The 54,920-nt window shown below is 62.6% G+C and carries 53 protein-coding genes, 3 pseudogenes and 1 riboswitch (1 of these 57 running past the window's edge); of the genes and pseudogenes, 27 read left to right on the plus strand and 29 right to left on the minus strand.

Going from position 1 to position 54,920, the window contains the following annotated elements; translation table 11 throughout:
- A pseudogene (locus AC27GT_RS03115) lies at positions 1-201 on the plus strand (IS256 family transposase); the annotation flags it as partial.
- On the opposite strand, the gene AC27GT_RS03120 reads toward AC27GT_RS03115, so the two are convergent.
- The 4 genes and pseudogenes from AC27GT_RS03120 to AC27GT_RS03135 all read right to left on the minus strand — a co-directional run bounded on the left by AC27GT_RS03120 (position 185) and on the right by AC27GT_RS03135 (position 2,642).
- The gene (locus AC27GT_RS03120) at positions 185-1,186 is read right to left on the minus strand and encodes an ABC transporter substrate-binding protein (RefSeq protein ID WP_487223540.1); all 1,002 of its coding nucleotides are present in this window, start codon (positions 1,184-1,186) and stop codon (positions 185-187) included. The pseudogene AC27GT_RS03115 and the gene AC27GT_RS03120 sit on opposite strands and share 17 nt — an antisense overlap.
- A 97-nt stretch (positions 1,187-1,283) precedes the next feature.
- Positions 1,284-1,913 carry a VOC family protein gene (locus tag AC27GT_RS03125; RefSeq protein ID WP_487223541.1) on the minus strand — a complete coding sequence of 210 codons (630 nt, stop codon included), beginning with the start codon at positions 1,911-1,913 and terminating at the stop codon, positions 1,284-1,286.
- A gap of 55 nt (positions 1,914-1,968) precedes the next feature.
- A pseudogene (locus AC27GT_RS03130) lies at positions 1,969-2,256 on the minus strand (VOC family protein); the annotation flags it as partial.
- Positions 2,256-2,642, minus strand: a complete 387-nt coding sequence (locus tag AC27GT_RS03135; protein ID WP_487223542.1) for a carboxymuconolactone decarboxylase family protein — start codon at positions 2,640-2,642, stop codon at positions 2,256-2,258. The pseudogene AC27GT_RS03130 and the gene AC27GT_RS03135, both read right to left, overlap by 1 nt.
- A 200-nt stretch (positions 2,643-2,842) precedes the next feature.
- Here AC27GT_RS03135 and AC27GT_RS03140 point away from each other — a divergent pair, with 200 nt between their 5' ends.
- From AC27GT_RS03140 to AC27GT_RS03175, 8 genes are read left to right on the plus strand one after another with little or no spacing between them, the layout of a single operon-like run.
- Positions 2,843-3,625, plus strand: a complete 783-nt coding sequence (locus AC27GT_RS03140) for an IclR family transcriptional regulator (protein ID WP_487223543.1) — start codon at positions 2,843-2,845, stop codon at positions 3,623-3,625.
- Complete coding sequence (locus tag AC27GT_RS03145) at positions 3,598-4,518, plus strand: acetaldehyde dehydrogenase (acetylating) (protein ID WP_015717053.1); 921 nt, start codon at positions 3,598-3,600, stop codon at positions 4,516-4,518. The genes AC27GT_RS03140 and AC27GT_RS03145 overlap by 28 nt, the downstream gene beginning before the upstream one ends.
- Entirely contained in the window at positions 4,515-5,558 is a 1,044-nt protein-coding gene (gene dmpG / locus AC27GT_RS03150) for a 4-hydroxy-2-oxovalerate aldolase (RefSeq protein WP_015717054.1), read from the plus strand. The genes AC27GT_RS03145 and dmpG overlap by 4 nt, the downstream gene beginning before the upstream one ends.
- Before the next feature lie 3 nt (positions 5,559-5,561).
- The gene (locus AC27GT_RS03155; protein WP_015717055.1) at positions 5,562-5,756 is read left to right on the plus strand and encodes a tautomerase family protein; all 195 of its coding nucleotides are present in this window, start codon (positions 5,562-5,564) and stop codon (positions 5,754-5,756) included.
- Complete coding sequence (locus tag AC27GT_RS03160; RefSeq protein WP_015717056.1) at positions 5,753-6,448, plus strand: 2-keto-4-pentenoate hydratase; 696 nt, start codon at positions 5,753-5,755, stop codon at positions 6,446-6,448. Before AC27GT_RS03155 ends, AC27GT_RS03160 begins: the two co-directional genes overlap by 4 nt.
- Before the next feature lie 10 nt (positions 6,449-6,458).
- Complete coding sequence (locus AC27GT_RS03165; RefSeq protein WP_015717057.1) at positions 6,459-7,967, plus strand: aldehyde dehydrogenase; 1,509 nt, start codon at positions 6,459-6,461, stop codon at positions 7,965-7,967.
- A 4-nt stretch (positions 7,968-7,971) separates the two neighbouring features.
- Positions 7,972-8,748, plus strand: a complete 777-nt coding sequence (locus AC27GT_RS03170; RefSeq protein WP_015717058.1) for a 2-keto-4-pentenoate hydratase — start codon at positions 7,972-7,974, stop codon at positions 8,746-8,748.
- 10 nt (positions 8,749-8,758) lie between these two features.
- Positions 8,759-8,935, plus strand: a complete 177-nt coding sequence (locus AC27GT_RS03175) for a hypothetical protein (protein ID WP_015717059.1) — start codon at positions 8,759-8,761, stop codon at positions 8,933-8,935.
- A 10-nt stretch (positions 8,936-8,945) separates the two neighbouring features.
- Here the strand turns inward: AC27GT_RS03175 and cbiB are convergent, their stop codons facing one another.
- From cbiB to AC27GT_RS03200, 5 genes are all read right to left on the minus strand, one after another.
- Positions 8,946-9,791, minus strand: coding sequence for an adenosylcobinamide-phosphate synthase CbiB (gene cbiB, locus AC27GT_RS03180; RefSeq protein ID WP_015717060.1), 846 nt, complete (start codon positions 9,789-9,791; stop codon positions 8,946-8,948).
- 132 nt (positions 9,792-9,923) lie between these two features.
- The gene (locus AC27GT_RS03185) at positions 9,924-10,655 is read right to left on the minus strand and encodes a cupin domain-containing protein (RefSeq protein WP_015717061.1); all 732 of its coding nucleotides are present in this window, start codon (positions 10,653-10,655) and stop codon (positions 9,924-9,926) included.
- Between the two features lie 14 nt (positions 10,656-10,669).
- Positions 10,670-11,230, minus strand: coding sequence for an OsmC family protein (locus AC27GT_RS03190; RefSeq protein ID WP_015717062.1), 561 nt, complete (start codon positions 11,228-11,230; stop codon positions 10,670-10,672).
- Positions 11,231-11,431: 201 nt separating this feature from the next.
- Positions 11,432-14,767 (minus strand): ATP-binding protein, encoded by a 3,336-nt coding sequence (locus AC27GT_RS03195; protein ID WP_487223544.1) that lies wholly within the window; start codon positions 14,765-14,767, stop codon positions 11,432-11,434.
- A 142-nt stretch (positions 14,768-14,909) separates the two neighbouring features.
- Positions 14,910-15,446: a histidine phosphatase family protein gene (locus AC27GT_RS03200; RefSeq protein WP_464936238.1), complete on the minus strand. Its 537-nt coding sequence runs from the start codon at positions 15,444-15,446 to the stop codon at positions 14,910-14,912.
- 25 nt (positions 15,447-15,471) lie between these two features.
- On the opposite strand from AC27GT_RS03200, the gene cobT reads away from it, so the two are divergent.
- The 5 genes from cobT to AC27GT_RS03225 all read left to right on the plus strand — a co-directional run bounded on the left by cobT (position 15,472) and on the right by AC27GT_RS03225 (position 19,737).
- Entirely contained in the window at positions 15,472-16,485 is a 1,014-nt protein-coding gene (gene cobT, locus AC27GT_RS03205) for a nicotinate-nucleotide--dimethylbenzimidazole phosphoribosyltransferase (RefSeq protein ID WP_464936237.1), read from the plus strand.
- 4 nt (positions 16,486-16,489) lie between these two features.
- On the plus strand, positions 16,490-17,188 hold the full coding sequence (locus AC27GT_RS03210; protein WP_464936236.1) for an adenosylcobinamide-GDP ribazoletransferase: 699 nt from the start codon (positions 16,490-16,492) through the stop codon (positions 17,186-17,188).
- Complete coding sequence (cobO, locus tag AC27GT_RS03215; RefSeq protein ID WP_287928735.1) at positions 17,167-17,730, plus strand: cob(I)yrinic acid a,c-diamide adenosyltransferase; 564 nt, start codon at positions 17,167-17,169, stop codon at positions 17,728-17,730. The genes AC27GT_RS03210 and cobO overlap by 22 nt, the downstream gene beginning before the upstream one ends.
- Positions 17,731-17,795: 65 nt before the next feature.
- The gene (locus AC27GT_RS03220; protein WP_464936234.1) at positions 17,796-18,395 is read left to right on the plus strand and encodes a protoglobin domain-containing protein; all 600 of its coding nucleotides are present in this window, start codon (positions 17,796-17,798) and stop codon (positions 18,393-18,395) included.
- 4 nt (positions 18,396-18,399) lie between these two features.
- Positions 18,400-19,737: a cobyrinic acid a,c-diamide synthase CobB gene (locus AC27GT_RS03225; protein WP_148228649.1), complete on the plus strand. Its 1,338-nt coding sequence runs from the start codon at positions 18,400-18,402 to the stop codon at positions 19,735-19,737.
- A gap of 35 nt (positions 19,738-19,772) precedes the next feature.
- On the opposite strand, the gene sat is transcribed toward AC27GT_RS03225, so the two are convergent.
- From sat to AC27GT_RS03260, 7 genes are read right to left on the minus strand one after another with little or no spacing between them, the layout of a single operon-like run.
- Complete coding sequence (sat, locus tag AC27GT_RS03230; protein WP_041438299.1) at positions 19,773-20,825, minus strand: sulfate adenylyltransferase; 1,053 nt, start codon at positions 20,823-20,825, stop codon at positions 19,773-19,775.
- Complete coding sequence (gene cobA / locus AC27GT_RS03235; RefSeq protein WP_015717071.1) at positions 20,801-21,553, minus strand: uroporphyrinogen-III C-methyltransferase; 753 nt, start codon at positions 21,551-21,553, stop codon at positions 20,801-20,803. Before cobA ends, sat begins: the two co-directional genes overlap by 25 nt.
- Positions 21,546-22,286 (minus strand): sulfite exporter TauE/SafE family protein, encoded by a 741-nt coding sequence (locus AC27GT_RS03240; RefSeq protein WP_015717072.1) that lies wholly within the window; start codon positions 22,284-22,286, stop codon positions 21,546-21,548. The genes cobA and AC27GT_RS03240 overlap by 8 nt, the downstream gene beginning before the upstream one ends.
- Positions 22,287-22,955 (minus strand): phosphoadenylyl-sulfate reductase, encoded by a 669-nt coding sequence (locus tag AC27GT_RS03245; protein ID WP_287928731.1) that lies wholly within the window; start codon positions 22,953-22,955, stop codon positions 22,287-22,289. It abuts the gene before it with no gap.
- Positions 22,943-23,593, minus strand: a complete 651-nt coding sequence (locus tag AC27GT_RS03250; RefSeq protein ID WP_015717074.1) for a precorrin-2 dehydrogenase/sirohydrochlorin ferrochelatase family protein — start codon at positions 23,591-23,593, stop codon at positions 22,943-22,945. Before AC27GT_RS03250 ends, AC27GT_RS03245 begins: the two co-directional genes overlap by 13 nt.
- Complete coding sequence (locus tag AC27GT_RS03255; RefSeq protein ID WP_464936232.1) at positions 23,590-24,348, minus strand: uroporphyrinogen-III synthase; 759 nt, start codon at positions 24,346-24,348, stop codon at positions 23,590-23,592. Before AC27GT_RS03255 ends, AC27GT_RS03250 begins: the two co-directional genes overlap by 4 nt.
- Before the next feature lie 12 nt (positions 24,349-24,360).
- Positions 24,361-26,091 carry a nitrite/sulfite reductase gene (locus AC27GT_RS03260; protein ID WP_464936231.1) on the minus strand — a complete coding sequence of 577 codons (1,731 nt, stop codon included), beginning with the start codon at positions 26,089-26,091 and terminating at the stop codon, positions 24,361-24,363.
- Positions 26,092-26,217: 126 nt separating this feature from the next.
- Positions 26,218-26,327, plus strand: a riboswitch (TPP riboswitch).
- A gap of 94 nt (positions 26,328-26,421) precedes the next feature.
- Here AC27GT_RS03260 and thiE point away from each other — a divergent pair.
- The 6 genes from thiE to thiD are packed head-to-tail and all read left to right on the plus strand — an operon-like array spanning position 26,422 to position 31,061.
- Positions 26,422-27,042, plus strand: a complete 621-nt coding sequence (thiE, locus tag AC27GT_RS03265; protein WP_464936230.1) for a thiamine phosphate synthase — start codon at positions 26,422-26,424, stop codon at positions 27,040-27,042.
- Positions 27,029-27,223, plus strand: coding sequence for a sulfur carrier protein ThiS (gene thiS / locus AC27GT_RS03270; protein WP_287929915.1), 195 nt, complete (start codon positions 27,029-27,031; stop codon positions 27,221-27,223). Before thiE ends, thiS begins: the two co-directional genes overlap by 14 nt.
- Entirely contained in the window at positions 27,224-28,009 is a 786-nt protein-coding gene (locus AC27GT_RS03275) for a thiazole synthase (protein ID WP_287929114.1), read from the plus strand.
- Positions 28,006-28,941 (plus strand): NAD(P)/FAD-dependent oxidoreductase, encoded by a 936-nt coding sequence (locus tag AC27GT_RS03280; RefSeq protein ID WP_487223545.1) that lies wholly within the window; start codon positions 28,006-28,008, stop codon positions 28,939-28,941. The genes AC27GT_RS03275 and AC27GT_RS03280 overlap by 4 nt, the downstream gene beginning before the upstream one ends.
- Positions 28,942-28,943: 2 nt before the next feature.
- A complete protein-coding gene (thiC, locus tag AC27GT_RS03285; RefSeq protein WP_487223546.1) occupies positions 28,944-30,275 on the plus strand; it encodes a phosphomethylpyrimidine synthase ThiC in 1,332 nt (443 codons plus the stop codon).
- A 9-nt stretch (positions 30,276-30,284) separates the two neighbouring features.
- Positions 30,285-31,061 (plus strand): bifunctional hydroxymethylpyrimidine kinase/phosphomethylpyrimidine kinase, encoded by a 777-nt coding sequence (gene thiD / locus AC27GT_RS03290; protein WP_015717082.1) that lies wholly within the window; start codon positions 30,285-30,287, stop codon positions 31,059-31,061.
- Position 31,062: 1 nt separating this feature from the next.
- Here thiD and AC27GT_RS03295 read toward each other — a convergent pair whose 3' ends face one another.
- The 5 genes from AC27GT_RS03295 to AC27GT_RS03315 form a co-directional block, all read right to left on the minus strand.
- Positions 31,063-31,821 carry an SDR family oxidoreductase gene (locus AC27GT_RS03295; RefSeq protein WP_015717083.1) on the minus strand — a complete coding sequence of 253 codons (759 nt, stop codon included), beginning with the start codon at positions 31,819-31,821 and terminating at the stop codon, positions 31,063-31,065.
- Positions 31,822-31,830: 9 nt separating this feature from the next.
- Positions 31,831-33,444 carry a long-chain fatty acid--CoA ligase gene (locus AC27GT_RS03300; protein WP_015717084.1) on the minus strand — a complete coding sequence of 538 codons (1,614 nt, stop codon included), beginning with the start codon at positions 33,442-33,444 and terminating at the stop codon, positions 31,831-31,833.
- Between the two features lie 182 nt (positions 33,445-33,626).
- Entirely contained in the window at positions 33,627-34,076 is a 450-nt protein-coding gene (locus AC27GT_RS03305; protein WP_028492817.1) for a MaoC family dehydratase, read from the minus strand.
- Positions 34,077-34,089: 13 nt separating this feature from the next.
- Positions 34,090-35,232 carry an acyl-CoA dehydrogenase family protein gene (locus AC27GT_RS03310; RefSeq protein WP_015717087.1) on the minus strand — a complete coding sequence of 381 codons (1,143 nt, stop codon included), beginning with the start codon at positions 35,230-35,232 and terminating at the stop codon, positions 34,090-34,092.
- On the minus strand, positions 35,219-35,794 hold the full coding sequence (locus AC27GT_RS03315) for a TetR/AcrR family transcriptional regulator (protein ID WP_015717088.1): 576 nt from the start codon (positions 35,792-35,794) through the stop codon (positions 35,219-35,221). Before AC27GT_RS03315 ends, AC27GT_RS03310 begins: the two co-directional genes overlap by 14 nt.
- Positions 35,795-35,958: 164 nt before the next feature.
- Here AC27GT_RS03315 and fbp point away from each other — a divergent pair, with 164 nt between their 5' ends.
- Both fbp and AC27GT_RS03325 read left to right on the plus strand, forming a co-directional pair.
- Positions 35,959-37,050, plus strand: coding sequence for a fructose-1,6-bisphosphate aldolase/phosphatase (gene fbp, locus AC27GT_RS03320; protein WP_015717089.1), 1,092 nt, complete (start codon positions 35,959-35,961; stop codon positions 37,048-37,050).
- A gap of 445 nt (positions 37,051-37,495) precedes the next feature.
- Positions 37,496-37,714, plus strand: a pseudogene (locus AC27GT_RS03325) (histidine phosphatase family protein); the annotation flags it as partial.
- 320 nt (positions 37,715-38,034) lie between these two features.
- Here the strand turns inward: AC27GT_RS03325 and AC27GT_RS03330 are convergent.
- From AC27GT_RS03330 to AC27GT_RS03340, 3 genes are all read right to left on the minus strand, one after another.
- On the minus strand, positions 38,035-39,684 hold the full coding sequence (locus AC27GT_RS03330; protein WP_015717092.1) for a putative bifunctional diguanylate cyclase/phosphodiesterase: 1,650 nt from the start codon (positions 39,682-39,684) through the stop codon (positions 38,035-38,037).
- A gap of 2 nt (positions 39,685-39,686) precedes the next feature.
- Positions 39,687-40,265: a protoglobin domain-containing protein gene (locus AC27GT_RS03335; RefSeq protein WP_487223547.1), complete on the minus strand. Its 579-nt coding sequence runs from the start codon at positions 40,263-40,265 to the stop codon at positions 39,687-39,689.
- A gap of 724 nt (positions 40,266-40,989) precedes the next feature.
- Positions 40,990-41,769, minus strand: a complete 780-nt coding sequence (locus AC27GT_RS03340) for an IclR family transcriptional regulator (RefSeq protein ID WP_148228650.1) — start codon at positions 41,767-41,769, stop codon at positions 40,990-40,992.
- A 455-nt stretch (positions 41,770-42,224) separates the two neighbouring features.
- Between AC27GT_RS03340 and AC27GT_RS03345 the strand changes: the two genes are divergently transcribed.
- The 5 genes from AC27GT_RS03345 to AC27GT_RS03365 all read left to right on the plus strand — a co-directional run bounded on the left by AC27GT_RS03345 (position 42,225) and on the right by AC27GT_RS03365 (position 48,456).
- Entirely contained in the window at positions 42,225-42,932 is a 708-nt protein-coding gene (locus tag AC27GT_RS03345) for a FadR/GntR family transcriptional regulator (RefSeq protein WP_015717095.1), read from the plus strand.
- Positions 42,914-44,395 carry an ABC transporter substrate-binding protein gene (locus AC27GT_RS03350; RefSeq protein WP_015717096.1) on the plus strand — a complete coding sequence of 494 codons (1,482 nt, stop codon included), beginning with the start codon at positions 42,914-42,916 and terminating at the stop codon, positions 44,393-44,395. Before AC27GT_RS03345 ends, AC27GT_RS03350 begins: the two co-directional genes overlap by 19 nt.
- A complete protein-coding gene (locus AC27GT_RS03355) occupies positions 44,392-45,336 on the plus strand; it encodes an ABC transporter permease (RefSeq protein WP_015717097.1) in 945 nt (314 codons plus the stop codon). Before AC27GT_RS03350 ends, AC27GT_RS03355 begins: the two co-directional genes overlap by 4 nt.
- A 3-nt stretch (positions 45,337-45,339) precedes the next feature.
- On the plus strand, positions 45,340-46,185 hold the full coding sequence (locus AC27GT_RS03360; protein WP_015717098.1) for an ABC transporter permease: 846 nt from the start codon (positions 45,340-45,342) through the stop codon (positions 46,183-46,185).
- 681 nt (positions 46,186-46,866) lie between these two features.
- Complete coding sequence (locus AC27GT_RS03365) at positions 46,867-48,456, plus strand: gamma-glutamyltransferase family protein (protein WP_038069239.1); 1,590 nt, start codon at positions 46,867-46,869, stop codon at positions 48,454-48,456.
- 69 nt (positions 48,457-48,525) lie between these two features.
- On the opposite strand, the gene AC27GT_RS03370 is transcribed toward AC27GT_RS03365, so the two are convergent.
- The 5 genes from AC27GT_RS03370 to AC27GT_RS03390 form a co-directional block, all read right to left on the minus strand.
- Positions 48,526-50,307 carry a glycogen debranching N-terminal domain-containing protein gene (locus tag AC27GT_RS03370; RefSeq protein WP_015717100.1) on the minus strand — a complete coding sequence of 594 codons (1,782 nt, stop codon included), beginning with the start codon at positions 50,305-50,307 and terminating at the stop codon, positions 48,526-48,528.
- Positions 50,308-50,309: 2 nt separating this feature from the next.
- Positions 50,310-51,662: a carbohydrate ABC transporter permease gene (locus AC27GT_RS03375; protein WP_015717101.1), complete on the minus strand. Its 1,353-nt coding sequence runs from the start codon at positions 51,660-51,662 to the stop codon at positions 50,310-50,312.
- The gene (locus AC27GT_RS03380; RefSeq protein WP_015717102.1) at positions 51,662-52,765 is read right to left on the minus strand and encodes a carbohydrate ABC transporter permease; all 1,104 of its coding nucleotides are present in this window, start codon (positions 52,763-52,765) and stop codon (positions 51,662-51,664) included. Before AC27GT_RS03380 ends, AC27GT_RS03375 begins: the two co-directional genes overlap by 1 nt.
- A gap of 44 nt (positions 52,766-52,809) precedes the next feature.
- The gene (locus AC27GT_RS03385; RefSeq protein WP_015717103.1) at positions 52,810-54,042 is read right to left on the minus strand and encodes an extracellular solute-binding protein; all 1,233 of its coding nucleotides are present in this window, start codon (positions 54,040-54,042) and stop codon (positions 52,810-52,812) included.
- A 66-nt stretch (positions 54,043-54,108) separates the two neighbouring features.
- Positions 54,109-54,920, minus strand: partial view of a LacI family DNA-binding transcriptional regulator gene (locus AC27GT_RS03390; RefSeq protein ID WP_015717104.1) — the 3' portion only. Its footprint extends 166 nt past the window's final position; 812 of the gene's 978 nt are visible here — the last part of the coding sequence; the start codon falls outside the window, past its right edge; the stop codon is at positions 54,109-54,111.

Consider the following 54,920-nt stretch of genomic DNA (forward strand, 5'->3'; position numbering starts at 1 on the left):
AGGCGTGGGACGAAGGTGCGGGATCATAAGTTCCCCCGACCCGAGTCTGTGTTTAAGCTCCTTTACTTGGAGGCGGAGCGTCAGGAGGGGAGGTGGTCTGAGCGGCGATTGAAGGGCTTTGCTGAGGTGCGGGAAGTGCTGGAGAAGATGCTTCTGGAGAGGTATGCCCCCCGTACACAGACGCTTACACATAAATCTTGACACGACCGATGGCGTCCACGATAAACTGCATGGCGTCGTAACCGCGCACGGCAAAGTGATTAGGAATCCCACCGTATTTCTGTCGGTAGGCTTGTATAAATTCCTTGTTGGCAGTGTTATTGAGGGTGTAGACCCAATGATCCGCGCTCTTGGCCCCTATGGCTGCGTCCCCAATGGCCTCGAGGACGTTTTCATCAGTTACCTCGCCGCTCACGGCCAGCTGAATCGTGCGGTTTAGGCCGAACTGAACAAACTGCCGCATAAAGATTACCGCATCGCTCCCAGAAAGGACAGCGTGGACCGCTTCCGGCCTGGCAGCTGCGATACGGGAGATCACCGCACTGTAGTCGGTGCTTCCCAGGGGAGAGTACAACTCGCCTACCACTTCCCCGCCCGCAGCCAAGAAGCCCTCCTTGAAGGCCGCTGTGGCTTCCTTGCCGAAAGCGTAATCCAGGGCCAGGAGGAAGACCCTCTTCCCCACGTTTTTCGCAACCCATGGGCCCATGGGGTAGTGTTGCTGCCACGCGCTGATGGAAGTCCGGAAGATGTAGGGGCTACGCCGTTCGCGGGTGATACCATTGGCTGCGGCATTGGCCACCACAAGGGGGATTTGGCGATCATGAATGTAATCACGAATAGCATACGCGGAAGAGGACAGAATGATGCCAGTGAGCAGATGAACTCGGTCCTGCTCTACCAGCTTGCGCACCTTGCGCACGGCCACAGCGGGATCGGCTTCCTCATCCTCTTTTAGAAGCTGTATGCGCCTACCTCCTGCCTGGTAGTTCACCTTTTCCAGGTACAACTCCATGCCTTTAGTGATTTCCTGCCCCAACCTGGCATAGGGGCCAGAGTAGGACAGGACAACCCCAATACGGATGGGTTCTTCCCGTTGGGCTATTGCAAAGGAGAAACGCGAGGAAGCCGCCAAACCCACCAGCCCAATGCCCGCTTTTACCAGCTGCCTCCGGTTTATCTTGCTCATTGCCAACCTCCTTGGTCCTTTTGGTTGGATCCTACTACATGGGGTCTAAGATTGTCAACAATCGTGTTTACTGTCCGCCGAGAGCGGTCCCACGAGCCTACACCTCGGCTTTTTCCCGGACGGGAGGGGTACCGTAAGTGTAGAAGGTGTCCGGAAGTTGACCACCAAACCAAATGGTGCTCTTTTCCAGATCGTTCAGGTTGGTTACATCCCAAACCACCGTCTTCCAGGTGGGATCAAAGATCAGGTAGCCGGTATCCCCGAACAACTCCACCCGGGTACCGCCGGGCTCGAAGACGTACATGAAGTAGGCTTGGGTGGTGCCGTGTTTACCAGGGCCAGCCTCAATGCGGATGTCGTATTCCACGCAAAGGTCTGCCAAGTCCATCAGGTGCTGCGGATAGCCATACCAGAAGGCAATGTGGTGGAAGCGGCCTTTAGACCCCGTAGCATCGCGCATGAGCCCGATTTCGTGGACTAGGGGGCTCACGGAAAGCCAGGCTCCCAACTCTTCTCCTTCACCCCGTACTTTCTGCTCCCGCAGTTTAAAGCCGAGCACCTCCTCGAAAAAGCGGCGGTTAGGGGTGACCTCGTGACAAAGACAGTTCACATGGTCCAATCGACGGACCGGGATGCCCCGGAGGGGTCGCTTGGAAGGGCGATTTTTCAGTTTGCTCCGTTTGTCTGGCGGGGCTTCGTAGTATTCTACCTCGAAGAGGAGCTCCATCCGGTGCCCGTCCGGGGTACGGAAATCGGTAGGCGCGCCCATGGCCGAGGTCGCCCTCGGTCCAGCCTTCTCCTAGCCCCGTTCCTTCCAAGGTTTTAACGCGTCTCTCCAGGGCCTCAGGGGAGGCTGTGCGCCAGGCGATGTGGCCCAAGCCCGGCTCTTTAGCCTCGGTGATCTTAAGGGTATGGTGGTACCAGTCCTCGTAGGCTCGAAGGTAGACAGACTGCCCTTCCCGGGCTGTTTCCTCTAGTCCCAAGAGTTCCTTGAAAAACCAGAGGGTTCCTTCCGGGTTGGGGGTGTAGATCTCTGCATGCGCCAGCTGAACCACGTCGAATCCTTCCATCAAAGCCTCCCTTCCTCCTCCATACGGAGGATTTCTTGTATGACCTCAGCCCCGCGGTTAGCGGCGGGCAGGCCCCTAAAGAGGAAGGCCAGCCCTACCACCGCATTGAGCTCTTCATACGTGGCACCTGCCCTTCTGGCGGCTATGGCATGCAGGCGGGCGGCGTCGGAAAGATCCATGAGGAGCATGCCAAAGAGCATGAGCTGGGACGTTTTTACATCAAAGCATTTGGGATACATCAATCTGGCCCGTAGCTCCTCCTGCATCTGCAGGGTTTCTGGGTCCAGGCGAGCCAGGAGGTCGGTGCGGGCTTGGATTCTAGGAGGCACGAAGCCGATGAGTTCGCGGTAACGTTCCCGAAGCTTTCTCAACTCCTCCTCTGACATTTGCACGGGTGGTTTGGGCACTTTGACCATCCTCCTTATCCTGCTTACCTGGGCGGTGTGTGGCGTTTGCCCCTAACATAGATGGAAGATTTAACCCTGCACAAGGCAAGCGTTCGGGTATAGCGAACGGAACGTTCGGCTATGCTGAATAAGCCTATCGGCCTGTGGGGAGTTGCCCGTTACTCTCGGAGGTGAGGCCCATGCTCGGAACTGTGCAAAAGGTGGGCGAGGTTTTGGAGCTTTTCACCCGGGAGAACCCGGAGTGGGGGGTGAGCGAGGTAGCAAAGGCTCTGGGTATACCCAAGTCTAGTGCCCACGCCCTTCTTTCCACTCTGGCCCAGATCGGCCTTCTCAAGAGGGGCCGGGAAGGGCGGTATCGCCTGGGGTGGCGTATCCTCACCCTTTCCCAGGTTCTTCTCTCCACCAGTTCCTGGCGGCAGGAGGCCCGGAGGGCTATGGAGGAACTGGTTGCCCGCTTTGGCGAGACCACGCACTTGGCGGTTCTGGAGTGCGGGCGCGTGGTCTATGTGGAAAAGCTGGAGGGCACCCGGGCGGTTCGGGTGGTCAATACAGGGATGGGGATGGAACTCCCTGCTCACTGCAGTGCGGTGGGTAAAGTCCTTTTGGCCTCGCGACCCTGGGAGGAGGTGGAGAGGATCATGGCCACGCAGGGCATGCCGGCCTTCACCCCGAACACCATCACCACCCTGGATGAGCTGTTTACGGAGCTCGAGGCGGTGAGGGAGCGGGGATACGCCTATGACATCGAGGAGGTCATCCCAGAGCTATGCTGCGTAGCCGCACCCATCCGGGACCATACCGGGGAAGTCATCGCAGCCATGAGCCTTTCGGTCCCCTTTTACCGCTTTCAGCAGATGAAGGAGGAGTACCGCAAGGCTATTCTCGAGGCCACCCGCACGGTGTCCGAGCGCCTGGGTTACATGGAGGAAGGAGTATGGACAAGGTCAAAGTGGCGATCCTAGGTTCCGGAAACATTGGGACGGACCTGATGTATAAGCTTCTCAAAAACCCAGGGCACATGGAACTGGTCGCCCTGGTGGGAATCGATCCTAAATCGGAGGGCCTGGCCCGGGCTAAGGCGTTGGGCCTCGAGGCCAGCCACGAGGGAATCACATACATCGTGGAGAGGCCGGAAATCCGTATCGTTTTTGACGCCACCAGCGCCAAAGCTCACGTGCGCCACGCTAAGCTGCTAAGGGAAGCGGGGAAAATTGCCATCGACCTTACCCCTGCGGCCCGGGGCCCCTATGTGGTGCCCCCTGTCAACCTGAAGGAACACTTGGACAAGGATAATGTCAACCTCATTACCTGCGGCGGGCAGGCCACGATTCCCCTGGTTTATGCGGTGCATCGGGTGGCTCCGGTGCTCTATGCGGAGATGGTGTCCACCGTGGCCTCGCCTTCCGCAGGCCCAGGAACGCGCCAGAACATTGACGAGTTCACCTTTACCACGGCGAAGGGATTGGAGGCGATAGGGGGCGCCCAGATAGGGAAGGCCATCATCATCCTTAACCCGGCGGATCCTCCCATCATCATGACCAACACCGTTCGGGCTATTCCCCACGACGAGGGTTTTGACCGGGATGCGGTGGTGGCCAGCGTGCGAGCCATGGAGGCCGAGGTGCAGGCCTACGTGCCGGGTTATCGTCTGAAGGCGGACCCTGTTTTTGAACGCCTCCCCACGCCCTGGGGGGAGAGGACCGTGATCTCCATGCTTTTAGAGGTAGAAGGAGCGGGAGACTTCCTGCCCAAATACGCTGGGAATCTGGATATCATGACCGCCTCGGCCCGGAGGGTGGGCGAGGTTTTTGCCCAGTACCTCCTGGGGGCGCGGGTGGAGGAGGTGGTGGCGTGATTTTTGACCTTTCCCAGGCCAAGCCCCCGGTGGTGGTGGACACCACCCTGCGGGATGGTTCCCATGCTCACCAGCACCAGTACACACGGGAGGAGGTCCAGGCCATTGCCCAGGTTCTGGATGAGGCGGGGGTCTACGCCATAGAGGTGTCCCACGGGGATGGGCTTGGAGGAAGCTCAATCCAATATGGCTTCTCTCGGGTCAACGAAATGGAGCTGATCCGAACGGTGAGGGAGACGGTGAAAAGGGCGAAGGTGGCGGCCCTCCTCCTGCCGGGGATCGGCACCCGGAAAGAGCTGAAGGAAGCCGTGGAAGCGGGCATTCAAATGGTGCGCATCGCCACCCAGTGCACCGAGGCGGATATTTCCGAACAGCACTTCGGCATGGCCAAGGAGATGGGCCTCGAGGCGGTGGGCTTCCTCATGATGAGCCACATGCGCCCTCCCGAGTTTCTTGCGGAGCAGGCCCAGCTCATGGAGAAATACGGCGCTGATGTGGTGTACATCGTGGATTCCGCTGGGGCCATGTTGCCCCAGGATGCCTACCAAAGGGTGAAGGCCCTTAAGTCGGCGCTTACCCGAGCTAAGGTGGGTTTCCACGCGCACAATAACCTGGGTCTAGCCATCGGCAACACCCTGGCGGCCTTGGCGGCAGGGGCCGATTGGGTGGACGGGACCCTAAGGGGTTATGGAGCTGGGGCGGGTAACGCTGCCACCGAGGTGTTGGCCGCGGTTTTGGACAAGGCAGGCCTGAACCCGGGTCTGGACGTGTTCAAGCTCCTGGACGGTGCAGAGTACGTGATGGGGCCCATTCTGCACTTCCAACCTTATCCCGACCGGGATTCCATTGCTATTGGCTATGCTGGGGTTTACTCCACCTTCCTCCTCCACGCCAAGAGGATTGGCAAGGAGTTGGGAGTGGACCCCCTGGCCATTCTCCTGGAACTGGGCCGCAGACAAGCGGTGGCTGGGCAAGAAGACTGGATTTTGCGTGTGGCCCTGGAGCTTAAGGAAAAGGAAGTGGAAGCCGTACCGGATTGAGACATGGTGGTGCTCAAGGTGACCCTTCTGGAAGGGCGCTCCCTGGAAAAGAAGCGGGAGCTGGTTAAACGGCTTACGGAGATGGCCGCCCGCACTTTGAGTGAACCTTATGAGGAGGTGCGGGTAATCCTGTACGAGGTTCGTAAGGACCAATGGGCTACGGGAGGGATTCTCTTGTCCGATAAGGAGGGGGCGTGACCCTTTTGGATGCCATCCGTCAGGCACGGCGCGAGTCCAGGCCTCTGGAAGGCGGACGGGAGTGGGGCGTGACCCTCGAGGAGGCCTACCGGATCCAGGAAACCCTATTTCCAGGTCCTCTAAAGGGGTTCAAGCTGGGTCTGGTTTCTGAGGCCAAACAGCGACAAATGGGAGCTTTCGAGCCCATCTTTGGTAGGGTCCACCCGGGGATGTTCCTGGAGGAGGTGATCCTGTCGCGCTTCCTTCAACCTCGTGTGGAGCCGGAGGTGGCTGTGGTGCTTAAGGAAGACCTTCCTCCTGGAAGTTCACCGGGGAAGGCCTATCGGGCCATTGGGCGGTTTTTCCTCGCTGTGGATGTGTTGGACTCCGTTTGGGCGGGCTACCGCTTTACCCTGCCCGAGGTGGTGGCGGACAACGCCTCGGGAGGTGGATTTATCGTGGGCCTCAAGGCCTATGGCCGGCTTCCCCGAGGAGACTTGTGCCTTTACCTTAACGGCGAGAAGGTGACGGAAGGTCCAGTGGAGGCCCTGGGAGATCCGGGGGAGAGGCTTTCCTGGTTGGCTGAACGGGTGGGAGGGCTCAAGGCAGGTCAGGTGGTCTTTCTCGGCTCTCCAGCGCCAGCGGTGCCGATCGAAAGAGGGGTCTTGGAGCTTTTCGGCGAGGGGAGCGTTCTTCTGGCGTGGATAGGGTAGGAGGTGGACCATGGTGGAACCCAAGTTGTACAAGGAAACGCAGGATCGGCTCGAGGCTTTAGGTTTTCCCTTCTCCCTGCCCCTGGAGGTTACCCACTATATCGGCGGGGAGTTTGTGAGGGGTGACAACCGGTTTCCCGTTCTCTATCCGGGCACCGGGGAAGTGATCGGTACCGCCCCAGAAGGAAGGGAAAAGGAAGTGGAAATGGCTGTGGCGGCAGCCAGGGAAGCCTTCCGGACCTGGGGTAAGATGCCCCCCAGCCAGCGGCGTACTTACCTCCGCCGGTTTGCGGAGAAAATCCGGGAGTACAAACCGGTTTTTGAGATTATCGAAAGCCTGGATGTGGGCCGGCCTATCCACGAGAACCGTTTGGGTTACGTGGACAGGATGGCCAACAACATCGAGTTTTTCGCTGACTTTGCTGTAACCCACGGTTCCGAGGCCTATCCCATGGAAAACGGCTACATCAACTACGTGTTGCGCTTCCCCGTGGGTGTGGCGGCCCTGATCACTCCCTGGAACATGCCGAGCATGTTGGCCACGTGGAAGATTGGGCCTACCCTGGCTTTTGGGAATACCGCTGTCCTGAAGCCAGCGGAGTTTACCCCGCTTGGGGCTTGGCTTTTGGCCCGCTGTGCCCATGAGGCGGGGCTCCCTCCAGGGGTGTTCAACGTGGTGCACGGCTTTGGTCCCAACTCTGCTGGGGAGCTTCTCACCCGGCACCCGGAGGTCCGCCTCATCTCCTTTACGGGGGAAACCACCACGGGTAAAGTCATCATGAAAAATGCCTCGGATACCTTGAAGCGCTTGTCCATGGAGCTGGGGGGGAAGGCACCCAACATTATCTTTGAAAGTGCCGATCTGGACCGGGCGGTGGAGGTAACCCTAAGGGCCAGCTTCTTCAACCAAGGTGAGGTTTGCCTGGCGGGTTCCCGTTTGCTTGTGCAGCGCTCTATTTACGATGCCTTCTTGGAGAAGTTGGTTCGGGTGGCCCAGGCCCTGAAGGTAGGGGATCCCCTGGATCCCGAAACCCGCATGGGAGCCCTGATCGCCGAGGAACACTTGCAAAAAGTGATGTATTACGTGGACATCGCCCGGGAAACCGCCACCATCCTGACCGGCGGCAAGCGGCCGGAGCTTCCGCATCCCTTCGACAAGGGGTTCTTCCTGGAGCCCACGGTGGTGGTGGATGTAAAGCCCTCGGACAAGGTGTGTCAAGAGGAGATCTTTGGCCCCATGGTGGTGGTGATGCCCTTTGAAACGGAGGAAGAGGCCGTAGAACTGGCTAATAACACGCCTTACGGCCTTAACGCCATCGTGCAAACCCGGGATGTTGGGCAGGCGGTTCGGGTGGGGGAGGCCCTCGAGGTGGGGACGGTTTGGATTAACGATTGGTTCGTGCGGGATCTTAGGGTGCCCTTCGGTGGGGCCAAGCAATCGGGCATCGGCCGTGAGGGTGGGCATTACGGTTACGAGTTCTACTACGAAACCAAAAACGTGTGCATAGCCAATCGGTGAAGCCATGAATGCGGAGGCTTTCGCCAGAGAGTTAGAACAGGCTTGGGAAGAGAGGAGGCCAGTGCCTCCCCTTTCGGAACGGGGTTTGCGCGGCCTCGAGGCGGCCTATCGGGTGCAGGAGGCCTGGAACCGGATCCGCCTGGCCAAGGGGGACAAGGTGGTGGGGCGAAAGATTGGGCTCACCTCCAAAGCGGTGCAGGCCCAGTTGGGGGTGGACCAGCCGGACTTTGGCAACCTATGGGCGAGCCGCTTCCTGGGAGTCGGGGAAAGAACGGAGGTGCCCTTCAACCTCTTCCTGCAACCCAGGGTTGAGGGAGAGCTGGCTTTCTTGATCGGGCGGCGTCTGGAGGGGCCAGGTGTGACGCCCCAGGAGGTGCTGGCGGCTACGGAGGCGGTGGCCTTCGCCATAGAAATCGTGGATAGCCGTATTGCTGACTGGCGCATTCGCATCGAGGATACGGTGGCGGACAACGCCTCCTTTGGAGCCTTCGTGGTGGGATCCTGGGAAAGGAGTTTGCTGGAGGAAGATCTATCCACCTTGGGGCTAGTCCTCTACCGAAACGGGCAGATGGTTGCCCATGGGGTGGGGGCTGCCTGCCTGGGGCACCCGGCAAGGGCTGTGGCGTGGTTGGCCAATACCCTCGGCGCCTACGGTGTGTTCTTGGAGCCCGGGGATGTGGTGATGTCTGGAGCTTGGGCCCCTGTGCAGGCGGCAAATTCTGGGGACCTTTTCACCTTGATGGGGACTGGGGGTAGGTCCCTCACCCTGCGGTTCACGTAGGAGGGTGGCCGTGCCTTTGCTGGAAGTGCTGGTGGTGCGTGACAAGCCTCTCACCCGGGAGGAGAGGGAGTCCCTAAAACAGGAGGCAGAGGCCGTCTTCCAAGAAGTGCTGGGTACACCTCCAGGCCGGCTAAGGGTGATCGTTGTTGAAGACCTAGATGACGCCAAGGACCCTTCGTTGCTCTGAGGGTTTCCAATCAGCGGCCCAGAGTTAGAAGGCCCAAGAGCGAACCTACTCCATAACCTAGCGCTGCTGCCAGAAGCAAAGCCTCTTGGGTGCTCTTGCGGGTAGGGGAGGGGGCTTCTTCGTTTAAAGCGTACGCCCCTCGCTTGCGCAAACGGACCCCGAGCTTTAAGGCTAAAGCAGCCATGGGGAAGCCGGCGTTGGGGGAAGGGGTTTTGGGGGCCTCCTTCAAGAGCTGGGGCCAAAGCTTCGGAGGGCAGAGGAGGAGGCCGGCGATACGGGAGGGAAGCAGGTTAAGGAGGTCGTCGGCCCGGGCGGCCACGGTGCCCCGGGGGCCATGCTGGGGATAGCCCCACATGGCATCGGCGGTGTTGGCATATCGGTACAGGGTTGCCCCTGCGAGGCCGAAAAGGGTGTAGTAGAGGAGGGGGGCAAGGAGGCTATCCGAGAGGTTCTCGGCCAGGCTTTCCAAGGCGGCTTCCCGTACCTCTTCTGGGGAGAGGTCCCTGGTGGGGCGGCTTACGATGCGGGAGAGCCTTGCCCTGGCTTCCTCCAGATCTTCTCCCAAGGCAGCCTCCACCCCCCTCACCTCCTCCAGAAGCATCCGCAGGCTGAAAAGGGGCTTCAGGAGAAGCCCTAAGGCTACCCAGCCCCAGGCCAGGGGCCTTAGGAGGTCCAGAAGGAAGGCGGGGAAGGTGAAGAGGAAAGCCCCGAGGCTCCAGTAGAAGGCCCCGGACCAGAAACCCCGCACCCTGGGCCAAGCCCAAGCCAGGTAACGGCCCATGAGGACCACAGGGTGGATGCGGCTTGGAGGCTCGCCCAGAAGGGCGTCTAGCAGGAGGGACAATAGCAGGCTCATAGGGCAGGCTCCGTCCTTGGGCCCACGTGCGCTTCCACTATCCTAAGGAGCCTGGTCCGCGGTGGCCATCCCTTCGGTAAACGCAAGCTCCTGTGGGGCAATGGGTCCCCACAGGGGCTTTTGGTTGAACCACTAGCGGGTTATGGTGAGGCTAGCTCCCTTGGGAAGTAGAAAGGTCACCGCAACCACCGCCTTGGTGGATCCCGGGTTCCCCACCACGGCGTACTCCCCGGGGATTTCCACCCAGCCCTCTCCCGGCCTGTAGGTTTTTTCGCCTCCCTTCGCTCGCACCAGAATGCTGCCCTCCACTACGGTGGCGTAACCCAGGCCGCCATGGGTGTGCTCGGGAGTCCAGGTTCCGGGTGCGAATTCCAGCACGACCTGAACCAGATCGAACTGCATGGGAAGATTGACTTCCTCAAAGCGGTTCTGGTAGAGGGTGGTCGGTCCGGGGGGAAGGGTTTGCCCGGCGGTAGCGGTGGGCACGACAAGGGTAAGGGCAGCTCCCTTGGGTAGGAGAAAGGAAACGAAGAGCCGGGCCTTGGCCTGGGTGGCGTTGCCTACCTCGGCGGCAGTTCCCGGGTGTTCGATCCAGGTTTCCCCGGCCTTGTAGGCGGTGGTCTTTCCCGCTTCCTTCACGGTCATGGTGCCTTCCAGGACGCTGATAAAGCCCACACCTCCGTGGGTGTGTAAGGGTGTCCAGGCTCCGGGAGCGAAGTCCAAGAAGAACTGCACCAACTGCATGCGGTGGGCGTCGGCAAAGGTGTTGGAAGCCAATGCCTGGGGTCCTGGTGGGAGCTGTTGTGCCTGGGCGACCACCAGGAAGAAAACTGCACTCCAAAGGATCCGGCCAAACTTTTTCATTCTCGTTCCTCCCTTCAAACCTCGAGGCTCACCTTGACTGGCACCGGGTTGCGAAGGATATCCAGCACCGGTGAGGTCTTCTGCACGTAGTCGCACAGCTCCAGGAGCTTCTCCTGGGAGGCATCCGCCTTGACCCGATAGCGCACCCTGATGCCCTCGTAGCCGGGGCGTGCCTTTTCGGAGAGTCCCAGAAAGCCCTGGAGGTCCAGGTCGCCCTCGATATCGAACTCCAGGGCATCTACCCGGATTCCCCTGGCGGCGGCGTTGTAGATGAAGCCCACCGCCAGGCAGGAGGCCAGAGCATGCAGCACTACCTCCACCGCATTCGGGCCCTTGTCGGTTCCAAGCAGGACGGAGGGCTCGTCGCCCTCGAGGGTGAAGGGAGCGGTCCTCGAGGTATCCTCATGCCCTGCTCCATAGAACCCCTGGATGCGGGACTTGACGTTGCCTCCTGAAACCCAGTCGGTGTGCGAGCGGAAGCGGAAGCGGGCCAGGTTGGGGTCAGCCTGGATAGCCTGAACCGTGGCCACAAGCCCGTCGATGTCGATGCCGTTAAGCCGGTTTTGCGCGGTCATATCCTCCTCCTTAGGTGGGGTTGGACCTTGCTATCCCCAAGTTCAGGATGGAGGAACCCCCCTTCCCAGAACCTTCCCGCGGGCATCCCAAGGGGGCTGGTTGGGGAAATACGCCTTCTGGGCCCGAGGAACTTCGAGCTGGCCAGGCTCCGTCAGGCTGGCTACCCGTGTCCATGAAGGCGAAACCAACGATAGGGGTCCTCAAGGCATAAGGAAAGGAGTTCCAGAAGGTAGGCAGTCCGAGAGGCGGGGTATCAAGTCGATGGCATGGCCCAGCGTGCGGAAAATGGAGGCGGCCTCGGCCAAGGCTACCTCGGCCTCTTCTGCCCGGCCTTGGGCAGCCAGGACCTGGCCCTCCATCCACCGCGCCTGGGCGTAGCCAGACTGGTTCTGGAAGGCAGCGGCCAGTTCCGTGGCCTTGCGGGCGTAGTTCAAAGCGGTTTCCAGCTCCCCCGAGCACAGGTGGTAGGCGGCAAGGGCTGGAAAAAGCTGAACGCTACAAACCGGACAATGCGCGCCGGAAACCTCGAGGCTCCTGCTCTTTTCGGCTAGCGTATGGAGGGCACCCGGGTCGCCAGCGGCGAGCCGATTCCAGAGCCCTGCGGCGTAGAGGCGCGCCAGACAGTGATCGCGGACGGCTGCTTCTTGAGCGGCCTCGAGGCCCTGCTGTACCGCTTGCCACCCGGCTTCCAGCTCACCCCGTGCGGTGTGGAGTAGGGCTTCGCGCGCACGGGTGTAGGCCTCGCCCGCTGGGGAACCGATCCTTTGGTGCAACTCGAGGGCGCGTCCTAGGTGGTGCGCAGCCTGGTGGAAGTTGGCCCGAAGGAGCTCCATGCTTCCCAGCGCATAGTGGCACACCGCCACGCAACGCAGGTTGCCCATGGCTTGGGCGTGCTCCTGCACCTGGTGGACAAAGGTCTGGGCCTGCCGGTAAGGGTCTTCGCCATAGACGTGGTACTCCCATAGGCACAGGTGGGCGTCGGTGGCGAGGGCCACTTCCGGCGACCAGCCGGCCAGCCCACGCTTGAGCTCGTAGTGCAAGCCCTCCTCCCAGCGGCCCAGGGGCAGGTAGGAAAGGGCAAGCAGTTCGCAGGCTTGCTGGGCTTCCACCTGGGCACCCTGAGCCTCGGCGAGGTTCAGGACCTCGTGGGCCTCCGAGGCGGCTCGCTCGAACTCGTGCCAGTGCCAGTGGTAAAGAGCCCACACCAACAGGAGCTGGGCGCGCTCAAGGGGGGTATCGCCAAGGTGGGCCTCGGCCTTATGCAGGTAAGTTTTTGCGCTGACCATGTCGGTGGCAAGGATGGCGCAGAGGGCCAGCTTTCGGTAAAGGGCGGCTGGAGAGGAGGTGGCCTCAAGGGCTTCCCGGTAGGCCGCCAGGGCCTGATGCACGTTTCCCGTGGCCCGGTGGGCATCGCCGATGCGCTCCCAAATCCCCGCTCTAGTTTCACCGGAAAGCTCAAGCCCTAAGGCTTCCCGGTAGCGCTCAAGGGCGGCGGCATGGTCGTAGACCGCAGTGGCCCGCTCGCCCGCCTTAAGCAGGTACCCTAGCGCCTGCTCGGTCTTTCCTGCCTGGCGGTAGTGGTAGGCCAGAGCCTCGGTGTAGGGTGTGGGATCAGAAGGATAGGTGGCCTCGAGGGCCCGGGCCAGCTCCCCGTGCAGGATGCTCCGTCGGGCCAACGAAAGCCCTTGGTAGAGGGCTTCGCGGTACAGGACGTGGCGGAAGCGGTAGCCCAGTCCCTCCTCGAGGAGGAGGTGCGCGGTTAGGGCCTCCTCCAGGGTGTCCGCTAGGCGGGGTCCCACGGCCGCCTCCAGAACCGCAAGGGGTACCGTCTGCCCGGCCACCGCTATGAGTTGGAGCAGGTGAAGGGCCTCCGGGCTAAGGCGCACGAGCCAGCCACCGACCAGCGTGGCGAGGGATGGGGGTAGGGGAGGGGAACCCAGTCCGGTGTGGTGCCAACCCTCGTCCGTGCGGGTCAGCTGGCCGCTCTCCTGGAGTTGCCGGGTGACCTCCAGGGCAAACAGAGGGTTGCCTTCGGAGAGACGGTAGAGTTCCTCTTCCAGGACCGGGGCCACCTCGCCGCCCAGGAGCTTAACCAGGAGGTCCCGGTGGGCGCTTTGGGTCAAGGGTTTTAGGGAAAGGCTGTGCAGACCTAAGCCCTCCAGGCTATGGATGAGTTGCTTTAGGGCCTGGGGTGGCTTGGGTTCGCTCCGCCAAGTGCCCAAGAGCAGGACGGGACTTTCCACGGCCTGGCGGGCGAGATAGTGGAAGAGGTGCAGGGTGCCCTCGTCGCTGTTATGGAGGTCCTCTAGGACCAGGACCAAGGGGCTATCGGTAGCCCGGCGGGACAGGAAGCGCCAGACGGCAGCAAAGAGGAGCCCCTGTGCGGCAAGGGGGTCGCCGGTGAGCACCGGTGCACCGCCCGCTGGCAGTTCGGGGATGTGCGCACGAAGTTCGGTGGGGAGCAGTTCGGAGTCGGCGGGGTTGGTGCGCAACGCTTGCCGCAGGACTTCCACGAAAGGGGCATAGGGAAGCTGGCCCTCGGTGGCGTGGGCGGTGCCCAAGAAGGTTTGGTAGCCCCTTTGGCGGGAGAGCCGCAAAACCTCCTGGGCGAGACGGGTTTTGCCAATGCCCGGGGGGCCCTCCAGGCCCAGCACCACCTCCCGGCCCAGGGCCAGGCGCTCGAGGGCCCGGGCCATCTGGCTAAGCTCTTCCTCCCGTCCCGCCAGCGGCCACGTGGGAGACGCGGGAACCGGGGCCTCTCCGGCCAAGGGTGGAAGGGGGGCCGCGAGAAGCCGCCGGTACAGGGCTTCGGTCTCGGGGGCAGGCTCCACGCCCAGCTCCTCCGCCAGGGCTTGCCGGCACCGGTGGTACTGGCGATCCATCTGGAGGCGGCTTCCCTGGAGGGCATAGATCTGCATCAGACCGCGGTGAGCCTCCTCGTGGGCGGGGTCCAGCTTAAGGACGGTTCGGAAAGCTTCCGTGGCCTCTGCCAACAGGCCCTGGGTCAGCCGGGCCTGGCCCAGGGCCAGGGACAGCCGCACCTGGAGTTCCTGCAGGGCTTCGCGCCGCTCTAGGGTCCAGTCCTCGTAGCGATCGGCGGGCAATAGCTCGTCGTAGCTGGCCAGGGCTTGCTCCAATTGGGTTATCTGTCCGCTGGCCAGGGCTACCCTGGCTTGGGCCTCGAAGGCCTCGAGGTCGCTTATCACCCCACCTGGAGCTTGAAGGGAGAGCACCTCGCCTTTTAGGGCCAGAAGTTCCTCGGGTGGGAGGCCTAAGCCTGCCGAGGCCAGGGCGGCCCTGGCTTGGTGCACTGCCTTGTAGAGCTGGCTCAGGGCAGCAGGGGGAGAAAGCGTGGGCCACAGCGCCTCCAGCACCTGATCCCTGTGTAGCCGATAGCCCTTTTGAAGGGACAAAAGCTTCAGGAGGCTCTGGGCCTTGCGCCGTTCAAAGGCCGCTTGGGCCACCTCGCACCCGCCCACCCGGACTGCAAAACCTCCCAGGAGGCGCAGTTCGATCGCCTCGAGCGGGCGGGCCATAAACGTGCCTCTTACCCAATTTGAATGCTAAATGGCAGATGTAAAGTAAGTTGCGTTACGGATTGGAAACGCCTTTGGACTCACCCCCGCTCATTGGGTGCCCTGCGGAGCCCACGGCCAAAGTTTCCTTGTCCTTTGACGGTCAGGGGGCGGACTGTTGGGTTTCGCTGGGCACCAGGCGGTCCAAAACCCTCCTTGGCCAGTCCAGGACCACGGCGCTGCCAGGGGGGAGTAGGGCATCCTCTCCCAAGGCCCGGAGCACAGCCCGGATCACCCCTCCATGGGTAAAGAGGAGGGCCGCTCCTCGGAGGCTTTCCAGAAAGTGGAAAACCCTTTCCTGAAAAGCCTCGAGGTTCTCCCCTCCTGGGGGATGGAAGCCCTCAAAGCGGAGGAGGGCTTCTTTATACCTGGGCTCCAGTTCCTCCCACAGGGCGCCCTCGAGGCTCCCGAAGTGAATCTCCCGTAGGGCAGGGGTGGGCATGGAGGGGAAGCCTGCCAGAAGAGCGGTTCTAAGGGCCCGTTGGAGGTCCGAGCTATAGGCGGGGAGGGAAGGGAGCTTCCCCCTCAGGCGTATGGCCTGGGCCTCCCCCGTGGGGGTGAGGGGCAGGTCGGTCCAGCCCAGAAGGCGGTGTTCGCGGTTCCAGAGGGTTTCGCCGTGGCGCACCAGCCATAGCTCCATGCCTCAGAGCTTATACTCCTGCCGTATGGGATACCAGGAGGTTCTGCAGGCGGCAAGGGAGCGCATGGAACGGCTCACCAAGCCCCCTAGGTCCCTGGGCCACCTGGAGGAGGTGGCGGTGCGGCTTGCCGCCATCCAGGGAAGGCTGAAACCGGAACTGGGCCTGGGAGCGGTGGTGGTGGCTGCTGCCGACCACGGGGTGGTGGCTGAGGGGGTTTCCGCTTATCCCCAGGAGGTGACCTACCAAATGGTCCTGAACTTCCTCCGGGGAGGGGCGGCCATCAACCAGCTGGCCCAGGCGGCGGGCGCCAGGGTGTACGTGTTGGACGTGGGGGTAAAGGGCGAGCTTCCCGATCACCCTGGATTGCTTAAGCGCAAGGTGCGACCGGGAACCAGAAATCTGGCCAAGGAGCCCGCCATGACCCTCGAGGAGGCGGAAAAAGCCCTGGAAGCGGGAAGGGAGGCAGCCCGGTGGGCCGTGGACCAGGGGGCCACGGTGCTGGCGGCAGGGGACATGGGCATCGGCAACACCACAGCGGCCAGCGCCCTAAGCGCCGGGCTTCTTGGCCTTTCCCCGGAAAGGGTGGTGGGCCCGGGCACCGGGGTGGGAGAGGAGGGCCTTAGGCGGAAACGGGAGGCGGTGGCCCAGGCCCTGGAACGCTTGCGCCCCGGGATGCACGCCTTGGAGGTAGCGGCGGAGGTGGGAGGACTGGAGCTTTTGGCCATTGCGGGGGTCTACCTGGAGGGGTACGAAAGGGGTCTTCCCCTTGTCCTGGACGGCTTTCCCGTTTCGGCCGGGGCCCTTTTGGCCTTTAGGCTGAATCCCCGGGTGAAGGACCATTTCTTCGCCGGGCACAAGAGCCGGGAGCCCGGACACCGGTATATCCTTGAGGCCCTGGGGTTGAAACCTCTTTTGGACCTGGACCTGGCCCTGGGGGAAGGGACGGGGGCGGTGCTGGCCATGCCCCTCCTCAGGGCTGCGGCCCGCATCCTGCACATGGCCACCTTCGAGGAGGCAGGGGTTTCCGACCGCCCTTAAGCCCATGCTGCGGCTTCTGCGCCTGGCCCTAGGCCTTCTTACCGTCTTTCCCCTGGCTCCCCGGGAGGCCAGCCCGGAGGATTTCCGACGGAGCACGCTGTTCTTCCCCCTGGCGGGCTATGCCCTTGGGCTTCCCCTCTCTCTTCTCGCCCTTCTCCCCCTTCCCGAAGAGTTCCTGGCCGCCTTGCTGCTCGCTTGCCTTCTCTTCCTCACGGGGTTTTTGCACCTGGATGGGCTTTTGGACGCCGCCGATGCCCTCCTGGGCTCGAGGCCCAGGGCAGAGCGGCTTCGCATTCTCAAAGACCCCCACCTGGGTCCCTTCGCTTTCGGGGTAGGAGGGCTCTACCTCCTCCTCCTCTGGCAGGCTCTGGCCCTGGTGCGGGATCCCCTTTTCCTCCTCTTCCTCCCCGGCTTTGCCCGTTTCGCCATCCTGCCCTTTCTGAACCGGTATCCCCTTCTGCACCAGGGGATGGCTGGACTCATCCGGGGGGGACCGGTTTGGGTAGCCTTCCTCCTTGCCCTTCCCTTTCCCCTCCTTTACCCCTGGTCCGCCCTCTTGACCCTGTTCACCGCCTACCTGGTGGCCCGCTTTGCGCTTGCCCGCCTGGGCGGCATCAACGGGGATGTCCTCGGGGCCATGATCGCCCTGGGGGAGCTTGGGGGCCTGGTAGGCTATGTCCTATGGCAAACCCTGAGCGGGTGAAGCCCTACACCCGGCCCACCGGGGAGCGGCGGGGCCTCCTCTTGGTCTACACCGGGGACGGCAAGGGAAAGAGCACCGCAGCCTTTGGCCTGGCCCTTCGGGCTCATGGCCGGGGCCTGAAGGTGAGGATCTTCCAGTTCATCAAGCACCAAGGGGCCCGCTTTGGGGAACATCGGGCCTTCTCTGCCCTGGGGATTCCCGTGGAGGGCTTGGGGGATGGGTTCACCTGGAAAAGCCGGGACCTGGACCACTCAGCGGCCCTGGCTAGGGAGGGCTGGGAAAGGGCGAGGGCGGCCCTTCTTTCCGGGGAGTGGGACCTGGTGGTTCTGGATGAGGCCACCTATCCCGTGCGTTACGGCTGGATTCCCCTGGAGGAGTTCCTTGGGGTCCTGAGGGAACGGCCCCCCCACGTGCACGTGGTGGTGACGGGTCGGGAAGCCCCGGAGGCTCTCCTGGACCTCGCGGACACCGTGACCGAGATGCGCAAGGTGAAGCACGCCTTCGACCAGGGGGTGCCAGCGCAACGGGGGATAGAGCACTAGGGCTAAAGGGCTTGGCCTTTCCGGGTGGTGGGTGGATTTTCTCACAGGGAAGTAGAATGGTACCCATGACCGATAAGAGCCTTGGCCGTTTTTATGCCTTGGCCCAGGAGTTCTGGTCCCAGCTTCCCCCCTCCGCCCGTTTCCGCCCCCTGGAGGACGCCAGGGCTTTTTCCCGGCACAAGGAGCTCATGAGGGGCTGGGTGGGCCAGGTGGTCCAGGGCTTCTACGACACCCTCTTCGGCCACCCCGCCACCCGGGCCATCTTCCGGGAAGGGGAAAGGCCAGCTCGGGAGAAGACCCTAAGGGACTGGTACCTGCGCACCGTGGAGGGCCCCTTTAACGGCCAGTATTTCGCCTGGCAGACCCTGGTGGGGCTGGTGCACGTACGCCGGGGGGTGACCAACGCCATGATGGCTGCTATGTGGAACTGGGTGGTGGATACCGTCTCCCGCCTGGCCCGGGAGCGCCTTTCCCAGGAGGAAGCCCAGGCCCTGGCGGATGCCTGGCGCCGGCTGGGCTTTACCGTAATGGCCTTGATCTCCGAAGGCTATCTCCACGCCCACCTCGAGGCCCTGGCGCAGGCGGAAGGGGTGGAGGTGGGGATTTTCCTGCAAAGGGCCCAGCAGGAAGCAGCCCGCCTCCTGGCGAGCCTTTCTCCAGGCTAAGGCCATGGTGAGGCTCCCCCGGTTGGTCCTAGCCGCCCCCCATTCGGGGGCGGGAAAGACCACCGTAGCCCTGGCCCTCCTCCAGGCTCTTGGGGAGCGGGGTCTTAAGGTCCAGCCCTTCAAGGTGGGGCCGGATTACGTGGATCCCAGCCACCTCGAGGTGGCCTCCGGGCGCAGGGTGTACAATCTGGACGGCTTTTTCCTGGACGAAACCGGCCTCCTTTCCCTCTTTCAGCATGGAGCCAAGGGAGCCGACCTGGCCCTGGTGGAGGGGGTCATGGGGCTCTTTGACGGCAAGGATCCCTTGGGCCAGGTGGGCTCCACGGCCCAGGTGGCCAAGCTCCTCAAAGCTCCCGTGGCCTTGGTGGTGGATGCTTCCGGCATGGCGGGTTCCATCGTCCCCCTAGTGCAGGGCTTCCGGAACTTTGATCCTGGGGTCCAGGTGGTGGGCGTCTTCGCCAACCGGGTGGGTTCTCCCCGGCATGCGGAACTCCTACGGGAGGCCCTCGGCCAGGTGGGCCTGCCCCTTTTGGGCTGGCTTCCCCAGGACCCCCTTCTGGAGATCCCGGAGCGCCATTTGGGCCTGGTCCTCGCCGAGGAGATACGCCCGCCTTTAGCTGCCTTGCGCCGGGCTTTCCAGGTGGACCTGGAAGCGGTCTTGCGCCTGGCCACCTCCGCCTTGCCCCTGCCCGAGGCTCCTCCTTTCCTCCCCGAGGGGAGACCGGCCTGGGTGCGGGTGGCCTACGCCTGGGATCAAGCCTTCCGCTTCTACTACCCCGAAAGCCTGGAGCTTCTAGAAGCCATGGGGGCGGAGCTTATTCCCTTTAGCCCCATAGGGGATTCAACCCTTCCAGAAGCAGAGGCCCTCCTCCTTGGAGGAGGCTACCCCGAGCTTTTCGCAGAGCAGCTTGCGGAAAACCGGGCCATGCGGGAGACCATCCGCCGTTTCCCTGGCCCGGTGGTGGCGGAGTGCGGAGGGTACATGTACCTGTCCCAGGGGCTTTGGGTGGGGGAGGATTACTTCCCCATGGTGGGCCTGGTTCCGGGGGAGGCCCGCATGGCGGAAAGGCCCATCCTTGGCTACCGGGAGGTGGAGGCCTTGCGGGATAACCCGGTGGCCAAAAAGGGAGAGGCCTTCAAGGGGCACGAGTTCCACTACGCCCGGATGGAATCCTCCCCAAGCCCCGCCTGGCGGCGGGTGGGGGGAGAGGAGGTGGAGGGCTACACGGATGGGCGCATCCTGGGAAGCTTCGTCCACCTCTACCTGCCGGCCCGCCCGGAGGGAGCCGGAAGGTTCCTGGCCTTGGCCCATGGGAAGGCGAAGTTACGCAGGCCCAGGTGAGGGCCTTTCCGTCTTCCGGGGAAGCCTTGGCTGCCCTAGACCCCTTCTTGAAGGATAGGGATCAGTTCAGGTCGTACCAGTTCGGCGGGTGGGGTTTTGCCTTCCCTTAAGAGGGACCGCACCTTGGTCATGCTGATGGAGATCCGCCTCTCCCGGTGGTGGTCGGGGCAGGTTCTTTCCGAGGCGATCCCGCCGCAGATGGGGCAGTGAAAGACCGCGCCCACCTTCACGATCTCGATGCCCAAGGGGGGAAGCTGGTCAAAGATGCGGTGGGCTGCGTAAGGATCGTAAAAATCTCCTACCCCTGCATGATCCCGGCCCACCAGGAAGTGGGTGGCCCCGAAGTTCTTGCGCACAAGGGCGTGGAATACCGCTTCCCGGGGGCCGGCGTAGCGCATCGGGGTGGCAAGGCCAAACAGGGCCACCCGTTCCCGGGGCAAAAAGCCTTCTATGAGGGCTTGGTAAGCCTTAACGATGACCTCCGTGGGGAAGTCGTCCTCTTTCTTGGCACCCAGGATGGGATGGACTAGAACTCCATCGGCCAGCTCCAGTCCCAACCGGATTAGGTACTCGTGGGCCCGGTGGGGGGCGTTGCGGGTTTGAAAGGCCACCACCCTACTCCAGCCCTTTTCCCGGAAGAAAGCCCGCATCTCCTCGGGGGTTTTCTCCAGCTGTGCAGACCGGGGTCTCCAGGCCAACACCTCTACTCGTCCCCCGAGGGCGTAGGGCCCCTTGGCGAGGAGCTTCTTGACCCCGGGGTGGGCCGCGCTTTCCGTACCGAACACCTGGCGGGCCAGGGCCTTGAGGTCCAGCTCGTAGGCGTCCTCTACCTGGAGAAGGGCCACCGGCTTTTCCCGGTGCACGAGGACCACCTGATCCCCCTTGCCCACCCGGGGTCGCTCCTGGAGCTGGAGGAGGATGGGAATCGTCCAAACCTCTCCCGAAGGAAGGCGCATCTCCTGGGCCACGGAAAGGGTTTCCTCCCGAGTCATAAAGCCTCGCACAGGGTGGAAGGCTCCCGTGGCCAGGTTTTCTAGGTCCAGCCGCTCGTCCTCGCCAATGGTCACCTGGGGTAGGGTTTCCACCATGGTCCAACCTCCGCAAGGGCCCAAGCCTGTGGCGTTTTTTGGAGAACGTCAAAGACCTCCACCACCTTGCCGATCACCCAGACCGCTGGGGCGGCCACCTCCACCTTCCCCTCCGCCACCTCTTCCAGCCGGCTTAACACCCGCGCTTCCTTGGGGGTGGTGGCCCTCTCCACGAAGAGGCAAGGTTCCTTGGGATCCCTTCCCAACCGGATGAGCTCTTGGGCAATCCATGCCCGCCTTCTCACCCCCATGAGGACCACCAGGGTGGGTACCTTGGCGGAGGTGCTTAGGTCCGGGTATCCTCCACCCTCTAAAACCCCGGAGACCACCGCGAAGCCCGAGCTAAGGCCTCGGTGGGTGAGGGGAAGTCCTGTGGCCAGGATGCTGCTTACCCCGGGTACTACCTCCACCGCCACCCCATGGGCGCTGAGGAAAAGCACCTCCTCGCCCCCTCTTCCGAAGATGAAGGGGTCCCCTCCCTTGAGCCGGACCACGAAGGGGTGGGTCCGGGCGTAGTGGAGGAGAAGCCGGTGGATGTCTTCCTGCTTGACGCTTTCCCCTTCTGCCTTGCCCACCTCCACCCTTTTCCCCCGGATGAGGGCCAGGATCCTCCCGTCCACCAGCCGGTCGTGGAGGACCACCGGGGCTTCCCTGAGGAGGCGGTAGGCCTTCAGGGTGAGGAGGTCGGGATCTCCTGGCCCGGCTCCCACCAGGTACACCTTAGCCATGGGCCACCCCCCGCCAGACCAGCTGAGCACCGATGAAGAGAAGCCAGAGGAGGAGGGCTACCCGGAAGGGCTGCTTGGGCACGCGGGTGGCCACGAGGGCTCCCAGGCTGGCCCCCACGATCCCTCCTAGGCTTAGGGAAAGGAGGAGCTTTGGGTCCACCTGGCCGAAGTGGAGGTGCACCCCACCCCCCACCAGGGAGAGGACCAGGCCGAAGAGGATGTCCGTGCCCACCACCTGCTGGGGGGTAAGGCGGGTGGCGTAGAGCAGGAGGAGGCTTCCCAGGGCCCCTGCTCCTGCCGAGGAGAAGCCCACCTCGAGGCCAATCCCGAAGGCGGCGGGAGGCAGGAGCCAGGGCCGTTCCCGGCTTAGGGTTAGCCGGCCCAGGCTCCGGTAGAGCCCAAGCCCCGCTGAAACCACCACGGTGAGCCCCACCAGGAGGAGGACCATGTCCTTGGCCCCCTTGAGGTGAACCAGGAGGAGGCTGCCCAGCAGGACCCCGGGAAGCCCCCCCAAAAGGAGGAGGCCCAGCACCCTACCCGCCACCTGGCGCCTAAAGAGGTAGACGGCGCCGGCGGGAACCTTGACCAAAAAACCGAAGAGAAGGGCCGTGCCCACCGCGATCTCCGGGGAAAGGCCCAGGCCTAGGATGAGGAGGGGGGCGGTGATGGTGCCAGCCCCCACCCCGGTGATCCCGATGGCGAAGGCGATGAGGAAGCCCAGAAGAAAGGCCATCTATTCCTCCTTTGGGTGGAGATGGATTCCACACTCCAGCTTGCCCTTGCCCGCCCAACGGCCGGAGCGGGGGTCCTTGGGGTCTAGGGGCTTGGCCGTACAGGGAGCGCAACCGATGGAGAGGTAGCCTTGGTCATAAAGGGGAAGGTGGGGAAGATCGGCCACAGCCAGGTAGAGGAAGACCTCCTTCAGGGTCCAATCGTAAAGGGGGTTCACCTTGATGAGGCGGTGGCCGCTTTCTAGGATGGCTTCCTCCCGGGGCTTCAGGTGGACCCGGGTGGGGGACTGCTCCCGTCTAAGCCCTGTGAACCAGGTGTCGTAGTCCTCGAGGGCCCGGAATAGCGGGTCCACCTTGCGGATCTGGCAGCAGCGGGTGGGGTCGGTCTCGTAGAGCTTCCCGTAGAGGCGTTCCTGCTCCTCCCGGGAAAGGCTTGGGGAGAGGTTGATGAGCTGGAAGCCAAGCTTCTCCTTTAGGGCATCCCGGTAGGCGTAGACCTCCGGGAAGTGGTAACCGGTGTCCAGGAAGAGGACGGGGATGTCGGGTTTCTCCTCCAAGAGGAGATGGAGCACCACCACGTCCTCTGCTTGGAAACTGCACGTGAAGCAGGGCCTTTGGCCTTCTGCTAGGGCGTCCCGGATAAGGGCCTTGGCGCTTGTTACCTTGTCCATGGCTGGACCTCCGCAAGCACTTCCTCTACCTTTTCCTTGGCCCTGGTCAGGCCGGCCTCCGGATCCAGGTCAAGTTCCTCTAAGGCCAAATCCACTAGGCGGTACCAAAGCCGCTTGCGCTCTTCGAAGCAGGGGATCTCCGCTATCCGTGGCCTAAGGCGGCGCAGATAGGCTACAAGTTCCCCGTACTCTGGACCCAAAAGCCGAAGAAAACGCTCCTTTAGGCGCACCGCCAAGGCAGGGGCAGCCCCAGAGGTGGAAAGGGCCACCACCAACTCCCCCCTTCGCACCACGGCGGGGAGGATGGCGGTGGCGTTTTCCGGGTCGTCCACCGCCACCAAAAACACTCTTCGCCTTTCCGCTTCTGCCTTTACCTGGGGATGGATCCCCTTGTCCCGGGGATGGCTCACCACCAGGAAGAAGCCCTCGAGGTCCCCTTCCCGATAACCTCGGGGAAGCCAGCGGATCCTTCCCTCCTTGGCCAAGTCTGCCAGATTCCAATGGTCCTCCTCGGCCAGGACGGTAACCTGGGCCTGGGCCTCCAAGAGGGCTTGGAGCTTGGCCCCCGTCTCCGGGCCGCCGGCGATTAGGAGAACCGGCCTGTCCCTCAGGTTCAGCATGAGGGGAAAGTAGGTCATGCCACCCCCCGGTACAGGCGTAAGAAGCCCTGGAGCATGCTTCCTAGCCGCTCCTGCTCATCCACGTAGAAGGGCTGCACCCCCCACTCCCTTAAGGCATCCGCGGTAACCCGGCCCACGGCCAGGGCCTTTACCTCGTGCTGGAAGGTTTTCCTCAACTCCGAGGGGTTCCGGGCTCCCTCAAACAGGAACTCCACCTGGATGGCGGCTACAAAGGCTACCGCTTCCACCTCTTTGGCCAAAATGGTCTCCTCCAGAAGGCGGATCCGCTCAGGGTCCGGCAGGTGGCGGTAAGGCATGAGGGGGAGAACCTCATAGCCCCTTTCCTCCAAGGCCTGTTCCAGGAGGGGTAGGGGCTTGCCGTAAAGCTGGAGGGCGGCCACTCCAGGCCCTTGGGGTAGGAGAGGCAGGAGGCTTGGCGTGGTCCCGTCTCCTATCCCATGAGGGGCAAGCCCTAGGTCCCTGAGTACCCGGGCGGCCTTGGTCCCCCGGAACAAGCGGAGGGCTTTCTCCAGGCTCCCCTTCAGGTCTAGTTCCAAAACCCGCCCGGCTTCCAAAAGCTCCCTTACCCCTATCCCGGTGGTGGCCACGAAGAGATCCACCCCTTCTCCCAGCCGCCGGAGATGGCCCTGGTATTCGGGAACGGGTACCTTTTCCGTGGCCTGAACAGGGAGAAGGAGGGGGATTAAGCCTAGCTTTGTGGCCAGGGATTTGAACTCTTCCCTCCTTCTGAGACCGGCATAGGCGATGCGCATCCCCAACCTCCCTTACACCGCGCACTCCCCACGGCCTAGCTGCACCCGGAAGGTTTCCCCTTCCGCCCCCAGGTCCTGGTAGTACTCTGGGGCTTCCTCATAGGAAGGAATAGTCTGGAGGTCCTCGAGAAGGGGCTTGAAGGAGGCGGCCCCCACCCGGTCCAAATAAGCCTGGAAACTTTCGCCCTGCTCCCGTTCCTCCTGGTAGCGCTTCAGGATCCTTTCCACCGCCTCAGGAGTGCGCCGGGCAGGAATCCGAGCCACTACTTGGCCAAAACGGGCCTCCCCCTCCCGGGTGCGCCCCCCCAGGAGGAGGGTGTAGTGAGGAACTTCGTTTTCCCCTACCTTACGGCTTGAGCCGTAAAGGCCGATATCAGCTATGTGGTGTTGACCGCAGGAGTTGGGGCAACCGGAGATCTTGATGCTAATGGACCGCACCGCTGGATCATGGGTCAGAGGAAGGGTGTGGAGGTGCGCTTCCAGGGCCTGCGCCAGTCCCCGGGAGCGGGTGATGGCCAGGTTGCAGGTGTCAGCTCCAGGGCAGCGGGTTATGTCCAGGATGGTGTGGGCCTCAGGATGGGCCAGGCCCACCCGCAACAGGGCTTCGTAAAGCCCACCCAAAGCGTCCTCGGGCACGAAGCGAAGGAGTAAGTTCTGGCTGATGGCACTCCTTATTTCTCCAGCGTAGGTTTCGGCGATATCCGCCAGCGCCCTGAGCCCTTCCGGGGTGATATCCCCAAGGGGAAGGCGCACGGCCACGGTGTAGTAGCCCTCTTGCTTTTGACGAAAGAGGTTGGTGCGGCGCCAGGCATCAAACCCGGGAGCGAAGGAGAAGGGCTTCCTGGGAGGGGAGGGAAGGCTTGGGGGTGGGAGGTCCTGGGGAGGTTGCCAGGCCTTTAGGTCCTCACCGCTTGCGGTGAGCTTCACGATCCGCCTTTCCTCCCTTACCGCCTCGCGGAAGGCGGCAATTCCCCACTTCTTTACCAGAAACTTGAGCCGGGCTTGGGTTAGGACCTTGCGGTTACCGTGGCGGTCAAAGAGGCGGATGATGGCCAGCATGGTGGGGAGGAGGTCCTCTTCTGGGGTAAAGGGTTCCAAAAGTTCCGCGCTCATGGGAGCCGCTCCCAAGCCCCCGCCCACATAAAGGCGGAAGCCCCTTTTGCCCCCCTCCACCGCGGCCACCACCCCGATGTCGTGAATGGGGGTACGGGCATGGTCTGTGGCGCACCCCTCAAAGGCAATCTTGAATTTGCGGGGCAGGTTCTGCCCCACGGGGTGACGGAGGAAGTAGCGGTAGGCGGCCTCGGCGTAGGGAGTCACGTCAAAGGGCTCCTCAGCGGAAACTCCGGCGTACGGGCAGCAGGTGATGGCTCGGATGGAGTGGCCGCAGGCCTCGCGGGTAGTGAGGCCTACCCTGTTTACAGCCCGGAGGACGTGGGGTACGTCCCTTCGGTGCACGTGGTGGAGCTGTACCGCCTGCCGGGTGGTTACGTGGGCCAGACGGTTTTCTGCATACCGCTCCGCCACCTCTGCCAGAACCCTTAGGGCCTCTGGGCTTACCCGGCCCACGGGGAGTTTGATGCGCACCATGTGGTGCTCTGGCCTTCCCCGAATGCCGTAGATGCCGTTTTTCAGGCGGTAGACCCGGAAGTCCTCGGGGTCTTCCTCCCCCGCCTCGAGGCGGGCAATCATGGCCTCCAGATACTGGATTTCGGCTTCGGCCTCCACGCTGAGTCCTGCCATTCCGCCTCCTTTCCCCCCTCCCCGGGGGATTGCCCGGCATAGTATACCATTGAGTGTATGAAAGTCAAGGGTATATGCCCTGTTCCCCAGGTCGGGTTTTCGAGAGCCCCGCATGCTATAGTGGAAGGGACAGGCTAGGGGTGCCCCAATGGAGGGGCTGAGAGCTGGGTTTCTCCCAGCAACCCTTAGAACCTGATCCGGGTAATGCCGGCGGAGGGAAGCCTATGCGGAAGAATCCCCTTACAAACCGACCTCTCCCCAGGCCGCGTGGGCCTTGGATACCCGCTTGAGGCTTTACCCGTAGGGCACATGCGCTGGGGAGGTGAAAGCTTGCTGGGAAGGCTCTATCTGGTGGTGACCCCGAGGCCCGGTTGGTCCATGGCGGAGGTGCTGGATCGGACGGAACGGGCCCTGGCGGGTGGGGTGGAGGTGTTGCAGCTTCGGGCCAAGGACTGGGAGGCGAGGCCCATCCTGGACCTGGGGGAGAGGATGCTGGCCCTGGCCCGACGGTATGGGGTGCCCTTCTTCCTCAACGACCGGCCGGACCTGGCGGCCCTTCTGGGAGCGGATGGGGTGCACCTTGGCCAGGGGGACCTGACGCCCGCGGAGGCCCGGCGCTTCTTTCAGGGGATGGTGGGCCGCTCTACCCACGCTCCCGAACAGGCCCTAAGAGCCCTCGAGGAAGGCGTGGACTACCTCTCCATAGGCCCTGTGTGGGAAACCCCCACCAAGCCGGGGAGGCAGGCCGCGGGCCTGGGCTATGTGCGCTGGGCCCGGGAGAACCTGGGGGAGAGGCCCTGGTACGCCATCGGCGGCATCACCCTGGAGAACCTGGGGGAGGTTTTGGAGGCCGGGGCGCGCCGAGTTGTGGTGGTCCGCGCCATCCTGGACGCTGAGAACCCCGAGCGGGCGGCCCAGGCATTCAGGGAGCGGCTTTATGGTGTGGCTTAACGGGGAGGCTAAGCCCCTCGAGGGCAAGACGCTCAGGGAGGTTCTGGAGCAGCTGGACGTGGATCTTTCCCGGGTGGCGGTCCTCCTCAACGAGGAGGCCTACCCGGGGCGGGAGCTTCCTCATCACGTCCTGAAGGAGGGGGATGTGGTGGAGGTGGTCACCCTCATGCAAGGAGGCTAGATGGACACCTGGAAGGTCGGGGACATAGAGCTTAAAAGCCGTCTTATCCTGGGCTCGGGCAAGTTCCGGGACTTCGGGGTGATGCGAGAGGCCATAAAGGCTGCGGGGGCCGAGGTGGTCACCGTGGCCATCCGCCGGGTGGAGGCCAGGATGCCCGGGCATGTGGGTCTCCTCGAGACCTTAGAGGGCGTGCGCCTCCTGCCCAACACAGCAGGTGCCAGGACGGCGGAGGAAGCGTTGAGGATAGCCCGGCTGGGCCGGGTCCTCACCGGGGAGAGGTGGGTGAAGCTGGAGGTGATCCCTGACCCCACCTATCTCCTCCCCGATCCCGTGGAGACCCTGAGGGCGGCGAGGATGCTCATGGACGAGGGCTTCCTGGTCCTGCCCTACATCGGTCCTGACCTCGTCCTGGCCAAGAAGCTTTCGGAGCAGGGCACGGCTACGGTGATGCCCCTGGCGGCCCCCATCGGCTCCGGCTGGGGGGTGAAGACCCGGGCCCTTTTGGAGCTCTTCGCCCGGGAGAAGACCTCACTGCCCCCGGTGGTGGTGGATGCAGGGCTTGGCCTCCCTTCCCATGCAGCGGAGGTGATGGAGATGGGTTTGGACGCCGTGCTGGTGAACACCGCCATTGCCGAGGCCCAAGATCCCGTGGCCATGGCTGAGGCCTTTCGTTTGGCTGTGGAGGCGGGGAGGAAAGCCTTTTTGGCCGGCCCCATGCGACCCCGGGAGGTGGCGAGCCCCTCGAGCCCCATGGAGGGCATCCCTTTGGGAGGTCCTAAGCCGTGAGGGTAGAGGTGGCGGTGGTGGGGGCGGGGATTATCGGAACCCTCGCCGCCTACGAGCTCAGGAAGCGGGGGCTTTCCGTCCTCCTCCTAGATGCCGGTAAGGAGGGAGCGGCTACCCTGGCCAGTGCGGGGATGCTGGCTCCTTATCCCGAGGGGCTTTCCGGGGAGGTTTTGGAGGCGGCCCTTTTCGGCCTAGAGTACTATCCAGGCCTCCTCGAGGAGCTTGCCGCCAAGGGATGGAAGGTGGAGGCGGGGTTTAGCGGCACCCAGGTGGTGGCCCTGTCCGAGGTGGAAAAGGAGGCCTGGGAGGCCCAGGAGTCCTTGTCCTACCCGGTTCGCGGTGGAAGGGGAGCGCGTACCTTCCCTGGGGGGTATGTCCATCCCAGGGCCCTCCGCGAGGCCTTACTGAAAGCCTTGGAGGTCATGGAAACCCCTTTCCTGCAAGCCGAGGTGGAGGAGGTGAAGGAAGGGGGAGTGCGGGGGCGCAGGCTAGAGGAGCCCTTTACCGCCCAGGCCCGGTTCGTCCTCCTGGCCGTGGGCGCCTGGGGTAGCCGATTTGGCCTTGGGGTCCGGCCCCTGAAGGGGGAGGCCTTGGTCCTCGAGGGCCCGGCTCCTCCTGCCCCCCTCTTCGCTGGGGAAGGGTACCTCCTTCCCCGGGAGGGTGGGGTATTCGTGGGGGCCACCCAGCGAGAGGGATGGGCTCAGGGAGTGGATCTATTCGGCCTAAGGTGGCTTTCCGACTACGCCCACGAGCGCTTTCCCCTGCTGGCAGGGGCCAGGTTCCGGGAGGCCCTTTGGGGGTACAGGCCGGTGGGAGAGCTTTTCGTGGGTGAGGTGGAAAGGGGAGTGCTGGCTGCGATGGGCCATGGAAGGAACGGCGTCCTCCTGGCCCCGTGGACGGCGAAGAGGATTCTCGAGCTTTTGGGGGTGTAGCTATGACCCAGCTGGAAGCGGCAAGGAAGGGCATCGTGACCGAGGAGATGGCTTACGTGGCGGAGAAGGAGGGGGTTTCCCCTGAGTATGTGCGGGAAGGGGTGGCGTCGGGGCGGGTCGTGATTCCCAGGAACCCCAACCACCGCACCCTTCGGGACTTCAAGGGGATCGGGGAAGGGCTCAGCGTGAAGGTGAACGCCAACCTGGGTACTTCCTACGACTACGTCAACCTCGAGGAGGAGGTGGAAAAGGCCAGGGTGGCCATCCAGTACGGGGCGGACACCATCATGGATCTCTCCACAGGGGGGGACTTGAAGGCCATCCGGGAAAGAATCCTCGAGGTGGCCACCGTTCCTTTGGGCACCGTGCCCATCTATGAGGCGGAGTTCCGCGCCGCCAAGCGGAAGAGCTTCTTCGACATGTCCGCGGACGAGCTTTTCGAGGTCATAGAGGAACACGGGCGGCAGGGGGTGGACTACATCACCGTGCACGTGGGGGTTACCCTGAAGAACCTGGAGGTTTACCGGAATTCCTCCCGGACCACGGGGATTGTGAGCCGGGGTGGAGGGCTTCTCGCCGCCTGGATGCTCCACCGGGGAGAGGAGAACCCCCTTTACGCCCGCTTTGACGACCTCCTGGACATCGCCCGCACCTACGACATGACCCTCTCTTTGGGCGACGGCCTCAGGCCAGGGTCCCTGGCGGACAGCACCGACCGGGCCCAGATCGCCGAGCTCCTCACCATCGGGGAGTTGGTGGAAAGGGCCCGCCGGGCAGGGGTGCAGGCTATGGTGGAAGGACCGGGCCACATTCCTTTGAACGAGGTGGCCACCAACGTGCAGATCCAGAAGAAGCTCACGGGCCATGCTCCCTTCTACATCCTGGGAATGCTTCCCGTGGATACCGCCGCTGGCTTCGACCACATCGCCGGGGCCATCGGAGGCGCCTTGGCCGGCTGGATGGGGGCGGATATGCTCTGCTACCTGACCCCGGCGGAGCACCTGGGCCTGCCCACTCCTGAGCACGTGAAGGAAGGGGTGATCGCCTTTAAAATCGCTGCTCACGCCGCTGATGTGGCCCGGGGGAACCCGCGGGCTTTGGAGAGGAACCGGCGCATGTCCGAGGCCCGCTACCGCCTGGACTGGGAAGGCCAGTTCGCGCTTTGCCTTTATCCTGAGGAGGCCCGCCGCCTCAAGGAGGAGCGGGGCTCGAGGACCAAGGCCTGCAGCATGTGCGGCCCCTTCTGCCCCATGAACCTGGTGGAGGCGGTCTTACGGGGCAAGGCCCGGATGGAGCTTCAAGGTGCACCCTACGTCCACGACCCCGTGGGCTAGGAGTGGCGCATGCAGGTAGCGCTTACCATCGCCGGTTCCGACTCCGGGGGCGGGGCCGGGGTGCAGGCGGACCTCAAGACCTTTTTCCGCTTTGGGGTCTATGGGGTAAGCGCCCTTACCCTGGTCACCGCCCAAAACACCCTAGGGGTGCAACGGGTGGAACTCCTACCTCCTGACCTGGTTTATGCCCAGATCCAAAGCGTGGCGGACGACCTCCCCATCCACGCTGCCAAGACGGGGGCTTTGGGCAACACGGCCATCGTGGAGGCGGTGGCCGAGGGGGTGAAGCGGTATGGGATCCGTCCCCTGGTGGTGGATCCAGTGATGGTGGCCAAGGGCGGGGACCCCCTCCTTTCCCCAGAGGCGGTCCGGGCGCTGAAAGAAAGGCTTTTCCCCCTGGCCACCCTCATCACCCCCAACCGCCTCGAGGCGGAAGCCCTCCTTTCCCGGCCTATCCGGACCCTGGCGGAAGCCCAGGAGGCGGCCCGGGAACTTTTGGCCCTTGGCCCCCAGGCGGTCCTGCTTAAAGGCGGCCATTTCGAGGGGAAGGAGGCGGTGGACCTTCTAGCTACTCGGGAGGGTATCCAGGTTTTCCGTGCCCCCCGCATTCCTACTCGTAACACCCACGGCACGGGCTGCACCCTTTCCGCAGCCATCACTGCCCTCCTGGCTTTGGGAAAGCCCCTGGAGGAAGCCGTGGCCGAGGCTAAGGCCTACCTCACCCGGGCCTTGGAAACCGCTCCTTCCTTGGGTCAGGGCCATGGCCCCGTGAACCACTTCGCCTAGTTCAGAGGGCGGTAGCCCCGCCGTCCACGGGAAGAATTGCCCCGGTGATGTAGTCGGAGGCGGGGCTTGCCAGGAAAAGCACCGCTCCTCCCAGCTCCCCGGGTTTCCCGGGACGCCCCAGGGGCAGGGTGGCCTTCAGGAAGGCCTCAGCCTTGGGCAGGACCTTCTCCGTCATGCGGGTGGGGAAAAAACCCGGGGCTAAGGCGTTCACCCGAATACCGAACCGGCCCCATTTCACCGCCAGATCCCGGGTAAGGGCGATAAGCCCACCCTTGGAAGCGGAATAGCCCACGGCGTCCAGGACCTCAGGGTACTCTCCTTTTAGCCCTGCCACGGAGGCGATGTGGATGATCTTGCCGTAGCCCCTTTCCCGCATGCGCTGGGCGGCGGCGCGGCTTGCCAGGAAGGCTCCCACCAGGTTGACCTCGAGGACCTCCCGCACCTTTTCCACGGGCATCTCCCAGGAGGGGGTCCCCCAGGAGATCCCGGCGGCGTTCACCAGGATGGTGAGGGGCCCAAGCTCCCGCTCCACCTGGTCCACCACCCCGAGAAGCCGCCCTTCGTCCCGCACATCCCCTTCCAGGTAAAGGGCTTCCCCAAGGTGCTTTTTGGCCTCCTCAAAGAAGCTGGCCCTCCGGGCCAGAACCGCCACCTTGGCCCCGGCCTCCTTGAGGGCTAGGGCCGCCTCGAGGCCAAGCCCCCGGGATCCCCCCGTCACCAGGGCTACTTTGCCGTTCAGGCGGAACTGCTCCAGGAACATAGTCCCCCCTTATCCCTCTGAGGAATCGTGGAACAGGTCCTTATACTGTTCCCTGAGGGCACGCTTTAGGAACTTCCCTGCGCTGGTGCGGGGGATTTCCTCCACGAAGACGAAGGCATCGGGAAGTTGCCACTTGGCAAAGCCAGCCTTTAAGAGATGTTCCCGAAGCTCCTCCTCGCTGGGTTTCTCTCCCCTGGGCACCACCACGGCTAAGGGCCTTTCCTGCCACCTGGGGTGGGGAATGGCCACCACCGCCGCCTCCTTCACCTTGGGATGTCCCATGAGGGTGTTTTCCAGATCCACGCTGGAGATCCACTCTCCGCCCGACTTGATGAGGTCCTTCAGCCGGTCTTTAATCTCCAAGTAGCCCTCCTCATCCCACACGGCGATGTCTCCGGTTCGGAACCATCCGTCGGGGGTTAGGGCGTTACGGCTAGCCTCCTCGTTCCGGTAGTACCCTCCGGTGATCCAGGGTCCCTTGAGCTGGACCTCCCCCATGGTTCTGCCATCCTTGGGCACCGGGCGGCCTTCCTCGTCCGCCACCCGAAGGCGCACAAGAGGGGTGGGGAGGCCGGTCTTGGCCTTGAGGCGGATCCTTTCCTCCCAGGGGAGGCCTTCCAGGTGGCTTTTCACGAAGTTCTGCACCACCACCGGAGAAGTTTCCGTGAGGCCGTAGCCCTGCCGCACCTCTATGCCTATGCGCTCAAAACGCTCCACTAGGCTTCTCGGGGCGGCGCTTCCCCCCACGACCAGGCGCCGCAGGGTCTTAAGGCGGTGTCCCGTGTTCTCCAGGTAATCCGCCAAGGCCAGCCACACCGTGGGCACGCCGGCGGTAAAAGTCACTCCTTCTCCGTCAAAGAGTTCCACCAAGGAGGCGGGATCTAGCTTGGGTCCTGGCAGGACCTGTTTGGCTCCCACCAAGGTGGCGGCATAGGGTAGGCACCAGGCGTTCACGTGGAACATGGGTACCACTGGGAGGACCGAGTCCTTTTCCGAGAGGGCGGTGCCATCCTCGAGGCTCGCCGCCAAGGTGTGGAGGACCAAGGCCCGGTGACTGTAGACCACTCCCTTGGGGAGACCGGTGGTCCCCGTGGTGTAGGCCATGCCGCAGGCGGCCCGTTCGGGTACCCGGATGGGGTCCGCCTCCTCCCCCAACACCTCCTCGTAGGCCAAGTATCCCTCTGGCGCCTTCTCGTCCATCACCACGAAGTGGCGCACGGTGGAAAGCGCCGGGCGCAGGGTCTCCACCAAGGGAAGGAGCTGGGGATCAAACAGAAGGACCTTGTCCTCCGCATGGTTCAGGATGTAGGCGATCTCCTTGGGGGAAAGCCGGGGGTTTGCCGTGTGGAGGACCGCCCCCATTCCCGGCACGGCGAAGTAGGTTTCCAGGTGGCGGAAGTGGTTGAAGCCCAAGGTGGCCACCCGATCCCCCATCTCCACCCCAAGCCGCCTCAGGCCCCCCATGAGCCTTCTAGCCCGCCGGTAAACCTTGGCGTAGGAGGTGCGGTGGACCTCCCCTGTGTGGAGCCGCGATACCACTTCCTTCCTGGGAAAAAGCTCTGCCGCCCGTTCCAGGAAGTCCCACAGGTTGAGTTCCTCCTCCATCATGGTGCTCGGGAACATACCGCCTCCTTTCCGATTTGCCCCCAGCATATCCCCAGCAGGGCGTTCACGTCACCCGGTAGAACTCCCCCTCCTCTAAGAGGTTCCGGAACGCCCAGGGAACCGCCCACACCGGTAGCCCTTCCCTGGCGCTTGGGCTGGAGCTGGGCTTGGAACCACCGGGCAAGGGGGCTTTGCATGCGCTATTCCTGGGGTTTCCTGCGGACCAAGGTGACGAATTCCCCTTCCTGAACCACCTCGTCCCGCTGGTTCAGGACCCGTACCCGCTGCACCACCACACCCCGGTCGGGCTTACTGGTTTCATGCTTCTCCAGGATCTCGCTTTCCCCCCTCACGGTGTCCCCTATAAATACGGGTTTCAGGAACTTGTAGTTGCGGATCTCCATCCAGGCGATAATGGTGCCCTCAAAGTGCCCGCTCCGCTGCCGAAGGCCGGTGAGCATGGAAAGGACCAGAAGCCCATGGGCGATGCGCTGGCCGAAGGGGGTGTTCTTGGCAAACTCGGCGTCGGTGTGGATGGGGTTGTAGTCCCCGGAAACTCCGGCAAAGTTCACCACGTCCGCCTCGGTTACCGTGCGGGCTGGGGTGGTAAAGCGCTGGCCTACCTGGAAGTCCTCAAAGTACATGGGCATCCTTATCACCTCCCTAGCCTTCTCCAAAAGCTTTGATCCCGGTGAGGTGGGCCCCGATCACCAGGGTCTGCACCTCGCTGGTTCCCTCGTAAAGGGTGAGGATGCGGGCATCCCGATAAAGCCGGGCCACCTCGTACTCCTCGAAGAAGCCGTAGCCCCCGTGGACCTGGATAGCCCGGTAGGCCACGCGGTTGGCAGCTTCGGAAGCAAAGAGCTTGGCCATGCTGGCCTCGAGGGTATACCGCTCCCCCTTAAGCTTCTTGGCCACTGCCTGGTAGGTGAGGAGGCGGCTGGCCTCGAGGTCCAGCTTCATCTGGGCCAGATGCGCCTGGACCAGCTGGAAGCTGGCGATGGGCCTTCCGAACTGGTGCCTTTCCTTGGCGTAGCGTAGGGATAGGTCCAAGGCCCGCTGCATCAGCCCCACCGCTCCCGCTGCCAGGGAAACCCGGCCGGTATCCAGGGTGGAAAGGGCGATTTTGAAGCCTTGTCCTTCCTCTCCCAAAACCCTGTCCTTGGGTATGCGCACCCCCTCCAGAAAGACCATGCCCGTGTCTGCAGCCCTAAGCCCCAGTTTCCCCTTTAACGGCGTGGTGCGTACCCCATCCTCCCGTTCCACCAGGAAGGCGGTTATGCCCCTGCTGCCCTTGTCTGGATCGGTTTTGGCGAAGATGAGGAACACCTGGGCCACGTTGGCGTGGGAGATGAAGGTCTTTTGTCCTTCCAGCACATAGTGATCGCCGTCCCGGTAAGCCCGGGTGCGGAGGCTTCCTGCATCCGAGCCCGCCTCGGGCTCCGTGAGGCCGTAGGCTCCTAGGATCTCCCCCTTTGCGAGCCGGGGGACGTACCGCCTCTTTTGCTCCTCCGTTCCGTAGGCGAGAAGGGGAGTGAGGACCAAGCTTTGCTGCACGGAAAGGATGGAGCGCAAGGAAGCGTATCCCCCAAGCTCCTCCAGAAGGGCGATGTAGGCCCAAAAGTCCAGGCCAGCCCCTCCCAGCTCCTCGGGCACGAACACCCCCAGGAAGCCCAGCTCCCCCATCCGCCTCACCAGGGGCCAGGGAAAGGCCTCCTGGGCCTCGTACTCCGCCAGAGCAGGACCGGCTTCTTCCAGAAAGCGCCTGGCCAGCTGCCGGATCTCCTTGTGTTCAGGAAGCTCCATGTTCTAACCCCTTTATGATGAGATCAAAGTAGAACCTGGCCACCTCCTCCGCCCGCAAGGGCCCGCCCGGGCGGAACCAGCGGATCATCCAGTTGAGGAGGGAGAGGATGGCCCGGGCTGTGAGGCCCACATCCAGAGGGCGGAATACCCCCAGTGCCATGCCCCGCTCCAGGATGCTTCGGAGCATGCCCTCGTACCGGTCGCGCAGGGCGATGGTAACAGCTCGCTTCTCGGGAGAGAGGCTTTGCAACCCTTGAAGCATGGCCACGAAAAAGGGCCGATTCTCTTCAAAGAAGCGGGCATGGCCTTCCATGAAGCGCAGAAGGGCTACCTTGGGGTCGGGTTCGGATAGGGCTCTTTCTCCTTGGCGACGAAGGCCCTCCAGGGCCTGAAGGCTGATCTCGTAGAGAACCTCCTCCTTGCTCCGGAAGTGGTGGTAGAGTGCCGCCTTGGAGAGGCCCAGTGCCTCGGCCAGATCTTGGACGCTGGTCGCCTCGTAGCCTCTTTCCGTGAAAAGCCGGGCGGCTTCTTCCAGGATGCGGTCGCGTGTGGCGGTTCCCATATCTCACCGACCGGTCGGTAAGTACACTCTACCCCTGGAGAAGGGGATAGTCAAGTGGCTTGGTGCCCTCTTCCACGTTTCCAAGCGCCTTGGCGTTATCTGGCCGATAGGGTGTTGCCAAACCCGCCATAAGTGTGGAAGTATGGAACACGAAGGAGGAGCTTATGAAAATCACCCTTAGCGTCCTCAAGGCCGACATCGGTTCTGTCGGAGGCCACACCTTACCCAGCCGCAGGGTGCTGGCCAAGGTGGAGGAGGTGGTACGGGAGGAGGTGGGCCGCCTGCTCTTGGACGCCCACGTGTTCCACATCGGGGACGACATCGTCCTCCTCCTGTCGCATACCCACGGCATTCGAAACGCATCCGTCCACGAGCTGGCCTGGAAAGCCTTCCGGGAAGGTACCCAGGTGGCCAAGGAGGAGGGTCTTTACGGGGCCGGGCAGGATCTTTTGAAGGATGCCTTCTCCGGTAACCTCCACGGCCTGGGGCCCCAGGTGGCGGAGATGGAATTCGAGGAGCGCCCCGCCGAGCCCTTCATGGTCCTGGCCGCCGATAAGACCGAGCCCGGGGCCTTCAACCTGCCCCTATACCTGGTCTTCGCCGACCCCATGTACTCCTCTGGTCTCCTCCTCTCCTCGGAGTTGCGCCCCGGTTTCCGCTTTCGCATCATGGACCTAGCCCAGACGGAGAGGGATAGCTACGTTGTTTTGGATGCTCCCGAAAGGCTTTATGACATAGCTGCCCTACTTAGGGATTCCCACCGCTTCGGGATAGAGTCCATCTGGTCCAGGCGCTACGGGGAAATTGCTGCGGTGGTGAGCACCACGCGCTTGCGGAACATCGCCGGGCGCTATGTGGGTAAGGACGATCCCGTGGCCATCATCCGCACCCAGAAGATCTTTCCAGCAACGGAGGAGTTCGGCCCACCCTTTGCCCTGGCGCCCTTCGTGGCCGGGGATACCCGGGGAAGCCACCACCTGCCCCTCATGCCCGTTAAGGCCAACACCGCCGCTTCCACCTTTTTCTGCGTACCCATGGTGTGCGGGCTGGCCTTCTCCCTCAAGGAGGGCCGGTTCTCTGAGCCTGTGGATCTCTTTGCGGATCCGGTGTGGGATACGGTGCGGGCCAAGGTGGTGGAGAAGGCGCAGGAAATGCGCCGTCAGGGATTTTACGGCCCGGCCATGCTGCCCATGGAGGAGCTGGAGTATACGGGCATTGCCGAGCGGCTTAAGGAGCTTGAACGGGAGTTCTCCTAGAGCCTCGAGGGGCCCCTGGGCTTAAGGCTTAGCGCTTCGGGTGGGGATGTAGAGCTTATTCAAGGCCAAAAAGAAAAGGGCGAGAGCCTCTTCCTCCACTCGCCGGGTAAGTTGCGCACAAGCTGGGCGAGGTTATGCTCGCAGGGATGCAAGCCCAGAGCGAACGGAAGGCTTTTCAGGGCCCTTTCCCCGGCTTACTCGGCCATGATAGCGGCCCAAGCCTTTAAGCCGCTTCTTCTCAGGGCTTATAAAGGAGCACGGCTTTCTTTTCCCAGGCCCTGATGCCCCCGCCAGGTCATCCCGCCAGGTCATGGGTTAGAGGATAAGATGAGCGGCTCTACCCGCCTAGGTTTCCGTCAGATGGGCGTGTAGAAGCAGGCGCACACCCTCCCGCTTCAACTTTTCGCATACGAGCAGCGTCTGGACCGTCCCTAGGGACACCCTTCTCATGGTGGTGCATGGCGGGGTCATCCGGGCCCTGGTTTCCTACGCCCTCACCGGGGAGAGGCGGTTACTGGCCCTCGAGGTGCATCCCTGCGGCCTTTCGGTTCTGGACATCGGCGAAAAGACCCTGCTCAGGGCCCACAACATCGTGGCCTACGATCTCTTGCCGGAAAGCCGCCTGTCCACCATGGAAATGCTATGGGAGATGTACCGGGCGTAACAGAGGGCGTTCCCCACTGGCTACGCCTTGCTTGGTTGCCTATACCAGAGCTTCGAGTGAGGATGCATGGCGAGGATTTGTTGGAGGGGTTTTCTTGAAGCCAGAATGCCTTCTTGAAGATCCCTGGAAGCTTATGCGACTCTCTGCATCGGCAAACCGCCCCGTTCCCTTTAGGTTTCCCTCAAGGCTTCTTGATTGGCAGCCTTGCTTGGCTGTGGACTTAGGAAGCATGACCCGTCATGCGTACCAGGGGCTGGGAGGGGAACAAACCCCGTAGGCACACGGATCGAAAAGCTGGCGGTAAAGGTCCTGGCGGTCCTTTATACCGGCTGGCCACCCTGGTTAAGGCCGACGCGAGGACTTGTATCCGGAGTGTGTACGAAATAGCCCTGCACCAGATCCACGTTCAGTGCTCGGGCGAGGTTCAGATCTTCTTTCGTTTCGACACCCTCGAGAACCACGGAAAGGCCAAGCTCGTGGGCCATTTCAACGATGTGCCGGAGCACGGGAGCAGGTGTTCCGTTGCTGCCCCTATGCGCCCAGAAGAACTCCCGGCTGATTTTGAGGAAGTTAATGGGTAGGCTTTTCAGGTAAGTCAGGGAGATCTGACCGGCACCAAAATCGTCCAGGGCTAGTCGGATCCCCAAGTTCCGCAACCGCCATAGGGCGGGGGCAATGCGGCTGAGTTGGGGTTGGACGAGTTGCTCGCTGATTTCTAGGATCACCCTGTCTGTTTGTAGACCCCTTTCCACCTCTTGGTAGAGTAGGGCGAGAAACGCGGGGTCGGAGAGGGACCAGGGGGTTATGTTGAGCCAGAGGGTCAGTTGGGGATACTTGCCCTGCAGGCTGCGGGCTTGGTTGATGACGAACCGGTCGAGCGCCTCGTTCACTGAACGCCTGGACAGGTCGAGATGGACCAGAGGGTTGATGAGGCCCTCGGGGCTGGGTATGCGAAAGAGGGCCTCGGCGTGGGTTAAGGTTTCTTCCTTCAGATCGAGCAGGCTTTGAAAGACGAGCTGGGCGTCGCCCGCGGCCAGGGCGCGGTGGAGGGCAGCTTCGTAAGAGAGGGCTTTTGGAGTAAGGCCCTCGAGATCGGGGGTGAACACCTCGGGTTCTGGGAGGCGGAAGAGCTTGGCCCGGTACATGGCGAGATCCGCCCTCCGTAGGAGCTCGCTTAGGGTGGCGCCGTGGTCGGGGAACAGCGCCACGCCCATACTTCCCTCCAAGTGGACGGGCTGCCCCTGGACATGGATTTCCATGTTGATCGCATCGAGAAGGAGTTTCCCCTTCGCTTTAGCCTCGCTTTCGGCCGCCGCCGGGTACCAGGCGGCAAACTCGTCGCCCCCCATCCTTCCGACAATCGCCTGAGGCAGAGCGGCCTGCAGACGGCGCCCCAATTCCGCCAAGATGGAGTCCCCTACCTGGTGGCCCAGAAGGTCATTGACCATCTTGAAGCGGTCCAGGTCGATGTACGCTAACGCCCGTCCCTCATTGACCGAAATCAGTTCCCCCTCTACTTTTTCGATGAAAGCCCTACGGTTGAGGAGCTGCGTTAAGGGATCATAGGTAGCCAGGTGCTCAAGCTTTGCCCTGAAGGCCATCTCTTCGGTTACGTCTCGGCTAGTCGCCACCAGGTAGGCCACCTCGCCGGAGGAGTTCCTGACGGGAGTAACGATCTTCTCCTCGGTGTAAAGGGAGCCGTCCTTCCGGCGGTTGACAAAGTACCCACGGTAAGGGATCCCGGCCAGGATTTGTTGCCAAAACTGGCGATAGAACTCTTTTGTATGGTATCCGGATTTAAGGAGCTTGGGGTTTTTCCCCAATACCTCCTCCCTCCGGTATCCCGTTAGTTGCTCAAAGGCCTCGTTCACATAGAGGATCCGACCCGCGGAATCGGTAATGAGCACACTTTCGGCGAGTTGATCCAGGACGGCTTCCAACACCTCGAGCGGGAGAACGTTCAGGCTCATGTCTACTCTTTGCGAATGCTTTCCAGGATGCCTTCAGCCTCTGCCACAATCAGCCGCTCCAAGAGGGGCGGTTCCATTCCGGCCACCCTGTGGAGGGCTAGGGTGCGGTAACGGACGTACGCATGGGTGATCACCGCACCCAGGGTCGTGCTCAACCGGTAGAACGCTCCAGCAAGGGCCTCCCCCCCGGGAAGGGACAGGCTCTGGGCCTGCTTGTCCACAAAGGAGGCCACGAAGGAAGCCATGGCCAGCATCATGGGGCTCTCCATCCCGCGCACCACGTGCGCCAGGCCCACCTTGGCCATCCAGGCGAAGTACTCCTCGTCCAGTGGACCTTCCACAGTCCGTTCCCACCAGGCGAGAAAGGTGGTTTCCCGATCGGGGCGCTCCCCCTCCCGGAAGATCCTCCGGGTGGGGGGATGGGCGAAGAGGGTGTCGAAAAAGGTTTGCAGCAGCTCCCTTGACCAGGAGAGGAGTACGTCCTTGTGCTGGAGGATGACCTGGGTGTCCTCAGGGCGCAACCGGGTTTCGGCGGGCATCTGTTCCAAGGCTTCCCTTGCCAATAGGAGCAACTGGGTCATCATTCTCTACCTTTCTCGCAAGGCCCGGCCGATCCAGGCCATTGCCTCAGGGGCCACGGGCGTTCCATAGCTCGTCGGGCAACCCCCGAAGCTAGGGCGACGCCTTCCCCGGGGGTCGAGTACCCCGGGATGCCCCAGGAGCAGACGAGGAGTACCCGTCCACGGGCGTCGATGAGGGGGATGGGCGGGGGATCCAGAGCAAGGAGGCCCAAGGCCACGTGTTCTGGGATTTTGGCGGCCGCTTTCTCCTGGGAGGCCCGTGCCCTGGGTTTCCTTTGGGGTATCTCGGACAGGTATGGGATAAACCTGGTCCTTCCGAGGTGGACGGGCCTCGCAATCTCCCTCTTGGGGGCGTGGTTCATGTTCTCCTCCCCAAGGAGGGTGCTAGGGACCGTCGCAACCCGCCTTGTCGCAGCCCTGGTTTCTCCCTGAGAGGTTGTGCTGTGGCCCGCGCTGAGCGCGCTTGTCCGGCAACCGGGGGCGCGTGAAGGTGGTAAACAATCCACCTGCCAGAGCCCTAGGCCTTGGGCCAGTTCCTCGAAGGCGACCGCAACCCCTCCTGTCATGAGAGGCTTGGATTCCTCCCTGAAGGACCGATAGGTTTCCCCGTGGGTGGAGGCCACGCTGAGGCGAGGGCATGTCCGGGGCTGGCCTTGTGGAACTGGCCACGGTGTACTAGTCGCCCTCCTCAATCTCCCTGCTAAGGAGGGCACGGATCTTCCCCTCAGGACTGGGACGATCGCCATATTTCTCCCACCGCCTCGTTGAGCACAGGGGCTATCTCGTAGCACCGCCGACAGGCGGAACCGTCTTCGGGGGTTTCGATCGCACACCGTCGGCCAAAGGGGAGGGATACCCCCAGGGCCGCAAAGGCCTGGCCGTTTCCCGAAAGGAGGGGTACCGCAAGTCCGCAGCGGTCGGGGATCATCTCACCCCTGGCCCGGGCGAAGCCAAGCCTGCGGGCCTCAGCTAGCCGTTCCAGCACCTGGGGAACGGTGGTGGGGGTCAAGGGGGTGAAGGGTTTAGGGGGAAAACGATGTAGGTGCCCGTGGACCAGCTCCTCGGGCAGGTGAGCCAGGATGGCCCGGCCACCGGCTGAGGCATGGGCATGGGCTGTGGCGGGCTTTCGATTCCAGGGGAAGGGCCATAGCCGCTGTCCCTGGTGGCCGGATGTGGCCTCGAGGTGAAGTCCCCAGGGCCTGACGCTCAGGACGTAGGAGCGAAGGTGCGTCCGGGCGAAAACCGCATCGACCAGCTCCTGGTAGAAGAGAGGGTCGTCTACCGCTTGAGGGATGTCCACGAATGGGTGGGGATAGCGAATAAGGTAACGGCGGGACATGGGGTCGAAGGCGGTGAATCCCTCCGCCTCGAGGGCCCTTAGGGCGCGTCTTACCACGCGGGACGAGAGCTCCAGCTGCCGAGAGATTTCGGCCAAGGGCAGCCCCTCCGGATTAAAGTACAGGAGCTTCAGCACCTTGAGGGGGCCAATGTCCCGACTGTCCATATGGGGCAAAGGATAGCCGGGGGCCCGCACGGATGCAAGAAGATGCGCCAACGGCGAAAAGCCCCTCTTTGGAAAAAGCAAACAAGAATTGGTTAACACTCGGTATCCATTACGATGTGAAAATGGGTTAGACCCAACATGTGTCCTTGTACACGCTGTTGCGGATCTCGCTTGAGCGGGGCGGATAGGTTGGGACTACTCTGGGGCGCGGACAATTCTAAGGAGGCGTGAGTGATTGTCTTGCAGGGCAGCTGAGCCATATTCAGCAAGGTGTGGTCTAGCGTGCCGGTGCTTGCCAAGGTCGCCACACGCTCGTTTGCCCCGCTCCCCATGTCCTGGGATCTAGATGCAGTTCATACCTATCCATAGGGCGAACCTTGGGGCGGTTGACAACTGGTCCCAAACCGGCTAGCCTGTCTGGCATTAGTGGTCTAACCATAAGACCAAGGACCTGCATGAGACGCACCCGGTTAGCCAACCTCATTGCCCACGAGCTGGAAACCCTTATCCAGGAGGGGGTTTGGGTGCCGGGTGCGTACCTGCCCCCGGAGCGGGTTCTTGCCGACCGGTTTAAGGTCAGCAGGGTTTCCATACGGGAGGCCCTGCGTTTGCTGGAGGCTCGAGGGGTTATCGAGATCCACCCAAGCAGTGGCGCAAGGGTTAGGTCCTCGACCACTGCGGTAGGGCACCTGCTGGCCAGCCGCCTGGAAGGCCTGAGCCTTACCGACCTCTTCGAATTCCGCTACATCGTCGAGCCGGAGGCGGCGGCCCTGGCCGCGAGGCGGGCGGATAAGGATGTGCTGGACCGCCTGGCGGAAATCCTTACGGAACAGGAAGCGTCCCTCCAGGACGTTCACGGCTTCCTGGCCCTGGATTTGGAATTTCACCAACTCATCGCCGTGGCCTCCGGGAACGGGGTTCTTCAGGAGATGGTTTCCGCGCTGAATGCGGGGCTCAGGGAAACTCGTCTGCGCGCGATCAAGGCCACATTCGACCCGATCCGTAGCCTGGAGGGCCACAGGCGGGTGCTAGAGGCCATCCTTTCAGGGGATGCAGATGGGGCCCGCCAGGCGATGAGGCAACACCTGAAGGAGGTGGAAGCGTCGGCTCTGGGAGCTGGCGTGCCACGGGGAGGTGATGAAGGATGGGAAGGGCATGGCTAGTGGCGGCGGTGGCGCTGTTAAGCTGGGCTACCGCGAAAACGACGGTGACCGTGGGCCTGGATGCGGATCCCCCTAACCTCGATCCCGTGTTTTCCTCGGCCTTGGTGGACCGTCAGGTGCTGAACCAGATCTACGACAAGCTCCTCGACATCGACCAGGATTTGAAGATCGTGCCCATGCTGGCCACCAGCTGGTCGGTGGGGAACAACGGCACGGTATACACCTTCAAGCTCCGCCAGGGGGTCAAGTTCCACGATGGCACGGACTTCGATGCGGAAGCGGTTAAGTTCAACCTTGACCGCGCGCTTACCGCCGAGGGTTCGCGTCGGAAAGGGGAGCTTGCCCCGGTAAAGGAGGTGCAGGTCGTCGACAAGTACACGGTTCGCGTTGTCCTGAAGGACGCCTTTTCGCCGTTCCTTTACGTCTTAACCGACCGGGCCGGGATGATGGTCAGTCCGGCTGCCGCGAAGCGGTACGGCCAGGACTTGGCCAACAATCCCGTGGGCACCGGACCCTTCCGGTTTGTTGAGCGGAAGCGCCAGGACCGCATTGTTCTCCAGCGGAACGAGGGCTACTGGAAGCGGGGCTACCCGAAGATCGATGAGCTGATCTACAGGCCTTTCCCTGACGACGATGTCCGGTTGGCCAACCTGCTTTCGGGTGCGGTCACGGTGATTACCCCTGTGGCCCCCAAGGATCTGGCACGGGTTCGGGGCGATGCGAACTTGAACCTCTTCGCCTTCCCGAGCCTGGGGTTCCAGGGCGTCTGGCTCAACGTGACCCGGCCCCCCTTCAACAACAAGGCTCTCCGGCAAGCCTTTGCGGCCACCATCGACCGCGACACCATCGACCGGGTGGTTTTCCTGGGCACGGCCACCCCGGCCAACGGGCCCTTTCCTCCTGGCTCCCCGGCCTACGATCCCAGCATCCCGATTCCCAAGCGGGACATCAACCTCGCGCGGAAAAAGCTTCAGGAGGCGGGCTTTGCCAGCGGCTTCTCCTTCACCCTGCTAACCACCCCCAGCCCTGTCCTGACCCAGCTGGCCCAGGTTTACCAGGCCATGGCCGCCGAGGCGGGGATTCGCATTCAGATTCAACAGGTGGAGTTCGGCACCCTGCTGGACCGGACAGATAAAAAGGACTACGAGGCAGCCCTCCTGGGCTGGAGCGGCCGACCGGATCCGGACGGAAATATCTACGACTTCATGCGCTGCGGCGGCCCCTTGAACAATGCGGGTTACTGTAACCCCAAGGTGGACGCCCTGCTTAACCGGGCCCGGGCGACGCGGGTCATGGAGGTGCGGAGAAGCCTGTACTCGGAGGCCCTCAGGATCATCCACGAGGATGTTCCCTACGTCTACGTCTATCACCCTCAGGTTCTGATCGGGGCCTCCAAGCGGCTCAGCGGTCTTCCCCTGATCCCCGATGGGATTCTTCGGTTTGTAGGAGCGGAGCTGAAGTGATCCCCTACCTCCTCCGCCGCCTTGTGGAAGCTTTGCCCACCCTGTTCCTGGTGTCGGTGGTGGTGTTCTTCCTGACGCGGATACTTCCTGGCGATCCCGTCCGCCTCTTGCTCGGGGAAGAGCCCGACCCCAAGGTGGCGGAGGAGGTGCGGAGAAGCCTGGGTCTGGATCGACCTCTCCTCGTGCAGTATGCCAGTTGGCTGTGGAACCTGTTTCAGGGTGACCTGGGCCGGTCCATCAAGGATGGAACTCCCGTGGCGAGGCTGATTCTCGAGAAGCTTCCCACGACCCTAGAGCTCGCCACCCTGGCCATGCTGGTGGCGCTGGCCATCGGCCTGCCTAGTGGAGTGGTGGCGGCCGTTCGCAGGGGGACGTGGCTCGACGGCCTGGTGACGTCAACCTCCCTAATGGGCGTTTCCGTTCCCAACTTTTTCCTCGGCATCATGCTGATTTACCTTTTTAGCCTGCGCTTGGGCTGGGTGCCGCCCTCGGGATACGTGGAGCTATGGATCGACCCCAAGCGCAATTTACTGCTAATGGTCTTGCCGGCCGTCACGTTGGGCACGGCGTTGGCTGGAGCGATCGCGAGGTTTACCCGTAACAGCTTACTGGAGGTCCTTTCTCAGGACTACATCCGGACGGCGAAGGCGAAAGGGGTTTCATCCGCGGCCGTCGTACTGAAGCATGGGCTCCGCAACGCAGCCATTCCCATCGTGACGGTCCTGGGTCTACAACTTGGAGGGCTTTTGGGGGGCGCTGTGGTCACAGAGCAGATCTTCTCCATACCGGGGTTTGGACGTTTGGTGGTGGACGCCGTGTTTACCCGCGACTTCACCGTTTTGCAGGGAGTGGTGTTGACATCCGCCCTGGCCGTATTCGTGGTCAATACCGCGGTGGACGTCCTTTATGCCCTGATCGATCCCCGGATCAGGTATCGGTGACCCATGGTTGCGCGTAGGGTATGGCGCCGCCTCCTTGGGCATCCCACCGGGGCACTGGGTGGGTTGGTCTTAGGGCTCTTTGTCCTGGGCTCCCTGGGTGCTCCTTGGCTCAGCGCTCACTCCCCCGTAACCACCGACTTCAACAGCCTCCTGCGCCCGCCGTCCCTTACCCACCCCTTTGGTACCGACGAGCTGGGAAGGGACGTGTTGGCCAGGGTCCTGTACGGGGGCAGGGTGTCCCTGACCGTAGGGGTAGCCTCAGTAGCACTCGCCCTCCTGGTGGGCGGTCTTTGGGGGTTGGCGGCGGGTTACTTCCGAGGGTGGTTGGACTCCGTGCTCATGCGGTTGGTGGATGCGCTCCTGGCCTTCCCCTTTTTGGTGCTCGCCATCACCTTGGCGGCGATCCTGGGGCCGGGTCTTTCCAACAGCATCCTGGCCATTACCGTGGTAACTTCCCCGGCGGTAGCCCGGCTGGTGCGGGGCCAGGTTCTGGCGGAGGTGGGAAAGGATTATGTGACCGCGGCAGAGGCCATAGGGGCACCCCATTCCCGGATCCTCTTTCGGCATATTCTGCCCAACCTGTGGGGCCCGTTGATCGTGCAGGGAAGCCTGGCCACAGCCAACGCCATTTTGGCGGAGGCGACCCTGTCCTTCCTTGGCCTGGGGGTTCAGCCTCCCACGCCGGCCTGGGGCTCGATGCTAAACGCCGCTCGCGGCTATTTGGACAGCGCACCCTGGCTGGCGGTCTTTCCCGGTTTAGCCATCTTTTTGGTGGTGCTGTCGTTCAACCTGCTGGGCGATGCCCTGAGGGATGCCCTTGACCCACGGACGGAGAGGAAGCTTGCGTAAGGTAAGGGAATCCAGGACCCGATACCGCAGGCCCCACCGCCTCCTTGAGGCCGGGGTGGCCCTGGGTAACGGGGTGGAGGTGGTCGACGCTTCTTGGGGGCGGGTATTCCAAAGCCCTGCGGCCCGGAACGGGCGATGGCTTGGCTTTGCCCAGGTTTCCTCCGTACCAGGGTACATTCGGTGCGGTGAGGACCGTGACGGGATCGGTGGAGAGGGGCGGTGAGGATCCGGGGGCCTGGCCTGCGGGCAGAGGATTTTCCTGTGCGCTATTCGGAGGTTTCCCTATGGGAAGGGGAGAGCATACGGAGATCCTCGATCTGGGGGAGGTGCCCTGCTGACCACAAGGACCCCTCGGGTCCTTCAAGAGGAGGGCGGAATGGGGGCCACCTGGTTGGAGCGTATGGGGGGCAATGGGCCGTCAGGCCCTGCCCTTGGGACTCAAATCCAATGGGAGGAGGTCATGGGCTGGATAGCTTTCTTTGTCACCCCGCTCATGGGTCAAGACCTTCAGCTGGCCACGAGGAGGCGATACATGATAGGGCGGTTGCTTAGGAAACACCATCAGTTTCAGGAGTTGACTTGCAGGCTTTGGGGAGCGGCTATGGATCCCAAGGTGGATGGGGTGGCGGATGCGCCCATACGGGTTGGGTCCACCCGCGGCGGTAGGGGGGGTGCACGGTGATGGACCTCACCTACTACCCCTACCCTTCCCGCCGGCACGTGGTTCTTGGCCGCCGGGGTGCGGTGGCCACCAGCCAACCCCTGGCGGCGTTGGCGGGGATGGAGATGCTGCTTAAAGGGGGAAACGCGGTGGATGCGGCCATCGCCATGGCGGCCACCCTCACGGTGGTGGAGCCCACCAGCAACGGGATCGGGGGCGACCTGTTTGCCATGGTATGGGACGGCACGCTCCACGGGCTGAACGCTTCCGGAAAAAGCCCCTTAAGCCTGACCCCCGAGCGGATTCCCGAGAGGGGAATGCCGGAGAGGGGCTGGCTCCCGGTGACGGTGCCCGGAGCGGTTTCGGGATGGCGCGCTTTGCACGAACGCTTCGGCAGGCTGCCATTCCCCGAGGTCCTTGCCCCCGCCATCCGCTACGCGGAGGAGGGCTTCCCGGTGGGACCGGAGACGGCCCGGGCCTGGCGCAGGGCGGAGGGGATCTACCTTCCCCTGAAGGGCCCGGAATTCCAGCCCTTCCAGGAGACCTTCTTCCCCCAGGGAAGAGCCCCCCGGGCCGGGGAGGTGTGGCGAAGCCCGGGCCACGCCAAGACCCTAAGGGAGATCGCTGAAACCTACGGGGAGAGCTTCTACCGGGGAAACCTGGCGGAGGCCATGGCGGGGTTCAGCGAGGCCACGGGAGGCCTCCTTACCCTGGAAGACCTCAAGACCCACGAGGCGGAATGGGTGAACCCCCTCTCCCTGGAGTACCGGGGCCTCACGGTCCACGAACTTCCCCCCAACGGACAGGGCATCGCCACCCTGCTGGCCCTGGCCATCCTGGAGGGCTTCGAACTCCGACCGGAAGACCCCTTCAGCTACCACGTACAGATCGAGGCCATGCGCCTGGCCCTGGCGGACGCCTTCCACTACGTGGCCGACCCCCGCTACCTGGAGAAACCTCCCCAGGCCCTGCTCTCCCCCGAATACGTGGCCTCCCGCCGAAACCTCATCGGGGAACGAGCCCTGCCCCAGGCCCTGCCCGGGGTGAAACCCGGGGGAACCGTCTACCTGGCGACGGCGGACGGGGAACTCATGGTCTCCCTCATCCAGTCCAACTACCAGGGTTTCGGCTCGGGGATCCTGATCCCGGAAACGGGGATCGCCCTGCAAAACCGGGGCCTGGGCTTTTCCCTGGAGGAGGGCCACCCCAACCGGGTGGGACCGGGTAAACGGCCCTACCACACCATCATCCCGGGATTTCTCACCCGGGAGGGTAGGGCCCTGGGCCCGTTCGGGGTGATGGGAGGCTATATGCAACCCCAGGGACACCTGCAGGTGGTGGTGGGTCTGACGGACTTTGACCTGAACCCCCAGGCGGCGCTGGACCGGCCGCGGTGGCAGGTGGTGCCGGGTAGGGGAGGGGAGGACCGGGTGGTGCTGGAGCCGGGAATCCCGCAGGCCACTGCCTTGCTTCTGCGGGACCTGGGGCACCGGGTGGAATACGGGATGGAGCCTGGATACTTTGGCCGGGGCCAGGTGATCCTGCGACAGGGCGAGGTGCTGGTGGCTGGCTCGGATCCTCGGGCGGAGGGATTGGCTTTGGTGTGGTGATTTGGGGAGAAAAGATGCACAAGCGGTTTTAATCGTGAACATAGGCACAAATTCCCGTGTGCAAGCCCCTCACCACTCACGCCACCCTTTCTCCAGGGCGTACAGGTACACCACCGCCGCCGCATCCCATGCCTGGGGCCTGCAAGCCACAGGATAGGGAACCGGAGGCAAGCCTCCCTCTCTGGGAAAACCCCCTACCAGTTCGGGCAGGCGCATGTCGGGTTGGGAGAGGGCCAGGTCCAAAAGCGCTTTGGCCACCTTCTGGCCTTCTTCCCGGAAACCATATCGAAACAATCCCCCCGCCAAAAGCGCCGTGTCGTGGGGCCATACTGAACCGTTGTGGTAGGAAAGAGGGTTATAACGCACCTCCCGGGCACCCAAGGTACGTATTCCCCAGCCCGACCACAATTCCTCGGAAAACAAGGTTTCCAGCAATTCGGGCAGGACTTCCCTAGGAACGGCCCCGGCCCAGAGGAGATGGCCAGCGTTGGAAGCCTTGACCTTAAGGGGCTCTTTATAGCGGTCTAAGGCCAGGGCGTAGGTGGAAAGCTCGGGAAGCCAAAGCTTTTCCTGAATGATACGGAAGAGCCCTTCTGCGCGCTCGAGTAAACGCTTGGCCTTATCCTCTTCCCCTAGAACCCGGTAGAGCTTTGCTCCTTCCAGGTAGGCAGCGTAGGCGTACCCCTGCACTTCGCTCACCGCCAAAGGAGGCTCGGCCAAGTGGCCATCCCGGTGGCTCATGGAGTCATGGGAATCCTTCCAGGCTTGAATGGCCAAGCCTGTGCCGCTTGGCTGAAACTCCAAAAGCCCATCCCCATCCAGATCCGCCTGACCCAGCCAGGCCAGGGCGGCCTCCCACTGTGGCCGAAGCTCCCGAACCAGGGCCAGGTCTCCTGCCAAATCCAGGTACCGGCCCAGAAGAATGAGGAAGAGGGGGGTGGCGTCCACCGTGCCGTAGTACCGGAAAAAGGGTACCTGGTGGGTACGGGAAAGCTCTCCAACCCGCACCTCGTGCAGGATCTTTCCTGGCTCCTCTTCCCGCCATGGGTCAAAAACTGCTCCCTGCCTTGTAGCCAGGTAGCGGAGAACTCCCTGGGCCACTCCCTTTCCCCAGGGGAGGATCATGAAGGCAGTGATGAGGCTATCCCGACCGAATGGGGCCACAAACCAGGGAATTCCGGCAGCAGGCACGGGCCCCTGGGGGGTGGAAAGGAGGAGGGCCCTGAGGTCTAAGAGGGCCTGACGCAAAGGACCTTCCCAGTAACCCTCTCCTTGAGGAAAGGCCTCGAGGAACTCCTCGTACCCAGGTAGGGAACCCGGAGCCTCGAGGGGACTTTCCAACCGTACCTCCCAACCCACCTCCCCAATTCCCTTGGGGGGTAGGTAGAGACGAAAACCCCCCTCCGGTGCCTCAGGAACAAACACTACCCGCTGCTCCACTCCATCTGCGGCTCGGTAGAGAAAACCCACCCCGTTTTCCACCTTGGGATGCCATCCCCGGGCTTGAAAGAGGTCGGAGAACTCACCTTGGGCCTGCACCTCCACCCGCACTTCCTCAGGCTCAGGGGAAAGGTTTAGGAAGCTTAACCGCTCCTCCACCTTCCCCCGGTGAACCCGGAGGAGGCGGCGTAGGTAGAGCTCCCCGTCTGCGCCACGAAAGCGGGCCCAGTCCTGAACCAGGTAATCGGGTCTTGGAGAACGGCTTTCCAAGAGCACTAGACCTCGCGGCAATAGAAGCCGGTAACGGGAAAGGAAGCGGGTGTCGTGCCGGTAGAATCCCTCCGCCTCCTCTTCAGCAAAACCCCTCTCGTTCAGAACCAGGTAGGTGTCGTCCTCCTTAAGAGGCACCATGGCTACTCCCTTAGGGCACCCAGGCTGGGCCCCTCCACAAAATAGCGCTGGAAGAACATGAAAAGCACCAGGACCGGGATCATGGAGAAGAACCCCCCTGCCAGGATCAGCCCCCAGTCTCCCACTTGACCGTAGGCGTTGCGAAAGGAAAGAAGACCTAAGGGCAACGTGTAGATGTCCCGGGGGCTGGTGAGGACCACAAAAGGCCAGAAGAACTCGTTCCAAGCCCCCTGGAAGGTCAGGATCGCCAGAGCTCCCAGAGCGGGAGTGGACATGGGCAACACAATGCGGAACAGGATCTGCACCGGAGTGGCCCCATCAATAAGGGCTGCTTCTTCTACCTCCCGAGGGATGGACTCGAAGAACTGCCTCATGATAAAGACAGCTCCCGCACCCACCAGTCCGGATAGGACCAAACCGGTATAGGTGTTGAGAAGGGTATCCACGCCAAAAAGCTTAGAAAGGCCGAATATCCCATCCCGCAGGACCAGGTAGTTGGAAATAAAGGTCACCTGTGCCGGCACCATCATGGAAAAGAGCATGAACAAAAAGAGAGCCTGCTTGCCGGGAAATCGCAGCCTGGCCAGGGCGTAGCCCGCCATCGAGGCGAACACCAAGGTGGTCAGAACCTTCACCGAGGCAAGGAGGAAGGAATTCAACGTCCAGCGGAGGAAGAGGCTTTCTCCTGTTTCCAGACTCCGGGTTTCCCGGAAGGCCCGCACGTAGTTGTGAAAGACATAGCCCAGAAGCCCAGGAGCAACGTTATCCCAACTGGCCACCCGTCCCCGCCGCTCCAGCCGGGTGGGATCCAGGGTTGCGCCCACCAGGACCACCCCGCGAGGCGTTTCAAGGTCTAGAGGCACCCGCTCCAGAAAGGGACCTTCCCCCGAGTAAACCAGGCGCAGCCGATAGCGAAAAACAGTGCCCTCCTGATCCCCCAAGGTAGCCGCCCTGACCTCCACCAGCTCGGGTCCCTCGAGGCGCACGTAGTCGGCAGCATAGGGAGTCTCAAACACCGCTCCCATGCCGGCTCCCGGCCTTCTGCGAGGTATCACCGCCAGGACCTCGGGCTCCTGCCCTCCAGGGCTGAAGTAGGCCACATCGAACACGAGCGACCTGCCCGGGGCCATGCCGCCCAACCATGGGTTTCCTGCGCCCTCCCAACCGAGTTGCCAGGCCGCCATCCAGTTTTTAGGATTCACCTGAGCAAAGCGCAGGGTAAAGGGCCACTCCAAGGGATTGGCCTTGAGGCTGGCTAGGAAGCCCATAACGAAGGGACCGACGAAGAATACTCCAAAGGCCAGCAGTAGCCCGTAAACCCACGCCAGCCTGGTCCATATGCGCAAGGGGGTCATTAGGACCACCCCCTTTCTCCCACACCAAAGCGTCGTTGAAGAAGTACGATGGCCAGGGTAAGCACCGCCAGGACCAGGGCGGCAGCCGAGGCCAGGCCTACCCGGGGCGAGGCCCCGGCGGGGAAGACGTTTCCGTACACGTAGTAGGCCAGGGTGATGGTACTCTCCAAGGGCGCACCCCCTGCACCCCCTACGAAGAGCACCTGGTCAAAGAGCTGCAGGGTGCCGATGAGGCCCAGGGTGATGACCAAAAAGAGAACTGGTCTCAGAAGGGGCAAGGTAATACGCCAGAACATCGTCCAAGAAGTGGCGCCGTCCAGGGCAGCCGCTTCGTAAAGGGTTCTGGGGATGCCTTTCAGCCCAGCTAGGAAGATGACCATGAAGGTAGGGATGGTGGTGTAGGTATTCATGAGAATGATGGCCCAGAGGGGGTAGGGGAGACCTAAGAGGGTGGCCCGGCTGGTAAACCAGGGAATGTCCACCTGGACCTCCCGAGCAGGAGGCCAACCCAAGTGCCCCAGGGCGTACATCCCGAGGAAGGCCAAGGCAAGGGAAGCTAGGGCCAGACCAGGGTCCCAGAAGGGGGTGGGGAAACCCTGTCGCCTTCGCCAGAACACCTGCAGGCACTGCAAAAGGACGAAGAGCCCCGCCCCGATTAGGAGGTGGGGCAGGTAGCTGAGCATCAGGGACAGCCCCTGGTTCACCACGCCGGTCCGCTGGAATAGCCAAAGGAGGAGAAGGCTTGCTGCAGCGGTGGACACCACAGAAGGAAGGTAATAAACGGTTCGGAAAAAAGTAACACCTCTCAAAGGTCGATTCAGGGATACGGCCAGAAGAAGGGCCAGAGCCGTTTGAAGGCTGGTGACGATTACGCTGTAAGCCAGGGTATGCTTTAGGGCAATCAGGAAAAGGGGGTCTTGAAATAGGCGTAGATAGTTCCTCAAGCCCACCCACTGGGGTGGCTTGAATAGGTCGTAGTCGGAGAAGCTAAAAAATAAAGTGCGTAGAAAGGCGTAGAGGAAGAAGACCGTCAACGTAAAAACAAAAGGGAAGATGAGGAGAAGGGCGTAAAAGCCCTCGAGGGTCCGCGCCTTGAACCGCATAGGGGTTCCCTTAAGGGGGGCGGCTAAGCCGCCCCCCTTTATGATCACCTTCTGCCCGTAAGGCGATCCAATGCGGTCTGGGCGTCCCTTATGGCTTGATCCACGCTCTTTTGCCCGCTGATCACCGCCTGGATCGCCTCGTTGATGGGCCTCATCCAGTCACCGCCGAACCCCCGGAAGCTGAAGGGGTAGACATTCCCTCCTTGCGCAGTAGAACCCTGGAAGACCACCCGGTTCAGTTCCGACTCCTTGGTGGGGCGTTGGAAGTAGGGATTGTTGGCCAAGGCTCGGCGGCTGGGGATGGCGAGACCACGTTCCAGCACCCACTGCTGGGCCTCAGGGGAGGTGAGAGCCTTTAAAACCTTAACCGCCGCTGCTTTGTTGGCGCTGGCCGCGTTAAGGCTCCAGGAAACGGTGAAGATGAAGTTTCCACGCTTCCTGGTGACGGGATCCAGGGGCAGGAAGGTGGTGCCGTACCTCAGGTTGGGGGCTTTGTCCCTTAGGAATCCTGCGATCCAAGCTCCCTCGAGGGCCGTAGCAGCTTTCTCACTACCGAAGCACCCTCCGGTCCAGCCTTCACCCAGGTCCTGGGCAAACTTTGCGGCACCTCGCCGGATGAGGCCGGTGTACCACTCGAAGGCACGCCGGAAGTTCTGGTCCAGGACGGAGTGTCCTTTCTCGTCAAAGGGCTTCCAACCGGTGGCAAAAGCAAAAGCACCGAAGCGAGCAAAGTCCGCCACCAAGCATATCCCCGCCACATCCTTCAACTGCGACTGCACCTGACGGATTTTGGCTTCAAAGGTTTCCCAGGTATCCTGCTGATTCGGGTAGGGGACCTTGGCCTCGTCAAAGAGGTCCTTGTTGAAGACCAAGGCCAGGGTGTTGAAGTCCTTGGGGATTCCGTAGAGCTTTCCCCGGTACGTGAAGGCCTGGACCAAGTTGGGGAGGAACTCGCCGACTTCCTGTTTACTAAAGTGGGCGTCTAGGGGCTCTACCCTTCCCGTGGCAAAAAGGCTTTCCGCCCAGAAGATGTCCACATAGAAGAGGTCGGGAGCCGTGCCAGCGGAGAGGGCATTAAAAAGCCACTGCGTGTAGTCGCCTTCGATGGGTTGGTAGATAACACGTATCCCTTCCCGGTCCAGCTTAGGCTGGACCACCTCCTTGAGAAGACCGTTGACAATGGCGATGTCTGTACCGCCCCAGCCGGAGATGCGTACCTGCGTTTGGGCCAAGGTCAGCCCGAGCATGGCTAAAACGACAACCAAGATTCTTAGCATACCCCTCCTCCTTCACCAGTCTGCCTAAAGCCTATAGCCTGAAGCCGATCGGGCGAGATCCTTTCCCTATTCCACCTCCCTTCGCGCCGTAGAACCCCTGGGAACCAGATGAACAGGCACCCGCTTCCCATATGGGCTCTTTCTCTGTAAAGCTTCCCGGAGAAGCCTTACCGCTTCGCGGGCGATGGTAGGGATGTCCTGGTGGATGGTGGTGAGCCTTTCCCCTACCTCGGGGAGGTCGTCGTACCCCACCAGGCTAACGTCAGCAGGAACATGAAGGCCCAGATCCTCCAAAGCAGCCCAGGCCCCCAAGGCCATTTCGTCGGAGGCGGCAAAAAGAGCCGAGAAACGCAAGCCCCCCTCCCATGCCCGCCTCACCGCCCGGTAGGCATGGAGGGCATCAAAGTTGCCGTCCAGAACCAGCTCCGGGCGCCACGTTAGCCCCGCTTCCAGAAGGGCCCTCTTATACCCAAGAAGCCGCTCCCTTCCCGCCTGGTGATGTAAATGCCCCGTAAGGTGAGCAATGTCCCGGTGACCCAGTTCTAACAGGTGTCGGGTGGCCTTATAGCCCCCCTCCTCATCGTCTGGGGCTACCCAGAAGGTTCCGGGATAACAGCCGATGAGCACAAAGGGTACGTTGTCCTTTCGTAGGGTTTCGATACGGGGGTCGTGGTCATGAGCACCCAGTAAGAGGTACGCCCTTGCCTTCTCTAAAGGCAGGCCGCGGGTATCCGTGGCAACCTCCATCACCCGCAAACCCAGGCGCCACACCTCCTCGGAGAGGGCTTCCAGCAGGAGGGTAAAGTAGGGTGTATAGCGCCGCACTCCTGGGGCCAGAAGGAGGCCAACGGCCGTGGATTGCCCCACTAGTTCCCTGG

The sequence above is a fragment of the Thermus sp. KWY1 genome (genome assembly GCF_057547025.1).

Coding starts and splice junctions, on each gene's coding strand:
- AC27GT_RS03295 (WP_015717083.1), bottom strand. CDS start 31,821: ATGTTCCTGGAGCAGTTCCGCCTGAACGGCAAAGTAGCCCTGGTGACG.
- thiC (WP_487223546.1), top strand. CDS start 28,944: ATGACCCAGCTGGAAGCGGCAAGGAAGGGCATCGTGACCGAGGAGATG.
- AC27GT_RS03210 (WP_464936236.1), top strand. CDS start 16,490: ATGCTGCGGCTTCTGCGCCTGGCCCTAGGCCTTCTTACCGTCTTTCCC.
- AC27GT_RS03335 (WP_487223547.1), bottom strand. CDS start 40,265: ATGACCCAGTTGCTCCTATTGGCAAGGGAAGCCTTGGAACAGATGCCC.
- AC27GT_RS03185 (WP_015717061.1), bottom strand. CDS start 10,655: ATGAAAAAGTTTGGCCGGATCCTTTGGAGTGCAGTTTTCTTCCTGGTG.
- AC27GT_RS03310 (WP_015717087.1), bottom strand. CDS start 35,232: ATGGAGCTTCCTGAACACAAGGAGATCCGGCAGCTGGCCAGGCGCTTT.
- AC27GT_RS03250 (WP_015717074.1), bottom strand. CDS start 23,593: ATGACCTACTTTCCCCTCATGCTGAACCTGAGGGACAGGCCGGTTCTC.
- cobO (WP_287928735.1), top strand. CDS start 17,167: ATGGCAAACCCTGAGCGGGTGAAGCCCTACACCCGGCCCACCGGGGAG.
- cbiB (WP_015717060.1), bottom strand. CDS start 9,791: ATGAGCCTGCTATTGTCCCTCCTGCTAGACGCCCTTCTGGGCGAGCCT.
- AC27GT_RS03340 (WP_148228650.1), bottom strand. CDS start 41,769: ATGGACAGTCGGGACATTGGCCCCCTCAAGGTGCTGAAGCTCCTGTAC.
- AC27GT_RS03165 (WP_015717057.1), top strand. CDS start 6,459: ATGGTGGAACCCAAGTTGTACAAGGAAACGCAGGATCGGCTCGAGGCT.
- AC27GT_RS03195 (WP_487223544.1), bottom strand. CDS start 14,767: ATGGCCCGCCCGCTCGAGGCGATCGAACTGCGCCTCCTGGGAGGTTTT.
- AC27GT_RS03255 (WP_464936232.1), bottom strand. CDS start 24,348: ATGCGCATCGCCTATGCCGGTCTCAGAAGGAGGGAAGAGTTCAAATCC.
- AC27GT_RS03200 (WP_464936238.1), bottom strand. CDS start 15,446: ATGGAGCTATGGCTGGTGCGCCACGGCGAAACCCTCTGGAACCGCGAA.
- AC27GT_RS03125 (WP_487223541.1), bottom strand. CDS start 1,913: ATGGAGCTCCTCTTCGAGGTAGAATACTACGAAGCCCCGCCAGACAAA.
- cobA (WP_015717071.1), bottom strand. CDS start 21,553: ATGGCTAAGGTGTACCTGGTGGGAGCCGGGCCAGGAGATCCCGACCTC.
- AC27GT_RS03370 (WP_015717100.1), bottom strand. CDS start 50,307: ATGGTGCCTCTTAAGGAGGACGACACCTACCTGGTTCTGAACGAGAGG.
- AC27GT_RS03145 (WP_015717053.1), top strand. CDS start 3,598: ATGGACAAGGTCAAAGTGGCGATCCTAGGTTCCGGAAACATTGGGACG.
- AC27GT_RS03300 (WP_015717084.1), bottom strand. CDS start 33,444: ATGTTCCCGAGCACCATGATGGAGGAGGAACTCAACCTGTGGGACTTC.
- AC27GT_RS03260 (WP_464936231.1), bottom strand. CDS start 26,091: ATGGCAGGACTCAGCGTGGAGGCCGAAGCCGAAATCCAGTATCTGGAG.
- AC27GT_RS03170 (WP_015717058.1), top strand. CDS start 7,972: ATGAATGCGGAGGCTTTCGCCAGAGAGTTAGAACAGGCTTGGGAAGAG.
- AC27GT_RS03225 (WP_148228649.1), top strand. CDS start 18,400: ATGGTGAGGCTCCCCCGGTTGGTCCTAGCCGCCCCCCATTCGGGGGCG.
- AC27GT_RS03315 (WP_015717088.1), bottom strand. CDS start 35,794: ATGGGAACCGCCACACGCGACCGCATCCTGGAAGAAGCCGCCCGGCTT.
- AC27GT_RS03365 (WP_038069239.1), top strand. CDS start 46,867: ATGGACCTCACCTACTACCCCTACCCTTCCCGCCGGCACGTGGTTCTT.
- AC27GT_RS03135 (WP_487223542.1), bottom strand. CDS start 2,642: ATGTCAGAGGAGGAGTTGAGAAAGCTTCGGGAACGTTACCGCGAACTC.
- thiS (WP_287929915.1), top strand. CDS start 27,029: ATGGTGTGGCTTAACGGGGAGGCTAAGCCCCTCGAGGGCAAGACGCTC.
- thiD (WP_015717082.1), top strand. CDS start 30,285: ATGCAGGTAGCGCTTACCATCGCCGGTTCCGACTCCGGGGGCGGGGCC.
- AC27GT_RS03375 (WP_015717101.1), bottom strand. CDS start 51,662: ATGACCCCCTTGCGCATATGGACCAGGCTGGCGTGGGTTTACGGGCTA.
- AC27GT_RS03155 (WP_015717055.1), top strand. CDS start 5,562: ATGGTGGTGCTCAAGGTGACCCTTCTGGAAGGGCGCTCCCTGGAAAAG.
- AC27GT_RS03240 (WP_015717072.1), bottom strand. CDS start 22,286: ATGGCCTTTCTTCTGGGCTTCCTCATCGCCTTCGCCATCGGGATCACC.
- fbp (WP_015717089.1), top strand. CDS start 35,959: ATGAAAATCACCCTTAGCGTCCTCAAGGCCGACATCGGTTCTGTCGGA.
- AC27GT_RS03220 (WP_464936234.1), top strand. CDS start 17,796: ATGACCGATAAGAGCCTTGGCCGTTTTTATGCCTTGGCCCAGGAGTTC.
- AC27GT_RS03380 (WP_015717102.1), bottom strand. CDS start 52,765: ATGCGGTTCAAGGCGCGGACCCTCGAGGGCTTTTACGCCCTTCTCCTC.
- AC27GT_RS03190 (WP_015717062.1), bottom strand. CDS start 11,230: ATGACCGCGCAAAACCGGCTTAACGGCATCGACATCGACGGGCTTGTG.
- AC27GT_RS03140 (WP_487223543.1), top strand. CDS start 2,843: ATGCTCGGAACTGTGCAAAAGGTGGGCGAGGTTTTGGAGCTTTTCACC.
- AC27GT_RS03350 (WP_015717096.1), top strand. CDS start 42,914: ATGGGAAGGGCATGGCTAGTGGCGGCGGTGGCGCTGTTAAGCTGGGCT.
- AC27GT_RS03385 (WP_015717103.1), bottom strand. CDS start 54,042: ATGCTAAGAATCTTGGTTGTCGTTTTAGCCATGCTCGGGCTGACCTTG.
- AC27GT_RS03305 (WP_028492817.1), bottom strand. CDS start 34,076: ATGCCCATGTACTTTGAGGACTTCCAGGTAGGCCAGCGCTTTACCACC.
- AC27GT_RS03330 (WP_015717092.1), bottom strand. CDS start 39,684: ATGAGCCTGAACGTTCTCCCGCTCGAGGTGTTGGAAGCCGTCCTGGAT.
- AC27GT_RS03345 (WP_015717095.1), top strand. CDS start 42,225: ATGAGACGCACCCGGTTAGCCAACCTCATTGCCCACGAGCTGGAAACC.
- AC27GT_RS03120 (WP_487223540.1), bottom strand. CDS start 1,186: ATGAGCAAGATAAACCGGAGGCAGCTGGTAAAAGCGGGCATTGGGCTG.
- sat (WP_041438299.1), bottom strand. CDS start 20,825: ATGGTGGAAACCCTACCCCAGGTGACCATTGGCGAGGACGAGCGGCTG.
- AC27GT_RS03360 (WP_015717098.1), top strand. CDS start 45,340: ATGGTTGCGCGTAGGGTATGGCGCCGCCTCCTTGGGCATCCCACCGGG.
- AC27GT_RS03275 (WP_287929114.1), top strand. CDS start 27,224: ATGGACACCTGGAAGGTCGGGGACATAGAGCTTAAAAGCCGTCTTATC.
- cobT (WP_464936237.1), top strand. CDS start 15,472: ATGGGATACCAGGAGGTTCTGCAGGCGGCAAGGGAGCGCATGGAACGG.
- AC27GT_RS03245 (WP_287928731.1), bottom strand. CDS start 22,955: ATGGACAAGGTAACAAGCGCCAAGGCCCTTATCCGGGACGCCCTAGCA.